The sequence below is a fragment of the Aequorivita vladivostokensis genome, assembly GCF_000952855.1.
Taxonomy (GTDB): Bacteria; Bacteroidota; Bacteroidia; order Flavobacteriales; family Flavobacteriaceae; genus Aequorivita; species Aequorivita vladivostokensis.
On the sequence record NZ_JSVU01000001.1, the window covers coordinates 173,015 to 230,685 of the forward strand.

Annotated in this window: 44 protein-coding genes (2 of these 44 running past the window's edge); 39 read left to right on the forward strand and 5 right to left on the reverse strand. The window is 41.2% G+C overall.

Annotation, left to right across the window (positions count from 1 at the left end):
* The 13 genes from MB09_RS00810 to MB09_RS00870 all read left to right on the forward strand — a co-directional run.
* Positions 1 to 855 carry the 3' portion of a beta-ketoacyl-[acyl-carrier-protein] synthase family protein gene (locus tag MB09_RS00810; protein WP_045078964.1) on the forward strand. The gene continues 348 nt to the left of window position 1, outside the view, so the window shows 855 of its 1,203 coding nt (coding positions 349-1,203); the start codon falls outside the window, past its left edge; it ends in the stop codon at positions 853 to 855.
* Entirely contained in the window at positions 855 to 1,919 is a 1,065-nt protein-coding gene (locus MB09_RS00815; RefSeq protein ID WP_045078965.1) for a beta-ketoacyl synthase N-terminal-like domain-containing protein, read from the forward strand. The genes MB09_RS00810 and MB09_RS00815 overlap by 1 nt, the downstream gene beginning before the upstream one ends.
* Complete coding sequence (locus MB09_RS00820) at positions 1,913 to 2,689, forward strand: polysaccharide deacetylase family protein (protein WP_045078966.1); 777 nt, start codon at positions 1,913 to 1,915, stop codon at positions 2,687 to 2,689. Before MB09_RS00815 ends, MB09_RS00820 begins: the two co-directional genes overlap by 7 nt.
* Positions 2,682 to 3,311 (forward strand): LolA family protein, encoded by a 630-nt coding sequence (locus MB09_RS00825; protein ID WP_084709003.1) that lies wholly within the window; start codon positions 2,682 to 2,684, stop codon positions 3,309 to 3,311. The genes MB09_RS00820 and MB09_RS00825 overlap by 8 nt, the downstream gene beginning before the upstream one ends.
* A complete protein-coding gene (locus tag MB09_RS00830; RefSeq protein ID WP_045078968.1) occupies positions 3,289 to 3,915 on the forward strand; it encodes a hypothetical protein in 627 nt (208 codons plus the stop codon). The genes MB09_RS00825 and MB09_RS00830 overlap by 23 nt, the downstream gene beginning before the upstream one ends.
* Before the next feature lies 1 nt (position 3,916).
* On the forward strand, positions 3,917 to 4,291 hold the full coding sequence (locus MB09_RS00835) for a hotdog family protein (RefSeq protein WP_045079320.1): 375 nt from the start codon (positions 3,917 to 3,919) through the stop codon (positions 4,289 to 4,291).
* A gap of 44 nt (positions 4,292 to 4,335) precedes the next feature.
* Entirely contained in the window at positions 4,336 to 4,830 is a 495-nt protein-coding gene (locus tag MB09_RS00840) for a hypothetical protein (RefSeq protein WP_045078969.1), read from the forward strand.
* A 141-nt stretch (positions 4,831 to 4,971) separates the two neighbouring features.
* On the forward strand, positions 4,972 to 6,165 hold the full coding sequence (locus tag MB09_RS00845; RefSeq protein ID WP_045078970.1) for a DUF2062 domain-containing protein: 1,194 nt from the start codon (positions 4,972 to 4,974) through the stop codon (positions 6,163 to 6,165).
* Entirely contained in the window at positions 6,158 to 9,856 is a 3,699-nt protein-coding gene (locus MB09_RS00850) for an MMPL family transporter (RefSeq protein ID WP_045078971.1), read from the forward strand. Before MB09_RS00845 ends, MB09_RS00850 begins: the two co-directional genes overlap by 8 nt.
* Positions 9,853 to 11,391: a phytoene desaturase family protein gene (locus MB09_RS00855; RefSeq protein WP_045078972.1), complete on the forward strand. Its 1,539-nt coding sequence runs from the start codon at positions 9,853 to 9,855 to the stop codon at positions 11,389 to 11,391. The genes MB09_RS00850 and MB09_RS00855 overlap by 4 nt, the downstream gene beginning before the upstream one ends.
* 12 nt (positions 11,392 to 11,403) lie before the next feature.
* The gene (locus tag MB09_RS00860; protein WP_045078973.1) at positions 11,404 to 12,291 is read left to right on the forward strand and encodes a cupin-like domain-containing protein; all 888 of its coding nucleotides are present in this window, start codon (positions 11,404 to 11,406) and stop codon (positions 12,289 to 12,291) included.
* A gap of 1 nt (position 12,292) precedes the next feature.
* Complete coding sequence (locus MB09_RS00865) at positions 12,293 to 13,954, forward strand: acyl-CoA--6-aminopenicillanic acid acyl-transferase (RefSeq protein ID WP_045078974.1); 1,662 nt, start codon at positions 12,293 to 12,295, stop codon at positions 13,952 to 13,954.
* A gap of 72 nt (positions 13,955 to 14,026) precedes the next feature.
* Positions 14,027 to 15,316 (forward strand): phenylacetate--CoA ligase family protein, encoded by a 1,290-nt coding sequence (locus MB09_RS00870; protein WP_045079321.1) that lies wholly within the window; start codon positions 14,027 to 14,029, stop codon positions 15,314 to 15,316.
* 2 nt (positions 15,317 to 15,318) lie between these two features.
* On the opposite strand, the gene MB09_RS00875 is transcribed toward MB09_RS00870, so the two are convergent.
* Both MB09_RS00875 and MB09_RS00880 read right to left on the reverse strand, forming a co-directional pair.
* Positions 15,319 to 15,897, reverse strand: a complete 579-nt coding sequence (locus tag MB09_RS00875) for a hypothetical protein (protein WP_045078975.1) — start codon at positions 15,895 to 15,897, stop codon at positions 15,319 to 15,321.
* On the reverse strand, positions 15,898 to 16,719 hold the full coding sequence (locus MB09_RS00880) for a universal stress protein (RefSeq protein WP_045079322.1): 822 nt from the start codon (positions 16,717 to 16,719) through the stop codon (positions 15,898 to 15,900).
* A gap of 156 nt (positions 16,720 to 16,875) precedes the next feature.
* On the opposite strand from MB09_RS00880, the gene rimP reads away from it, so the two are divergent.
* From rimP to infB, 3 genes are read left to right on the forward strand one after another with little or no spacing between them, the layout of a single operon-like run.
* A complete protein-coding gene (gene rimP / locus MB09_RS00885; protein ID WP_045078976.1) occupies positions 16,876 to 17,340 on the forward strand; it encodes a ribosome assembly cofactor RimP in 465 nt (154 codons plus the stop codon).
* Between the two features lie 5 nt (positions 17,341 to 17,345).
* The gene (gene nusA / locus MB09_RS00890; RefSeq protein ID WP_045078977.1) at positions 17,346 to 18,578 is read left to right on the forward strand and encodes a transcription termination factor NusA; all 1,233 of its coding nucleotides are present in this window, start codon (positions 17,346 to 17,348) and stop codon (positions 18,576 to 18,578) included.
* A gap of 60 nt (positions 18,579 to 18,638) precedes the next feature.
* Positions 18,639 to 21,422 (forward strand): translation initiation factor IF-2, encoded by a 2,784-nt coding sequence (gene infB / locus MB09_RS00895; protein WP_045078978.1) that lies wholly within the window; start codon positions 18,639 to 18,641, stop codon positions 21,420 to 21,422.
* Between the two features lie 173 nt (positions 21,423 to 21,595).
* Here the strand turns inward: infB and MB09_RS00900 are convergent, their stop codons facing one another.
* Positions 21,596 to 21,991: an SPOR domain-containing protein gene (locus MB09_RS00900; protein WP_045078979.1), complete on the reverse strand. Its 396-nt coding sequence runs from the start codon at positions 21,989 to 21,991 to the stop codon at positions 21,596 to 21,598.
* 315 nt (positions 21,992 to 22,306) lie between these two features.
* Here MB09_RS00900 and MB09_RS00905 point away from each other — a divergent pair, with 315 nt between their 5' ends.
* The 10 genes from MB09_RS00905 to queG all read left to right on the forward strand — a co-directional run bounded on the left by MB09_RS00905 (position 22,307) and on the right by queG (position 36,313).
* Positions 22,307 to 23,620, forward strand: coding sequence for a c-type cytochrome (locus tag MB09_RS00905; protein ID WP_045078980.1), 1,314 nt, complete (start codon positions 22,307 to 22,309; stop codon positions 23,618 to 23,620).
* A 32-nt stretch (positions 23,621 to 23,652) separates the two neighbouring features.
* Positions 23,653 to 26,721, forward strand: a complete 3,069-nt coding sequence (locus MB09_RS00910; protein WP_045078981.1) for a TAT-variant-translocated molybdopterin oxidoreductase — start codon at positions 23,653 to 23,655, stop codon at positions 26,719 to 26,721.
* A gap of 36 nt (positions 26,722 to 26,757) precedes the next feature.
* Positions 26,758 to 28,557, forward strand: a complete 1,800-nt coding sequence (nrfD, locus tag MB09_RS00915; RefSeq protein WP_084709004.1) for an NrfD/PsrC family molybdoenzyme membrane anchor subunit — start codon at positions 26,758 to 26,760, stop codon at positions 28,555 to 28,557.
* A gap of 2 nt (positions 28,558 to 28,559) precedes the next feature.
* Entirely contained in the window at positions 28,560 to 29,096 is a 537-nt protein-coding gene (locus tag MB09_RS00920; RefSeq protein ID WP_045078982.1) for a DUF3341 domain-containing protein, read from the forward strand.
* Position 29,097: 1 nt separating this feature from the next.
* Positions 29,098 to 29,757: a c-type cytochrome gene (locus MB09_RS00925; RefSeq protein ID WP_045078983.1), complete on the forward strand. Its 660-nt coding sequence runs from the start codon at positions 29,098 to 29,100 to the stop codon at positions 29,755 to 29,757.
* Between the two features lie 27 nt (positions 29,758 to 29,784).
* On the forward strand, positions 29,785 to 31,149 hold the full coding sequence (locus tag MB09_RS00930; RefSeq protein ID WP_045078984.1) for a hypothetical protein: 1,365 nt from the start codon (positions 29,785 to 29,787) through the stop codon (positions 31,147 to 31,149).
* Between the two features lie 28 nt (positions 31,150 to 31,177).
* The gene (locus tag MB09_RS00935; protein ID WP_045078985.1) at positions 31,178 to 32,239 is read left to right on the forward strand and encodes a cytochrome c oxidase subunit II; all 1,062 of its coding nucleotides are present in this window, start codon (positions 31,178 to 31,180) and stop codon (positions 32,237 to 32,239) included.
* Between the two features lie 20 nt (positions 32,240 to 32,259).
* A complete protein-coding gene (locus tag MB09_RS00940) occupies positions 32,260 to 34,089 on the forward strand; it encodes a cytochrome c oxidase subunit I (RefSeq protein WP_045078986.1) in 1,830 nt (609 codons plus the stop codon).
* 229 nt (positions 34,090 to 34,318) lie between these two features.
* On the forward strand, positions 34,319 to 35,341 hold the full coding sequence (gene ruvB / locus MB09_RS00945; protein WP_045078987.1) for a Holliday junction branch migration DNA helicase RuvB: 1,023 nt from the start codon (positions 34,319 to 34,321) through the stop codon (positions 35,339 to 35,341).
* 45 nt (positions 35,342 to 35,386) lie between these two features.
* Positions 35,387 to 36,313, forward strand: a complete 927-nt coding sequence (queG, locus tag MB09_RS00950; protein ID WP_045078988.1) for a tRNA epoxyqueuosine(34) reductase QueG — start codon at positions 35,387 to 35,389, stop codon at positions 36,311 to 36,313.
* 39 nt (positions 36,314 to 36,352) lie between these two features.
* On the opposite strand, the gene MB09_RS00955 is transcribed toward queG, so the two are convergent.
* Positions 36,353 to 38,230, reverse strand: a complete 1,878-nt coding sequence (locus MB09_RS00955; protein WP_240484790.1) for a BamA/TamA family outer membrane protein — start codon at positions 38,228 to 38,230, stop codon at positions 36,353 to 36,355.
* A 192-nt stretch (positions 38,231 to 38,422) separates the two neighbouring features.
* On the opposite strand from MB09_RS00955, the gene MB09_RS00960 reads away from it, so the two are divergent.
* The 8 genes from MB09_RS00960 (at position 38,423) to MB09_RS00995 (ending at position 53,272) form a co-directional block, all read left to right on the forward strand.
* The gene (locus MB09_RS00960; protein ID WP_045078990.1) at positions 38,423 to 40,717 is read left to right on the forward strand and encodes an NADP-dependent malic enzyme; all 2,295 of its coding nucleotides are present in this window, start codon (positions 38,423 to 38,425) and stop codon (positions 40,715 to 40,717) included.
* A gap of 96 nt (positions 40,718 to 40,813) precedes the next feature.
* Positions 40,814 to 41,395: a Holliday junction branch migration protein RuvA gene (gene ruvA / locus MB09_RS00965; RefSeq protein WP_045078991.1), complete on the forward strand. Its 582-nt coding sequence runs from the start codon at positions 40,814 to 40,816 to the stop codon at positions 41,393 to 41,395.
* 3 nt (positions 41,396 to 41,398) lie between these two features.
* Entirely contained in the window at positions 41,399 to 48,622 is a 7,224-nt protein-coding gene (gene sov / locus MB09_RS00970; protein ID WP_045078992.1) for a T9SS outer membrane translocon Sov/SprA, read from the forward strand.
* Positions 48,623 to 48,649: 27 nt separating this feature from the next.
* Positions 48,650 to 49,030, forward strand: a complete 381-nt coding sequence (gcvH, locus tag MB09_RS00975; protein WP_045078993.1) for a glycine cleavage system protein GcvH — start codon at positions 48,650 to 48,652, stop codon at positions 49,028 to 49,030.
* Between the two features lie 7 nt (positions 49,031 to 49,037).
* On the forward strand, positions 49,038 to 49,394 hold the full coding sequence (locus MB09_RS00980) for a VanZ family protein (protein ID WP_165586662.1): 357 nt from the start codon (positions 49,038 to 49,040) through the stop codon (positions 49,392 to 49,394).
* A gap of 66 nt (positions 49,395 to 49,460) precedes the next feature.
* Positions 49,461 to 50,183 carry an energy transducer TonB gene (locus MB09_RS00985; protein ID WP_045078995.1) on the forward strand — a complete coding sequence of 241 codons (723 nt, stop codon included), beginning with the start codon at positions 49,461 to 49,463 and terminating at the stop codon, positions 50,181 to 50,183.
* Between the two features lie 112 nt (positions 50,184 to 50,295).
* The gene (locus MB09_RS00990; protein WP_045078996.1) at positions 50,296 to 51,078 is read left to right on the forward strand and encodes an energy transducer TonB; all 783 of its coding nucleotides are present in this window, start codon (positions 50,296 to 50,298) and stop codon (positions 51,076 to 51,078) included.
* 103 nt (positions 51,079 to 51,181) lie between these two features.
* The gene (locus tag MB09_RS00995; protein WP_045078997.1) at positions 51,182 to 53,272 is read left to right on the forward strand and encodes a hypothetical protein; all 2,091 of its coding nucleotides are present in this window, start codon (positions 51,182 to 51,184) and stop codon (positions 53,270 to 53,272) included.
* Positions 53,273 to 53,278: 6 nt separating this feature from the next.
* Here the strand turns inward: MB09_RS00995 and MB09_RS01000 are convergent, their stop codons facing one another.
* Complete coding sequence (locus MB09_RS01000) at positions 53,279 to 54,265, reverse strand: MBL fold metallo-hydrolase (protein ID WP_052671263.1); 987 nt, start codon at positions 54,263 to 54,265, stop codon at positions 53,279 to 53,281.
* Between the two features lie 125 nt (positions 54,266 to 54,390).
* On the opposite strand from MB09_RS01000, the gene cyoE reads away from it, so the two are divergent.
* The 5 genes from cyoE to MB09_RS01025 form a co-directional block, all read left to right on the forward strand.
* Positions 54,391 to 55,284: a heme o synthase gene (gene cyoE / locus MB09_RS01005; protein WP_045079325.1), complete on the forward strand. Its 894-nt coding sequence runs from the start codon at positions 54,391 to 54,393 to the stop codon at positions 55,282 to 55,284.
* A gap of 89 nt (positions 55,285 to 55,373) precedes the next feature.
* Complete coding sequence (locus MB09_RS01010) at positions 55,374 to 55,955, forward strand: cytochrome c oxidase subunit 3 (protein ID WP_045078998.1); 582 nt, start codon at positions 55,374 to 55,376, stop codon at positions 55,953 to 55,955.
* Positions 55,956 to 56,092: 137 nt separating this feature from the next.
* Positions 56,093 to 57,076: a cytochrome c oxidase subunit 3 gene (locus MB09_RS01015; protein ID WP_045078999.1), complete on the forward strand. Its 984-nt coding sequence runs from the start codon at positions 56,093 to 56,095 to the stop codon at positions 57,074 to 57,076.
* 20 nt (positions 57,077 to 57,096) lie between these two features.
* Entirely contained in the window at positions 57,097 to 57,480 is a 384-nt protein-coding gene (locus MB09_RS01020) for a cytochrome C oxidase subunit IV family protein (RefSeq protein ID WP_045079000.1), read from the forward strand.
* Between the two features lie 155 nt (positions 57,481 to 57,635).
* On the forward strand, positions 57,636 to 57,671 hold the beginning of the coding sequence (locus MB09_RS01025; protein ID WP_045079326.1) for a hypothetical protein. 609 nt of this gene lie beyond the right edge of the window; only the first 36 of its 645 coding nucleotides appear in the window; its start codon is at positions 57,636 to 57,638; its stop codon lies off the right edge, out of view.

Genomic DNA, 57,671 nt, shown 5'->3' on the forward strand with positions numbered 1-57,671 from the left:
TATTATTACGAATACCTTACCGAAAAGGAACCGCAAAAATACATTGAAAGCCACCACGCAGGCGATTCCACGCAAAAAATTGCAGAGCAATTGGGGATTGAAGAAAGTTTGGTGACAACAATCAGCACCGCTTGTTCTTCAGCAGCCAATGCTATTATGCTGGGCGCGCGCTTGATAAAATCCAGAAAATTGGATCGCGTTGTGGTCGGCGGCGCAGATTGTCTTTCAAAATTTACCATCAACGGTTTTAAGACCTTGATGATTTTAAGCGATACTTTTAATACGCCTTTCGATGAAAATCGAAAAGGTTTGAACTTGGGTGAAGCCGCTGCTTTTTTGGTTTTGGAAAGTGATGCAGTAGTAAAAGCCGAAAACAAAAAAGTGTTAGCCTACGTAAAAGGTTACGGCAATGCTAACGATGCCTTTCACCAAACAGCTTCTTCAGATAATGGCGACGGTGCAACTTTGGCGATGGAAAAAGCTTTGAGAGTTGCCGATTTAAAAGCTTCGGAAATAGATTACATCAACGCCCACGGAACAGCCACGGGAAATAACGACCTTTCGGAAGGACGGGCCATTCTTAGAATTTTTGGCGAAGAAATGCCGGAATTCAGTTCCACCAAAGCATATACGGGCCATACCTTGGCGGCAGCAGGAGCGATTGAGGCGGTTTATTCTGTTTTGGCACTTCAAAATAATATCATCTTTCCAAACCTGAATTTTAAAACCCCGATGAAGGAATTTTCAATGATTCCACAAACGGAATTAAAGAAAAAGGAATTGAACACGGTACTTTCAAATTCGCTTGGTTTTGGAGGGAATTGTTCCACAGTTATATTTTCAAAAGAAGCGTAATGAAGAAGGTTTACATAAATAGCATCGCTTCCATTTCACCCCAAAAGACCTATGATAATAGTAGGTTTTTAGATGAAATTATCAATTACAACGATACCGTAATTTTTGCCCAAGACCCAGATTACAAACAATACATTCCGCCAGCTGCCGCCCGACGAATGGCGAAAGGCATAAAAATGGGTGTCGTTGCTTCAAAAATCGCGATGGATGAAGCGGGAATTGAAACTGTGGACGCCATCATCACGGGCACGGGAATGGGCTGTATGATTGATTCCGAAAAATTTGTGAGCGCCATAATTGACAACAATGAGCAGTATTTAACGCCAACCTCTTTCATTCAAAGCACCCATAACACCGTTGCAGGGCAGATTGCACTAGGGATGGAATGCAAAGCTTATAATTTCACTTATGTGCATTCCTCAATTTCGTTTGAATCTGCGCTGCTGGACGCGAAAATGCAGCTCGAAAATAACGAAGCCGAACATATTTTAGTCGGCGGCGTGGAGGAACTTGGCGCGCATACCACAAAAGTGCATCGATTGATAAATCACATAAAACCCGAACCGGTTTCAATTTCGGAGGTTTTGCACTCGAAAACCGAGGGCGCCGTTTTCAGTGAAGGCGCCAATTTCGTTGTGGTTTCAAATGAAAAAAGAGAAAGCTGTTACGCCGAGTTGGTTGCCGTAGAAACCTTTAATACGCTTCAAAAGGAGAAGGTTTCAGAAGCAATTGAAATTTTTTTAAAAGAAAATAATTTGAAGATCGACGACATTGATTTGGTTGTTTTTGGGAACAACGGCGATGTAGATTTTGACGGTTTTTACGACCAACTTTCCGAGGGAATTTTCAGAAAAACACAACAGGTTTTTTACAAACATTTGGTTGGAGAGAATAATACAGTTTCTGCGTTTGGGGTTTGGTTGGCTTCAAAAATGTTGAAAACCCAGGCTGTTCCCGAAATCGTAAAAATCAACGAAATCAATTCTCCCGAAATTAAAACGGTTTTGTGCTACAACCAATACCGCGGCCAAAACCACAGTTTGGTTCTGCTAAAAAAATGCTGAGGTTCTATACTATAAACGCCCTTTTCTTGGTGATTTTTTCGCTGCTGGTGCTGTTTGAATTTTTTGGGGAGGTGCCGGTTTGGCTCTATCTTTTGTTCGTTTTTATTTGGATTTTGATTACCGCAATCGGTTCATTCCAGATTCAATGGAACTATCATTTGCAATCCCTAAACCACAATTACCAAACTTCGGAAAATCATATTTCCATCACTTTTGACGATGGGCCAAATGCAGAATTCACGCCAAAAGTTTTAGCACTTCTGAAAAAATACAACGCAAAAGCCACCTTTTTTTTAATAGGAAAAAACGCCGAAAAGCATCCGGAAATAGTCCGTCAAATTATTGCCGAGGGCCATACCATCGGCAATCATTCGTATTCGCATTCTAAAAATTTTGGATTTTTCTCTTCGGAAAAAGTTGCTGCTGAATTAAGACAAACAAATTCAATTTTAAAAAAAATAACCGGAAAGGATCTGAAACTGTTTCGCCCCCCTTTCGGCGTAACCAATCCGAACATTAAAAAAGGGTTGAAAAATACGGGACATTATTCAATCGGCTGGAGCAAACGCAGCTTTGATACCACAAATATTTCCGAAGAAAAAATTTTAAAACGCATCACTTCCAACTTAAAAAAGGGCGATATCATTCTACTGCACGACAGCAGCGCAAAAACCGTTGCCGTATTGGAACAGTTATTGTTAACTTTGCCACCGCACAATCTAAAGTCGGTTCCGGTGGATCGACTGCTTGAAATTGAAGCTTATGCGTAATTATTTTCTATTGTTATTTTTTATTGGTATTGGCAGTTCGATCCAGGCGCAGGAAACTGCGATGAATGCTTCGGAAATTGCGGCTTTTAAGGAGAAAGTGATCGCTTCAGCAAAAACCACCAAAACCATCAAAACCGATTTTGTGCAATATAAGCACCTCGATTTTTTAGCCGATGACGTAAAAACTTCGGGAAAAATGGTTTTTAAGGCGCCCAATCTGGTAAAATGGGAATACACCAATCCGTACCAATACAGCGTGATTTTTAAGGAAGACCAACTGCTCATCAACGACGGCGGCACCAAAAGCAAGGTGGATATTGGCAACAGCAAACTTTTTAAAAAACTCAATCAGCTTATCGTAAATAGCGTTAAAGGAAATATGTTCAACGATGCCGATTTTACGGTCTCGTTCTTTAAATCTCCAAAATATAACAAAGCCGTTTTTATTCCCAAGGACAAAAAAATTGCGGGTTACATAGCTTCTTTCGAACTGCTTTTCAATAAAGATGACGCCCAGGTTTACGAAGTGAAAATGGTGGAGCCTTCGCAGGATTTTACCCGAATTGTTTTTAGCAATCGCACGTTAAACAGTACTATTAATGATTCGGTTTTTAGCAATTAGTTTCTTGGCAATTGTCACTTTGGCATCGTGTTCGTTAAAGACTACGGAAGGCTTGCGACAAGTGCACTTCAATAAAGAAGCGGTTGGAAATCCTTATTTTTCAAACCCGGAAATTGATTATGTTTACAAGGCAAAGATTGAGATTTACAAAAAGAATTTCGGCGGGATTTTGATCATAAAAAAGACCGGGCCCGAAAGTCACAGAGTGGTTTTTACGACCGAATTTGGCAGCAAACTATTTGATTTTCAATTTGAAGGCGATACTTTTACGAAGCATTTTATAGTGGACGATTTGGATAAGAAATTTATCGTCAACATTTTAAAGGATGATTTTAGGTTGTTGGTAAATGAAAAAACTCAGGTTTTGGCGGTTTATGAATCTGAAAATCATCGAATTTATAAAACCACAAGTGGCGACCGATTTAATTTTTATTTTTTGGAAGATGAAACGGAACAGCTTCAAAAAATCGTAAACACCACAAAAACAAAGGAGAAAGTGGAGATTGATTTTACTTCCCACGAAGGAAATATCGCAGATCTTATTTCCATAAAACACAAGAATATCAAGCTATCGATAGACTTGGAAAAATTTAAAAATGAATAATATGCTTATCGAAGAATTATATAAAGTTACCGCCACGGAAAACACTTCCGAAGGAATTTTGGCAAAAGTCCATTTAAACAAGGATCACGCTATTTTTAAAGGCCATTTCCCCGGAAACCCAGTGATGCCGGGCGTTTGTATGATTCAGATTATAAAGGAATTGACGGAGGCAGCAACCGGGAAAAATTTGTTTTTGGCCGTTTCGTCAAACATAAAATTTATGGCGATTATCAATCCTGAGAAAAACCCCGATTTGCAGCTGTCCATTGATATTGCTCAGGAAAACGGCGAAGTGAAAGTGAAAAACACCACATCGTTTGAAGATACTGTGGCGTTGAAATTGAATGCGACCTTTAAAATTGTAGATAAAACCTAACAGGTCTCAAAGACCTGTTAGGTTTGGACTAAGATTTAAAAATTATGAATAAAACTATAATTCTATTGCTATTTTTTATATCCATCATAGGAAACGCGCAGGATTTAAAAATTATTCGTGCCCAATATCCCGAAGCGGTAAAGAGTAGTGAAGCTGCTTCAAAACTTGAAGCGGAACTATCCAGAATTGATAATTCCAGCAAACCCGTTTTACTGGCTTACAAAGGCGCGGTTTTAACGCTGAAGGCGAAATTCGCAAAAAAGAAAGGCGATAAAAAAGAATTTTTCAAAGAAGGCGTGGCCTTAATTGAGAGCGCCGTAAGTGCTGATGCTTCAAATGTTGAAATTCGTTACATACGGCTGAGCGTGCAGGAAAACTCGCCGAAATTTCTTGGCTATCACAAGAATATTGAAGAAGATAAAGAGTTTATTTTGAAGAATTACGGCTCAATTTCTTCCGCAGAATTAAAGGAAACTATAAAGGATTTTGTGATGAAGTCGGAGAATTTTGAACAGAAGGAAAAAATTCAGTTTAATTAATTGATGTTTTGATTAAACAAAATGAGTTAACCTTTTCCTATTTTTAATTCCTAAAACCTATATTTGCTTTGCGCCTTCTGTGTCTTTGCGGTGTAAAGTTAACCACAGAGACACAGAGTTCACAGAGACCAAAATTCCCAAATGGACCAAAAACTACTTTCAGAAAAATTCAAAACCCTGAAATGTTGCGTAATTATTCCTACCTATAATAATTACAAAACCTTGCAGCAGGTTATTGAGGGCGTTTTGGTTTACACCGAAGATGTAATTATAGTAAACGACGGTTCCACGGATGCTACTTCTGAAATTTTAGTTCGATTTCCGCAGATTCAGCAAATCCACCTTTCACAAAACAAGGGGAAAGGTAACGCGCTGCGCCAAGGGTTTAAACATGCCGAAAGTTTGGGCTATCGCTATGCAATAACTATCGATAGCGACGGGCAGCATTTTCCGGAAGATATTCCAACTTTTATTGAAGCCTTGGAAAACGAAACGAACAAAGAAGTTTTGCTTATCGGTTCGCGAAATATGACCCAGCACGGCGTGCCGAAAAAAAGCAGTTTTGGCAACAAATTCTCCAATTTTTGGTTTTGGGTGGAAACGGGCATTCGCTTGCAGGACACGCAATCCGGCTTTCGCTTGTATCCACTTTTCGCGATGAAAAAGCTGAAATTTTATACCAAAAAGTTCGAGTTTGAAATAGAGGCCATCGTAAAGGCAGCGTGGAGTGGAATTGAAGTGAAAAACATCCCAATCCAAATTCACTACGAATTGGAAAATCGCGTTTCACATTTCAGGCCTTTCAAGGATTTTACGCGGATTAGCATTCTAAATACGTGGTTGGTATTGGTTACGTTTCTGTATATAAAACCGCGAAATATCCTCAGAAAACTAAAAAAAAAAGGTCTCAAACGGTTTATAATGGAAGACTTTTTGGGCAGTGACGATTCTGCCGAAAAAAAAGCATTTTCCATCGCGCTTGGCGTATTTATTGGGCTTTCGCCACTTTGGGGGTTTCATACGATTGTGGTTATTTTTTTGGCACTCCTCTTCAATCTGAACAAAGTAATCGCCTTTGCATTTTCAAACGTGAGCCTGCCGCCGTTCATTCCGTTGATACTCTATTTTAGCTTAAAATTGGGCAGTTGGCTTTTGGGCGAAAATTTTGTGCTTTCCATGAGCGAAATTGACCCCAGTTTGGAGTTGGTAAAATATTTAAAATCTTATATTGTTGGCAGTTTTGTACTTTCAGTTTCAGCGGCGCTTTTTTGCGGCCTGCTGGGTTATTTGTTTTTAACGCTATTTGAAAGGAAAAAGATTCTCGACAATGGGTAAGTGGTTTTTCAGAACATTTCAATTTTTGCAAAAGAACCGAATTGGCAGTGCCTTGCTGCTGCTTTTGGTGCTTTTTGGTTTGGTGTTTTTGGTTTCCAAAATTCGTTTTGAGGAAGATATTTCAAAATTGATTCCAATCAACGAAGATGCCCAAGAGCTTCAAAAAGTTCTCAAAACCGTCAACTTTACGGACAAGATTATTGTAAACATCCAACGCAGCGATTCTTCTGAAATTGAGGATTTAACGGAATATGCTTCGGAATTTATTGACAGTCTGCAAGCCAATTCCAAAGAATACATTAAAAACATCCGCGGAAAAGTAAACGAAGACGACCTGCAGCGAACGATGGATTTTGTATATGAAAACCTGCCGTTGTTTTTGGAGAGGGAAGATTACAAAACCATTGCCGAAAAACTTCAAAAAGACAGTATTGCCGCCAGAACCGAAGCCAATTACCGCACGCTCATTTCCCCGTCGGGCATTGTTTCAAAAGATATTATTTTAAAAGACCCGCTCGGACTTTCGTTTATCGCTTTGAAGAAATTGCGCCAACTCGGCGTTACCGACGACTTTGTTTTGAAGGATGGATTTTTGGTGAGCAAGGACGAAAAAAACATCCTACTCTTTATCACTCCAAAATTCGGAAGCAGTGAGACTGCGGAAAATAGCAGGTTTGCGGAGCAGCTTTATGCGCTTCAAAATACACTCGATAAAAAATTTGCAGGCAAAGTAAAGGGTGAATATTTCGGGGCTGCGCTTATCGCTGTTGCAAATGCGAAACAGATTAAAAGCGACATCCAGTTTACCGTCGGCATTGCGATGACGCTGCTCATCTTGATTTTCATCTTTTTCTATCGAAAACTTTACGTGCCCATCATTCTTTTTGTGCCAACCATTTTCGGGGGTTTAATGGCGGTGGCATTATTGTATCTGATTCGCGGGGAAATTTCAGCTATTTCCCTCGGAATCGGTTCGGTTTTGCTGGGCGTAACGCTGGATTATTCGCTGCATATTTTAACGCACATCCGCAACAACGAAACGCTCCAAAGTCTTTACAACGATGTAACCGAACCCATTTTGATGAGCAGCTTGACTACCGCTTTGGCGTTTCTGTGTCTGCTGTTTTTGGATTCGCAGGCCTTGCAGGACTTGGGCATTTTTGCCGCCGTAAGTGTGTTGGGAGCTTCGATTTTTGCGCTTTTCTTTATTCCGTTGGTCTATAAAAATCCGCTTTCGCGAAAGCAGCAAATCAACGTTTTGGACAAAGTTGCGGATTATCCATTTCACAAAAACAAATGGTTGCTGATTGGTTTGGGCTTGATGTTGATAGTAAGCATTTTCACGTATCACAAAGTAGAATTCAACAAAGATATTTCCAAACTGAATTACGAACCTGCGGAAATAAAGGCCGCGATGCAGCATTTGGATGAACTGACCGACATTTCCTCAAAATCGGTTTATCTCGCCACCTACGGAAAGTCGGTTGAAGGCACGCTGCAGTTGAACGATTCCATCCACGAAACCTTGGAATTGCTGAAAGAGGAGGGCAAAATTAGCAGTTTCAGTTCCATTGGCGCTTTGGTGCATTCGCAACGCGACCAACGGAAGAAAATAGCGCAATGGCAGCAATTTTGGAGTGAAGGTCGGAAAGATAGTTTGGAAACCAATTTGATTGAGAGCGGGGAAGAACGAGGTTTCAAACCCACGACTTTTAATAGGTTTTACACATTTTTGGATGAAGATTTTGAAACGTTAAAGCCCGAGGATTATCAGCAAATCCCTTCCGTGCTTTTGGAAGATTACATTACCACCGAAGCAGATTTCACGACAATTACCACCCTGATAAAGCTTGAAAATGAGAACGCTTCCGAAATAAAAAGCGCTTTTAAGAAAATTCCGAATACCATCGTCATTGACCGGCAGGAAATGAACGAGACCTTTTTGGGGAATTTGAAAAACGATTTCAACAGCCTGATTGGCTATTGTTTGCTGGCCGTACTTTTTATACTTTTTCTCTTTTTCCGAAGTTTTTCGCTCACTGTAGTTACAGCTGTTCCCATATTTATCACCTGGTTTCTAACCTTAGGGATTATGGGGCTTTTCCATATTCAGTTCAACATTTTCAACATCATTATTTCCACGTTTATCTTTGGTTTGGGTATTGATTACAGCATTTTTATGACCAAAGGTTTGCTAAAGGAATTGCGAACCGGTGAAAAGGTAATGGCCACGCACAAAACCTCGATTATGCTTTCGGTTTTGACAACTATTTTGGGTGTTGGGGTTCTGATTTTTGCGAAACATCCAGCGCTTTATTCCATTTCTATCGTTTCAATCATTGGAATTTTTTCGGCAATGTTTACCGCTTTTACGGTCCAGCCGTTGCTTTTTAAACTTTTTATCGGCAGCTCCAAAAAACGGCCAATTACGCCGCGAATGTTTGTGCATTCCCTCTTTTCCTTTGGGTATTTCGGACTGGGCGGAATTTGTTTATCACTTTACAGCATCACTTTGATGCCGCTGCTTCCCATCAGCAAAAAAATTAAAATGGGCTGGTTTCACAAAGTGATTGCAAAATTTTTCAAGTCGGTGCTTTATACCAATCCGTTTGTGAAGAAAAAAGTAATCAACGAAGTTGGCGAAGATTTTTCAAAACCTGCCGTAATCATTGCAAACCACACATCGTTCCTCGATATTTTGGCGGTAGGCATGTTGCATCCAAAAATCTGTTTTTTGGTAAACGATTGGGTTTATAATTCGCCAGTTTTTGGAAAGGCCGTGCAACGCGCCGATTTCTATCCGGTTTCCAGCGGCATCGAAAACAGTTTGGAGCCACTTCAGAAAAAAATAAAACAAGGCTACTCGCTGATGGCTTTTCCCGAGGGAACCCGCAGCTTGAGCAACAAAATAAAGCGTTTTCACAAAGGCGCCTTTTATTTGGCGAATGAGTTCAATTTAGATATTCTCCCCGTTTTGATTCACGGCAACAGCGAGGTAAACCCAAAGGGAAGTTTTATCATAAAGGATGGAAGCATTACGGTTGAAATTTTGCCACGGATAAAAGCCGAAGACACTTCCTTTGGCGAAAACCATACGCAGCAAGCAAAAAAAATAGGCGCGTATTTTAAAAGTGAATTTTTAAAACTTCGTGAAAAGATGGAAGGCCCGAGCTATTTCCACGGCATCGTTTTGGAGGAATACCGCTATAAAGGCGATTCACTTTATAGAAATGTAAAAAACGATTTAAAGGAAAACGCCGAAATCTATTTTGAAGTGATCCGTCGTTTGGATAAAAGCGGAACCATTGCCCACATTTCGGAAGATTCCGGGCAGCTCGATTTTCTGTTGGCGCTCGATGGGCCGGACCGAAAAATTTTCAGCTTAATTGAAGATGACGAAACGCGAACCATACTTCAAAACAGCTATATCACCCAAAAATACGGAAAGCTTCATTTTGCCGAGACTGTTTCGGAAACTTTGCCTTCAACTGTGGAAACCGTTATTATTTCTTCAGAAGAAATGGCTCAGGAGGGCATTTCACAAATGCCAAATCTTTCAATTAAAACCATCATTTTATTAAAAAAATGTGTTTCTTCACAAACCGAAAATATTAGTACCTTAGGCTACCAAAACGTGTACGGAACTGCGAATATTAGTATCTTTAAACCATCGGGAAACACAGCGAAATGACGGAAAAATATGATGTAGTTATCATCGGTAGTGGCCTGGGCGGTCTGGTTTCGGCGATTATTCTCGCGAGGGAAGGCTACAGCGTTTGCGTGCTCGAAAAAAACCAACAGTTCGGCGGCAACCTCCAAACCTTTGTGCGCGACAAAACCATTTTCGACACCGGCGTGCATTACATTGGCGGCCTTTCCGAAGGACAAAATCTGTACAGATATTTCAAGTATTTGGATATTTTGGACGATATCACCCTCAAAAAAATGGACGAGGATGGCTTTGACAGGATCACTTTTGACAACGATCCAAAGGAATATTGCCACGCCCAGGGGTATGAGAATTTCAAAAAAACACTACTCGAAGAGTTTCCCGAAGAGGAAAAAGCAATCGACGCCTATTGCCAAAAAATGCAGGAAACGTGCAGTTTTTTTCCGCTTTACGGCCTAAAACTTGGAAAACCTTATTATGAAAACACTTCCCTCTTTGAGGTAAAGGCCAAGGAGTTTATAGATTCCATAACCGAAAATGAGAAGCTCCGCGCCGTTTTGGGCGGCAGCAATCTGTTGTATGCGGGCGAGGGCGAGCGAACGCCTTTTTATATGCACGCACTTTCGGTGAACTCGTATATTGAAAGTTCATATCGCTGTATTAACGGCGGCAGCCAAATTACAAAAGCATTATTGGCACGGTTACGTGAAAAAGGTGGAAAGGCTTACAAACGCCACGAGGTAACAAAGTTTGAAACGGAGGATGGCGTGGTTACAGCTGTGCAGACTGCAAATGGGAAAACTATTTACGGTGATATTTTTATCTCAAACGTGGATCCGAAGATGACGCTGGAAATGATTGGGCAGGAAAATTTCAGAAAATCCTACACCAGCCGCATTGAGAATATTGAGAGTACCATCGCCGCGTTCAGTCTTTATTTGGTGCTAAAACCAAATTGCTTTAAATATCTGAACCATAACTACTACCATTTTAAGGATTATAAATCCATTTGGGACGTTCACAATTATACGGAGGAAAGTTGGCCCGAAGCCTATATGATTTCTATGGGAATCAAAAAAGATATGGCCGAATATGGCGATAATATTACGGTGATGACCTATATGCGTTTTGAGGAAATGGAACCGTGGATTGACACCTTCAACACGGCCGCACAAAAGAATGACCGTGGACAGACCTATGAGGAGTTCAAGGCCTACAAGTCTGAAATCATCATTAAGGAGTTGGAGAAAAAGTTCCCCAATCTCCGCGATTGTATTGAAGCAGTTTATTCGTCCACACCTTTATCATACCGCGATTATATTGGCTGCAACAGGGGTTCGATGTATGGCTACGTGAAAGATGCCAACAATCCTTTAAAATCCTTTATTTCGCCGCGGACCAAAATCAAAAACCTATATTTTACGGGGCAGAGTTTAAATATGCACGGTATTTTGGGCGTTACCATCAGTGGTGTGGTTACGTGTTCGGAAATTTTGGGGGGCGAATATTTGCTGAACAAAATCCTAAAAGCCACAAAGGAAGAAGAAATTATCTAATATTTTTTGAAGATGGGACATATCAAAACAACACCGATTGAACGAGTCCGAAATATTTCAAAAGAGGATTTCATCAAGAATTACTTCAAACCCCAAAAACCTGTGCTTATTGAGGGCTTGACTGAAAACTGGGCGGCTTTCCAAAAATGGAATTTGGACTACATCCAGCAACACGCCGGCGACCAAATCGTGCCGCTTTACAATAACGAGCCCACCAAAGGCAAACAAAATTCCGCAGAACCTGCCACGGAAATGAAAATGGCGGATTACATCGAACTTATAAAAACCAAACCCACCGACCTGCGCATTTTCTTTTACGATTTAAAAGTGAAGCTTCCCGAACTGCTGAAAGACTTTGAATATCCCGATATTGGCCTAAAATTCTTCAAAAGGCTTCCGGTGCTTTTCTTTGGCGGCGAGGGTTCCAAAGTACTGCCGCATTACGATATGGATTTGGCAGATTTGGTGCATTTTCACTTTCAGGGTACGAAAAGCGTGACGCTGTTTTCACCCAAACAGACAAAGTATCTGTATAAAATTCCATTCGCCGTGCACAATTTGGAAAGCATCGATTTGGACAATCCCGATTTTGAAAAATATCCCGCCCTGCAATATTTGGAAGGCCTTCACGCAACCATGAAACACGGCGATGCGCTTTATATGCCCAGCGGGTATTGGCACTACATAAAATATTTGGACGGAGGTTTTTCGATGACGCTCCGGGCGTTTCCACGGCATTTGGGACGTTTTGGCAATATGCTTTACAACGTGTTCTTTATGCGCCATTTTGAAAATGTGATGCGCAAATCCTTCGGACAGAAATGGATTGATTATAAAGAGGGTCGCACATTTTCAACAACCAACAAGCGCGCTGCAAAACTGAAAAAACAAGCCGGTTAAGATGAAATATTTGGAAAAATTATTCGCACTTGCGTTTTTGATTGTTTTTCTAAATTCATGCGGGGTTTCCAAATCAATCAACAATCGGCCCAATGTAAGTGGTTACAATGCAACAATTCCCGAAAAAGTAAAAATCAATGATTCCACTTTTGTTGCGGGAGACAATTTTCTTTTAAAAAATAAACAAGGCCAATGGGAACTTTACGTGGAAGGCAACCCGTTGCAAATTGGCAAAATCACGGGAAGCCTTACCCAGGATTTGATGCAGAAACAGGAAGCTATTTTTTTCAATAAAGTGGAAGATTTGGTGCCTTCAAAAACGCAACAATATTTGTTGCGGAAATTTTTGGCGTGGTACAACCGAAAAATGTATCTGCACATTTCCGAGGAATACAAAACCGAAATTTATGGGCTTTCGCAGTTTTCGTCTTCAGATTTCAGTGAGATTGGCGCGCCTTATTTGCGGTTGCTCTATCTGCACGGCGCCCACGATATTGGCCACGCTCTGCAGGATTTGATGCTTGTGGGCTGTTCGTCTTTTGCCGTTTGGGGCGATAAAACCGTGGACGGCGAATTGCTGATCGGCAGAAATTTCGACTTTTACGCAGGCGATGATTTTGCGAAGGAAAAAATAATTGCCTTTGTAAACCCTTCCGAAGGCCACAAATTTATGTCGGTTACTTGGGGCGGAATGATGGGCGTGGTTTCCGGGATGAACGACCAAGGGTTGACGGTAACGATAAACGCTGGAAAATCTGAAATTCCGCTGGTTGCGAAAACGCCCATTTCCATAGTAACACGAGAGATTTTGCAATATGCCTCAAACATTGATGAAGCAATTGCCATTGCAAAAAAGCGCGAAGTTTTTGTTTCCGAAGCTATTTTTGTGGGCAGCGCAAAAGACAAGAAAGCGGCGATTATTGAAGTGGCACCGGATAATTTTGGCGTTTATGAAGTTGAAAACACGGATGAACTGATCTGCAGCAACCACTTTCAAAGTGAGGCTTATAAAAACGACGAACGAAATTTGAAATGGATTGAAGAAAGCCACTCGATGTACCGTTTTGAAAGGATGGAAGAATTGATTTCAGAAAACAAAAAACTGAATGTTGCAGATGCCGTTGCCATTCTTCGGAACAAAAAAGGATTGGACGACAAAGAAATTGGTTTTGGGAATGAAAAGGCTTTAAACCAACTTTTGGCGCACCACGGCATCGTTTTCAAACCTGAAAGTTTGGAAGTTTGGGTTTCTTCCAATCCGTATCAATTGGGCGAATTTGTGGAGTATGATTTGGATGAAGTTTTTGCAAATAGACAAGGAAATCCGGCAACCAAAACCATTTCAAACCCAAAGGGAAATATAGCTGAAGATACTTTTGTGCATTCAAAGCAATACAAAGATTATGAGGAATACCGAATTTTGGAGCGGGAAGTGGAAGCGGCAATTGAAAATAAGGAAACTATTTCAGCAGAAAAACTTGCCGCATTGCAACAAAAAAATCCCGAGTATTGGAAAGCCTATTATTTAATGGGAAAGTATTACTTTGAAAAAAATTATGATGCCGCCGCGAAAATCGCTTTTGAAAAGGCATTGACCAAGGAGATTACAACCGTTCCAGATAGAGAGAAGATCGAAAAATTTCTTCAAAAATTGAAAAACTAACTCTGTGTTCCCTGTGCCTCTGTGGTTAACTTTACACCACAAAGACACAGAGGGCACAAAGAAAAACTCAAAATGATTCCAGAGATAGAGAAAGCTTCAGCAGCAGAAATTAAAGCATTTCAAGAAGAAAAATTGAAAGAGACTCTTCAATATTTGGATGAAAATTCTCCTTTTTATAAACGCTTTTTCAAAGAGAACAACATTCAGATTTCAGAAATAAAAACGTTGGAAGATATTCAAAAGATTCCGGTTACAACAAAAGACCATCTTCAAAGATTCAACGATGATTTCATTTGCGTTCCAAAAACTGAAATTATAGACTACGTAACTACTTCGGGCACATTGGGCGATCCCGTAACCTTCGCTTTGACCGATGCAGATTTGGAACGTTTGGCTTACAATGAAGCGATTTCCTTCGCCTGTTGCGGGGTTGGAAAGGAAGATACGCTACAATTAATGACCACGATGGACCGCCGTTTTATGGCCGGTTTGGCGTATTTTTTAGGCGCTCGAAAATTGGGCTCGGGTATTATCCGCGTGGGTTCGGGCATTCCGGAGTTGCAGTGGGATTCCATTTTGAAATTTAAACCCACCTATTTAATTACCGTTCCATCCTTTCTTTTAAAATTGATTGAATACGCGCAGCAACACGAAATTGATTTGCAGGCCACGGGAGTGAAAGCCGCAATCTGCATAGGCGAACCCATCCGCGAACAGGATTTTTCACTGAACATTTTAGCAAAAAAAATAAAAAAGGATTGGGATATCGAACTCTTTTCAACCTACGCTTCCACTGAAATGAGCACGGCCTTCAACGAATGCGAAAAGCACAACGGCGGCCACCACCATCCCGAACTTATTATTGCAGAAATTCTTGATGAAAATAATTTGCCAGTTTCCGAAGGGGAAGTGGGCGAGTTGACCATCACAACTTTGGGCGTTCAGGCTATGCCCTTGCTGCGTTTTAAAACGGGCGATATGGTCCAAGGCTATAATGAACCGTGCGAATGTGGGAGAAAAACCATGCGGTTGGGGCCGGTTGTAGGCCGAAAAAAGCAGATGATAAAATATAAGGGAACAACGCTTTATCCGCCCGCGATGTATAATATTCTGAATGATTTTTCGGGAATAGAAAGCTATGTGATTGAAATTTTCCACAACGAACTGGGCACCGATGAAATTTTGATAAAAATAGCTTCGGAAAATACTTCCGAAGAATTATTGCTGGAAATAAAAGACCATTTCCGGGCAAAACTTCGCGTGGCGCCAAAGGTTGAATTTGCTACTTCCGAAGAGGTTGAAGCACTTCGCTTTCCGCCATTGAGTAGAAAACCTGTTGATTTGATTGATCGAAGATTATAATATCAATCTTCGATGGAAATACTTTCACTCATAAGTTTCCAAGTATATTTTTTTTCGCTTTTCCTATCCATATCAAAAACAGAATAGTACCGCACGAGCCGCGTGCTATCTTTGGGATCGTTCATTATGGGGGCAAGTGTGTCCGTCATATTGCTTTTATGAATATCAAAGCGGTTTACGGGTTGTTTCCAAAGGGAGTCTTTCCAAACAAAAACATAGTATTCGTTAAAATTGGTATCCTTCAACTTTGCGTTTACTAGTAAAACATCGTTTTGAAAATTCTTAAGTTTTAAAATTTGTAATTGGGCACCGATACTTTCAGGAATAATTATCTCTGGTAATTGCTCATTTTCAAAACCAATCAGCGTGGTTCCGGTTGAAGCGTCAACTTTCCTTACAAAAACATAGATAGAATCTTGGTTTCCCAAAAAGTCAGCTTTAAAGGCGCCTTCGGGTAAGTCAGATTTTTTAATTACTACAGTAGAAGGTTCTTGAATGGGTAATTCTGACGGGGGACTCTTCTCACTGATTTTTTTACAGCCAAGAATTAGAAAGGGTATCGCAAAAAGCAAATACTTCATTTAAATTTTAAAAGTTATCACCGGCATATTGGCGTGGTTCACCATATCTTCACTAATACTGCCATTGAAGAAGTGCGAAATGCCTTTGCGACCGTGGGTGCCCATTCCTATGAGCTGTGCATTGATATGTTTGGCAAAATTGAGTATTCCTTTTTCTACGGAAGTGTCATTGTAAATGTTTAAGGTATAGTTTTCAACGCCCATTCCCCTAACAAAATTTTCCATAATGTTTTGTGCCTGAACAGAAGTTTTAAAATCTCCCGGGGTGTTCACAAAGAGTAGGTGCATTTTTGCTCCAAGTTTTTTTGCAAATTTTTGTGCCTTGTCCAATGCCCCACGGCCCTCTTCTGAAAAATCTGTAGCAAATACAAAATCCGTAACGTTGAATTGCTCATGATTGTTTTTAATTACCAGCACCGGTATTTTGGAAGTTCTGACCACTTTTTCAGTATTACTTCCTATAAACATTTCCTTAAAGCCGCTGGCCCCACTGGAGCCCATAACAATTAAATCTATTTTGTTCTTTTTGCAAGCCTCTTCAATATCCTCGTAAATTTCGTTGTGGCCAATGGCTTCATTTACCGTAGTTCCTTTCAGATACGGTTTTGCGCGCATTTCACTAAAACGTTTTTCAGCCAATTTTATAAAAAACAGCGATTCGGGAAGCGTCCCTGAATCACTTGAAGTGGCCAAGTGCAGCGGCATTTCCATAGAATGGAGGACAAATATTTCACTTTTATGCTTTTCGGCGAGTTTGAGAGCTACTTTCAAAGCATTTTCAGCTTGCTCGGAAAAGTCGGTTGGGACGAGGATACGTTTCATAAAATTGGTCGGTTTTGTGTTTTTTGGAAGCATTAAAGTACAAAAATAAATCGTTTGCGCTTGGTTTTTATAATATTAAAAAATGTAGTATATTTGCACCGAATTTGATATGAAACTATCTGAGGGGACTAAAGTCCCCTCTTTTTATAGCTTAAAATGATGCGTGAAAAAGTAGCAGAACTGCTGGAAAATGCGCTGGAAGAAAACAAATCACTGTTTTTGATCGACCTAAATATTTCTGAAGACAACCAAATTAGGGTCATCCTGGACGGCGATAAGGGCGTTACGGTTGAAGATTGTATTGCGGTAAGCCGCGCCATAGAGCACAATCTGGACCGCGAGGAGTATGATTTTTCCTTGGAGGTGATGTCAGCCGGCGTTTCAGAACCGCTCACATTGCCCAGGCAGTACAAAAAAAACATAGGCAGAAACCTAAAAATAAAAACCAAGAACGGCGAAAAGTTGGAAGGCGAATTGACTGCCGCAACAGAAGATAGCTTTACCTTAACATGGTCAGCGCGTGAGCCCAAACCTGTTGGCAAAGGAAAGGTAACCGTTCAAAAAGAGGCAACCTTGCCTTACAAAGATATTATGGAAGCAAAAGTGATGATAACATTTTAATTGATATGGAAAACTTAGCACTAATCGAATCTTTTTCGGAATTTAAGGACGATAAACAAATAGACAGGGTAACGCTTATGGCGATACTTGAAGAAGTTTTCAGAAATGCCCTGAAAAAAAAGTACGGGAGCGATGATAACTTTGATATTATTGTAAACCCAGACAAGGGCGATCTTGAAATATGGCGAAACCGTGTAGTAGTGGCCGATGGGGAAGTGGAAGACCCGAACGAGGAAATTTCATTGAGCGCTGCCCGAAAAATTGAGCCTGATTTTGAGATCGGCGAGGATGTTTCGGAAGAAGTAAAACTTATAGATCTTGGTCGCCGTTCCATCTTGGCATTGCGCCAAAACCTTATTTCAAAAATCCACGAGCACGACAATACTATCATTTACAAGCAGTTTAAAGATCTTGAGGGAGAAATTTACACTGCCGAAGTTCACCACATCCGTCACCGTGCCGTTATTCTTTTGGACGATGAGGGCAATGAAATAATTCTTCCGAAGGAAAAACAAATCCCTTCAGATTTCTTCAGAAAAGGAGACAACGTGCGTGGAATTATTGAAAGCGTTGATTTAAAGGGAAACAAGCCGACCATTATTATGAGCCGCGCAAATCCGGTTTTCCTTGAAAAACTCTTTGAACAGGAAATCCCAGAGGTTTTCGATGGATTAATTACCGTAAAAAAGGTAGTGCGTATCCCTGGCGAAAAAGCAAAAGTAGCCGTAGATTCTTACGATGACCGTATTGATCCCGTAGGTGCTTGTGTGGGTATGAAAGGTTCCAGGATCCACGGCATCGTTCGTGAGTTGGGCAACGAAAATATTGACGTTATCAATTACACAAACAACCTGAACCTATATATAACGCGTGCTTTGAGCCCGGCAAAAGTAACTTCCATAAAGATTGACGAAGAGAAAAAGCGTGCTGAGGTTATTCTTCGTCCAGAAGAAGTAAGTAAGGCAATTGGCCGCGGCGGACACAACATTCGTCTTGCGGGACAGTTGACAGGTTATGAAATTGACGTACTTCGCGAAGGCGCAGAAGAAGACGTAGAGTTAAGCGAATTCTCCGATGAAATAGAAGGCTGGATCATCGAGGAATTCCACAAAATAGGTTTAGATACCGCCAAAAGCGTATTGGAGCATGACATCAACGATCTGGTAAAACGTACCGATCTGGAGGAGGAGACAATTCGCGATGTTATAAATATATTAAAAGAAGAATTTGAAGAGTAGTTGAAACTTTAACTACTTTTATACAAATTTTTTAAAAAGACAAAACAGGAAAAAGCATTTATGGCTGAAGTAAAAACGAAAAGACTAAGTCAGGTATTACGTGAGTTCAACATCTCGTTGGATCGTGCCGTGGAATTTTTGGGTTCCAAAGGGTTCGATGTGGACGCAAGTCCCAATACCAAAATAACGGGTGAAGAATACGAAGTTCTTTTTGAAGAGTTTGAAACCGACAAAAGTAAAAAAGTAGCTTCCAAGGAAGTGGGCGAGGAAAAACGCAAGGAGAAAGAAGAACTTCGTTTGGAACGCGAACGCGAACTGGAAGAAAAGCAGAAAAAAGAAGAAGCTTCCCGTGTTATCAGGGCTGAGGCCAAACTAGAAGGTCCAAAGCAGATTGGTAAGATCGATTTGGATGCTGGCAAGTCTAAAAAGGAAGAGGTAAAAACGGAACAAAAACAGGATGAGCCCAAGACAGCTGAAAAGTCTGAACCTGCCACCGAGAAACCACAAGCAGAGAAAAAGGAGAAAGTAGAAAAAACCACTACCGTACTGGCTGCCGAAGCTACAGAGGAAACTTCTAAAGAGAACAAAATAGAAAAGGCAGTTGAAAAAGCTGAGGAAACTCCAGCTGCTGCCAAAACTGAAGAGCCGAAACCCGCCGTTGCTAAGGAGGAGGCCAAAAGTGATACGCCCAAAGACTCAGATACGGTTACCACTCAATATCGAAAATTGGAAGGGCCGAACTTTACGGGCCAAAAAATAGATCTTACCCAGTTTAAGAAACCCGAAAAGAAAAAAGATGCCAAATCTGATGACAAAAAAGACAAAAAAGGCAAAAGGCGTCGTATAAGTAAGGAAACTCCCAAAAGTGGAGGCAATAATTTCAGGGACAATCGCGGCGCAGGCAGAAAGGGCCGAAGCAGCACCCCAAAAGAGGAGCCTAGCGAGGAAGAAGTACAAAAGCAGGTACGCGAAACCTTGGAAAAACTTCAAGGAAAATCTTCCAAAGGGAAAGGCGCAAAATACCGTCGTGAAAAGCGTGACACCCACCGCCAAAAGTCTGAGGACGAACTGGCACAGCAGGAAGCAGACAGCAAGCTTATCAAGGTAACGGAGTTTGTTACCGCCAGTGAAATGGCTACAATGATGGACGTTCCTGTTACTAAGATTATTTCGGCCTGTATGAGTTTGGGAATGATGGTTACGATGAATCAGCGTCTGGATGCTGAAACCTTAAGTATTGTTGCTGATGAGTTTGGTTATGAAGTAGAATTTGTAACCGCAGATATTGAAGAATCAATCGATCAGAAGACCGATGCGCCCGAAGATCTTGAGCCAAGAGCGCCGATTGTTACGGTAATGGGTCACGTAGATCACGGTAAAACATCGCTTTTGGATTATATCCGAAAAGAAAATGTGATTGCTGGTGAATCCGGAGGAATTACACAACATATTGGAGCCTACGGTGTAGAACTGGATGGCGGACAGAAGATAGCATTTCTGGATACTCCCGGTCACGAAGCCTTTACCGCAATGCGGGCCCGTGGAGCGCAGGTTACAGACCTTGCAATTATTGTGGTCGCGGCAGATGATGATATTATGCCACAGACCAAGGAGGCTATCAGCCACGCACAAGCGGCAGGTGTGCCAATAGTGTTTGCCATAAATAAAATAGATAAACCTACCGCGAATCCTGAAAAAATTAAGGAAGGATTGGCCCAATTAAACCTTTTGGTAGAAGACTGGGGTGGAAAAATTCAATCGCAAGATATTTCTGCGAAAACAGGAACAGGAGTAAAAGAATTACTTGAAAAAGTATTGTTGGAAGCCGAGTTGCTTGAATTGACCGCAAACCCAAATCGTCAGGCAAATGGTACGGTTGTGGAAGCCTTTCTAGACAAAGGCCGTGGGTACGTTTCTACGGTACTCGTACAGGGCGGAACATTAAGAGTAGGCGACTACGTTCTGGCAGGCCAGCACAGCGGAAAGGTGAAGGCGATGCAGGACGAACGGGGAAATAACGTTAAGGAAGCCGGTCCATCTACTCCAGTTTCTGTACTAGGTCTGGATGGTGCGCCTCAAGCTGGTGATAAATTCAACGTGTTCGAGGATGAGCGTGAAGCAAAAACAATCGCCACCAAACGAACCCAATTACAGCGAGAGCAATCCGTTAGAACACAGCGCCATATTACACTGGATGAAATCGGAAGACGTATCGCTCTAGGTGATTTCAAGGAATTGAACATTATTCTTAAAGGAGACGTGGACGGTTCTGTGGAAGCATTGACGGATTCGTTCCAAAAGCTTTCTACTGAAGAAATCCAAGTTAATATAATCCATAAAGCAGTTGGACCAATTACTGAAAGTGACGTGCTTCTGGCTTCGGCCTCTGATGCAATCATTATAGGTTTTAACGTTCGTCCTATGGGCAATGCGCGCCAAATTGCAGATAAGGAAGAAATAGATATCCGAACCTACTCCATCATTTACGACGCAATCAACGATGTGAAAGATGCGATGGAAGGTATGCTCTCCCCAGAAATGAAGGAAGAAATAACAGGTACGGCAGAAATTCGCGAAACTTTCAAAATATCGAAAGTGGGAACTATTGCTGGATGTATGGTATTAACCGGAAAAATATTCAGAAACTCTGGCATCCGTCTTATTCGTGAGGGAGTAGTAGTCTATACTGGCGAACTGGCTTCTTTGAAACGATTCAAGGATGATGTGAAGGAAGTTTCAAAAGGATATGATTGCGGTATTCAGATTAAAAACTACAATGATATTTATGAGAATGATATCATTGAAGCATTCCAGGAAGTTGCTGTGAAGAAAAAGCTGAAATAAGCTATTTGAAGTATATAATTTAAAACGGCCTAAGAATTAATCTTAGGCCGTTTTTCGTTGTAAAAAGGTTCCGTTCGCTCAAATAAGGATACTATGGAGAATAGATGGGTTTGCCATTTATGAGCCGAAATGAAGGGTTGATTTTCTATCAAACCTACAGGAAATTCCAATTTTTATTTTCGTCTTTCAGGCTTTAAAATAAATGCAGATGAAAAGCTTTTCTGAATTGCTATAAGGGCTCTTTCGGCTTCTATTCGCGATGCAAAATTTCCGGCCCAGACCTTATAGTTGGGGGTTTCGTATTCAATAGAGGCGGGCCAGTTGCCATAGCTGCCCCTGTACTTTCTTAAAATTTGGTTCGCTTTGTCCAGTTCGCCATAGTAAAGTTGAATAGTATAGCCATCAGAAAGCTTATTTTCCTTTTCCATGTCTTTCTTCAGTTCCAACAATTCGGTAATCTTCGGATCCGTGTTCACAGTGAGTGAGCCGTTCTGTGCAAAACTTTTATTACATAAAAAAGTGATTAAAATGCTGGCAATAAAAATCTTGGAATAGGTTTGTAAATTCATATGCGTATAACTTTTCTGCAAAGGTAAAACTTAATAACTGTGTATGTCCTCAAAATATTATTTAGAACAAATATAAATTAATAGTTAACACTTTGTTTGCATTTTCAAAATCGACTTTATAATGTACTTTTGCTGCTTTATTTGTGGTTTAGGATTAGCAATAGAATTACATTCGTTCCTAACTATTTCTGTACCAAACCATCGACCGTAATTTAATCATTAGTATGAAATGGGCACAATAAGAAGTTTCGAAACCAGCCGAAATAACTTTTTTGCAAATTCCATCTGATCAATAAAAAACTATATAATCAACAGATGAAAAAGGTGAATTTTATACATCTACGCTCAAAATTTGCACTTCTTTTGTTAGTGTTTTTACTAACTTTTTCAACTACTCTATATTCCCAAGATGCTCCAGCCGCTGATGTTACCGCAGATGCCGGAGGAGATGTTGCTGCGGGTGAGTCATTGTTTAAGGCCAATTGCGCCGCTTGCCACAAATTAGATCAAAAGGCAGTGGGGCCGGCACTTAGAGGTGTTGGTGAAAAATTTGATCGCGACTGGCTTTACAAGTGGATACACAATAGTCAGGCGCTCATCGCCGCTGGAGATGCCCAGGCCGTGAAGCTTTTTGAGGAAAACAACAAAGCTGTAATGACCGCTTTTCCGGCATTATCTGAAGCAGATATCGATAATATTCTTGCCTATACAGACCAGCCAAAGGCAGCGCCGGTTGCTGCTGCGGGTGGAGAAGCTACAACTTCTACCGCTGGAGAGGGTGGCGGCTCAGTTTCAAACACTTTGGTGATAGGTGCTTTGGCGCTAATTTTCTTACTGTTGGTAATTATGCTTTTCTTGGTTACCAATACCTTAAAAAGAATTGCAGCCGCAAATGGAGTTGTTTATGAAGAAAAGGAAAAGCGTACACCACTTTGGAAAGCATTTGTACAGAACCAGTTTTTGGTCGTGGTGTTTTCAATATTCTTATTGCTTGCCGCGGGATATTTCGCTTATGGCTATATGATGCAGATAGGCGTGGACCAAGGTTATGCGCCCGTTCAACCCATTCATTACTCGCACAGAATTCACGCTGGTGATAATCAGATAGATTGTAATTTCTGCCACAGTTCGGCCAGAAAAAGCAAGCATTCTGGAATTCCTTCGCTGAATGTTTGTATGAACTGCCACAAGAACATTTCCGAAGTTGCCCCAGAAACGGCCACAGAAGAATATTCTAAGGAATTCTACGATGGGGAGATAGCCAAGTTGTATAAAGCCGTTGGTTGGGATCCCGAAAATCAAGAATACACCGGAAAAACGGAGCCCGTAAAATGGGTTCGTATCCACAACTTGCCAGATTTTGCATACTTTAATCACTCCCAGCACGTAACTGTTGCTGGTATTGCTTGCCAGACCTGTCACGGAGAAATTCAAGAGATGGAGGTTGTAGAGCAGTTTGCGCCTCTTACAATGGGATGGTGCATCAACTGTCACCGTGAAACCAACGTAAATTTGGCGACCAATGATTATTACGCCAAAATTCACGAAGAGCTCTCTAAGAAGTACGGCATCGAAAAAGTGACAATTGCCGAAATGGGTGGATTGGAATGCGGAAAATGTCATTATTAATAAAATTTTAAAGGAAAATTACACATAGCAATATGGCATCAAACAAGAAATACTGGAAAAGTGTTGAAGAGCTGAAAGAAGACAGCGCAATTGTGAAGGCGCTACAGGACAATGAGTTTGTAACCGAAATACCTACGGACGAATTCCTTGGCGATAAAAAAACATTGGAATCTTCCTCAACTACGCGTCGTGATTTCTTAAAATACGTGGGCTTTACTACGGCAGCCGCTACTTTGGCCGCCTGTGAGGGCCCGGTGGTGAAGTCTATTCCATACGTTGTGCAGCCCGATGAAATCGTTCCTGGTGTGGCAAATTATTATGCATCCACAATGGCCGATGGGTTCGATTTTGCCAATGTTCTGGTGAAAACTCGCGAAGGACGTCCCATTAAAATAGAAAGAAATGATTTAGCCGTGAACGGCGGAGGAAGCGCAAACGCACGCGTGCACGCTTCCATCCTTTCCTTATACGATAAAAATAGATTGGTGGGGCCGATGCTAGACGGCGCTGCGGTTACTTGGCCTGAATTTGATACGGCCGTGGCGCAGAAAATGAACGATATGGCGGGGAAAGACATTGTCCTTCTTACCCAGACTTTTGCCAGTCCTTCTACTTCCAAATTAATTTCAGAATTTACAGCCAAATATCCAAACGTTCGCCACGTAGTTTATGATTCAGTATCTTGCTCAGGCGCTTTGGATGCTTTTCAAAATAAATATGGAACCAGAGCACTACCCGATTACGATTTTTCAAAAGCCGAAGTAATCGTATCCGTGGGTGCAGATTTTCTCGGAGATTGGCAAGGTGGAAGTTACAGCAAAGGATACGCACAAGGCAGAATTCCGAAGAATGGAAAGATGTCTCGACACATTCAATTTGAGGCCAATTTAACACTAACGGGCGGAAAGGCAGACAAGCGAGTGCCAGCCACCCCAACGCAACAAGTACAAATTCTCAAGGCACTTACCGGTGGAAGCGCCTCGGGATTGCCAGCAAATATTGCCGATGCCGTAGATAAGGCAAAAGCACAACTTCAAAAAGCTGGAAGCAAGGCGCTTTTGGTAACTAATTTACCGGATGTTGCCTCGCAGACATTAGCATTGAACTTTAATGCCAATAGCGAAGCGATTGACGTAAACAAGCCGTTACTTATAAGACAAGCCAGTAACAGCGAAGTGATGAACGTAGTAAATGGCGTAGTTTCCGGCACGGTTAAAGGTTTAATTACTGTTGGCGTAGATCCTGCCTATTCTTTGCCAAATACAAAAGAATTTAATGAAGCCTATCAGAAGCTCGAAATGAGCCTGGCTTTTGCAATGAGACTGGATGCAACCGCCTCTATGGCAAAAATGGTTGCCGCGACTCCGCACTATCTAGAATCTTGGGGTGATGCGCAAATAAAAAAGGGAACCTATAGTCTTACCCAGCCAACCATCCGTCCACTTTTCAATACACGACAGTTTCAGGATTGTCTTTTGCAGTGGACAGGAAATTCACAGAAATACTACGATTATCTAAAGGAAACTTGGACGACCTCAATTTTATCAGGCGGTTCTTGGAGCCAAGCCCTTCATGATGGCTTTATTGCCAGCAATGCTGAAGTGAAGATGGAGGAAGTAAACCCAACGATGGAAGGTGCTGGCGTTATGGAAGAAGCCACTTCTAATGGAGCTCTTTCATTTAGTATGCAAGAAGGTGGTTATGACCTTACTTTATACACATCAACCGGTCTGGGAGATGGGCAGCAGGCTAACAACCCCTGGTTGCAAGAATTTCCAGATCCAATAACTAGGGCCTCTTGGGATAATTACCTTACTGTTTCGGCAGCCGATGCCGAGGCTTTGGATCTCGTAAATGAGCACGTTTCAAACGGTGCCCTGAACGGAAGTTACGTTAATGTGAAATCTGGTAATATTGTAATTGAAAACGTTCCCGTAATCATTCAGCCTGGACAAGCCAAAGGTTCTGTTGGTCTGGCGCTCGGTTATGGTAAAACCGCTGCTATCCAAGAAGAAATGCAGACGGGGGTGAACGCTTTCCCATTATATCAGAATTTCTCCAATATTCAAAAAGTATCAATTGAGAAAGCTAGCGGTATGCACGAGTTTGCTTGCGTACAGTTGCAAAGCACTATGGCCGGCCGTAGTGAGGATATTATCAAGGAAACCACTCTTGAAATTTTCAATACAAAGGATAAATCGCTGTGGAATTCCATTCCCGTGACGGATTACGATCACAGTCCTATTTCGGTCCGTGATAAAAAAGCTGATATTTGGAGCCCCTTTGAGGATACGGTGGGCCATCACTTTAATCTTTCCATCGATTTGAATGCCTGTACCGGATGTGGTGCCTGTGTTATTGCTTGTCACGCTGAAAACAATGTTCCCGTGGTGGGTAAAGAAGAAGTGAGAAAATTCCGCGATATGCACTGGTTGCGTATTGACAGGTATTATTCTGCTGGAGATACTTTCAAGGAAGAAATTGAAACTCTTGAAAACCTACCTGCCTTCGATACCTATAAGGTAGTTGAAGTTCCGGCTTATGAGAATCCTCAGGTGGCATTTCAACCTGTAATGTGCCAGCACTGTAATCACGCCCCGTGTGAAACCGTTTGTCCAGTTGCGGCAACATCACATGGTCGTCAAGGGCAGAACCAGATGGCATACAACCGTTGTGTGGGTACGCGCTATTGTGCGAACAACTGTCCATATAAGGTTCGTCGATTCAACTGGTTCTTATATGCTGAGAACGATGAGTTTGATTACAATATGAATAACGATCTAGGACGCATGGTTCTTAACCCAGATGTGAACGTTCGCTCTCGCGGAGTTATGGAAAAATGTTCGCTTTGTATCCAAATGACCCAAAAAACCATTCTGGACGCTAAGCGCGAAGGAAGACCGGTAAAGGACGGCGAATTTCAAACTGCCTGTTCAAATGCCTGTGAAACTGGCGCGCTCGTATTCGGGGATGTAAATGATAAAGAATCTGAAGTGTTAAAGTTGAAGGATAACGACCGTATGTACCATTTGTTGGAAAACGTGGGTACTAAACCGAATGTTTTCTATCAGGCTATCATCAAAAACACTTCCGAAGCATAAAAAATTAATAAAAAACCAATTATTTAAGAATTAAATATGTCGTCACACTACGAAGCACCTATAAGAGAGCCTTTGGTTCTGGGAGAGAAGTCCTATCATGACATCAGTGTAGATGTTGGGGCACCCGTTCTGGGAAAGGCCAATAAATCTTGGTGGATTGTTTTTACCATTGCCCTAATAGCATTTTTATGGGGATTGGGTTGTATCATTTATACAGTCGCCACCGGTATCGGGGTTTGGGGATTGAACAAGACCATTGGTTGGGCTTGGGATATTACAAACTTTGTTTGGTGGGTAGGTATTGGTCACGCCGGAACTCTTATTTCAGCGGTGCTCTTGCTTTTCCGTCAAAAATGGAGAATGGCCGTTAACCGTTCTGCGGAGGCCATGACTATTTTTGCCGTGGTACAGGCCGGTCTGTTTCCTATCATTCACATGGGCCGTCCGTGGTTGGCCTATTGGGTACTTCCCATACCTAACCAATTTGGATCGCTCTGGGTGAACTTCAACTCGCCATTGCTCTGGGACGTATTTGCTATTTCAACGTATCTTTCGGTATCACTTGTATTCTGGTGGACAGGATTGCTTCCTGATTTTGCTATGATTCGCGACCGGACTACCAGCCCATTTCAGAAAAAAATATACGGCATTCTAAGTTTTGGATGGAGTGGTCGTGTAAAAGACTGGCAACGTTTTGAAGAAGTCTCACTTGTTTTGGCAGGTTTGGCAACGCCGCTGGTACTTTCAGTACACACTATTGTATCGTTTGACTTTGCTACTTCAGTAGTTCCAGGATGGCACAGTACAATTTATCCACCGTACTTTGTTGCGGGTGCAATTTTCTCTGGATTTGCGATGGTACAGACGCTCTTGATCATTATGCGGAAAGTTTCAAATCTTGAAGCATATATCACCATTCTCCATATTGAATATATGAACAAGGTAATCCTTCTTACAGGTGGTATTGTAACTACAGCATATATTATTGAATATTTTATTGCCTGGTACTCTGGTGTGCCGTATGAAAACTACGCTTATCTATCGTTTGGGGCTGCTACAGGTCCATACTGGTGGGCATTCTGGGCTCTTATAACCTGTAACCTTATTGTGCCGCTAACCCTTTGGGTGAAAAAATTAAGAAGAAATATTGTCTGGACCTTTATTGTCGCATTAATCATTAATATTGGTATGTGGTTCGAACGTTTTGACATTATTGTTATCGATTTGAGTAAGGACAGATTGACCTCTACTTGGGCGATGTTTCAACCCACTTTTGTTGACATCGGTACATTTATAGGAACTATCGGCTTTTTCTTCGTGCTGTTTCTTCTTTACGCCCGTACCTTCCCAGTGATTGCTCAGGCAGAAGTAAAAACAATTTTGAAATCATCCGGAGAGTCTTTTAAAAGATTGCGAGCCGTGCACGGCGATGACCACAGCCACGTGCAGACTGTAGAGTCTTATCCAGCTGATGCGGGACCTTCCGCGAATGTGGAGGATAAGAATTTTGACTCTGCATTCAATGAATTGGATGAGGATTCTGAAAATAATGAAGTAGATTATGAGGCCAATAAAGGAAAAATTGACCAGCTTCTCAATGGTGTAGGAACCTTTGATCCATCTATCCAAACCCAGGATGACCTTAAGAAAATTAACGGGGTGGGGCCAGTAATGGAACAAAAACTTCACCAAATTGGTATATTCACTTTTGAACAAGTAAGCAGAATGACCGACCGTGAATACGATTTATTGGACGAGATAATTAGTGAATTCCCTGGTAGGGCCAAACGAGATGATTGGGCTGGACAGGCACTAATTTTAAAAAACAAGAACTAATTATGGCTTCTAAAAAGATACACGCAATTTATACTGACGACGACCTGTTGATGCAAGCCGTTAAACAGACGCGCGCCGCAAATTATCACATCTCTGAGGTTTTCACGCCATTTCCCGTACACGGTTTAGACCATGCTGTGGGATTGGCACCAACCCGACTTGCGATAACTTCCTTTTTGTACGGTCTTACGGGATTGACAGTTGCAGTTTTGATGATGAATTATATAATGATTGAAGACTGGCCCCAGAATATTGGAGGAAAGCCAAGCTTTACCTTTTATCAAAATATGCCGGCGTTTATTCCTATTATGTTTGAGCTTACCGTATTTTTTGCGGCTCACTTGATGGTTATAACTTTTTATATGCGAAGTAAACTTTGGCCATTTAAAAAGGCGGAGAATCCAGACCTACGAACCACAGACGATCATTTTCTAATGGAAATTGATGCCGAAAACCACGACGTTGAAAAACTTACAAAGTTTTTGTATGACACGGGTGCGTCGGAAATTAGTCTAATTGAAAACGAGCAAGACCATTAATATGAGAACATTTAAAAACATAGGAATAGCCATTATTGCCTCGGCAACCTTGGTTTCTTGTTTTAACGATAAAAAACCGAACTATCAGTACTTTCCCAATATGTACGAACCGGTGAGTTATGAAACTTATGGTGCATATCCCGTATTTCCAGATGAACAGGAAGCAATGGTTCCACCAGATAATACTGTGCCGCGCGGTTATACACCTTACGATTATGAAAATAGTACAGCAGGTTTAGAACGTGCAAAAGCGGAGTTGAATAGCCCATATGAAGTAACAGAGGAGAACCTGGCTACTGGAGCGCAACTATATACGCTATATTGCGCAGTATGTCACGGCGATAAGGGTGATGGAAAGGGTATTTTGGTGACAAGGGAAAAGTTCTTGGGAATACCTAGTTATGCCGATGCCGGCCGTAACATTACAATGGGGGGAACTTATCATGTGGAGACTTACGGTCTAAATGCCATGGGTTCTTACGCTTCGCAAGTAAATGAGAAGGAACGCTGGCAGATTGCTATGCATGTTATGAATCTTAAGGCCTCTTTGAAAGGTGAGCCTGGAATTTTGGAAACCGCAACCGCGGCGAAAGATTCAACGAATGTTTCCGAAGAAAAAAATATGGACGCAGTTACAGCCTCCGAAGTTGAAAAAAAGTAAGAAAATTAAAGAGAATAGCTAAAAGATATGTACACGCTACCTAGTAAATTAAAACTGTTTTCTATCATTATTATGGTTCTTGGACTTGTGGGAATAGCCTATGGTTTTCTTACTGCTCCAAAAACCGTGGAAGACGTTAAGGAAATTATGGCTAAACAGGATGCCCATCATGGCGAAGGGCATGCGGCTGAGGAACACACCGCTAACTTTGTGGATGTTGCCCGCGGCGAAGAAGGCTATTCTGAGGCCGCCATGGAACACGCCACTGATTTAAAACCTGAAGGTCACGGCGTAGCTTCGCACGAAGAGCACGTGTTGCATCAATTGCAAACGAGACCTTGGTCGGCAACATTTGTTGCGGCATTCTTCTTTATGATGATTGCACTGGGGGTATTGGTTTTCTACGCAATTCAATATGCGTCACAAGCAGGATGGTCTCCAGTATTGTATAGGATAATGGAAGGTATTACTTCCTATTTGTTGCCTGGTTCTGTTATTGTATTTTTAATTGTAGTATTTGCGGGATCACACTTTTTCCCGTGGCAGAATGAAGAATTGGTTGCTAGCGATAAAATTCTTCAAGGCAAATCGGGGTATCTTAATTTTCCCTTCTTTGTAATCCGTGGTGTTATCTATTTATTGGGTTGGAACTTGTACCGCCATTTTTCTAGAAAATACTCCTTGGCACAAGCTGAAGCCAACAATTACGACCCATACCGTAAGAACTTCAAGATAGCAGTATTTTTTCTGATATTCTTCATTGTTACCGAAGCTACGATGTCTTGGGATTGGTTTATGTCTATGACACCACACTGGTACAGCACTCTATTTCCTTGGTATGTGTTCTCGAGCATTTTCGTGTCGGCAATTACGGTTATTGCTTTGGTGACCATATACTTAAAGAGCCTTGGGCTTATCCCTTTTGTAAGCGATAAACACTTACACGATTTGGCTAAATATATGTTTGCATTCAGTATATTCTGGACCTATTTATGGTTCAGCCAGTTTATGCTTATATGGTATGCTAACATTCCAGAAGAGGTAACTTACTTTATAATAAGAATCCAAGAATACAAATTGTTGTTTTTCGGAATGCTTATCCTTAATTTTGTATTTCCTATTCTTGTTTTGATGAATAGCGATTATAAGAGAATACCTTGGTTTGTAGTTATTGCCGCAGTCTTTATTCTGATAGGACACTATATAGATATTTTCTTGTTGGTAATGCCGTCAACTGTAGGCCACAACTGGTATTTTGGTATTCCAGAGATTGCAGCATTGTTGTTCTTTTTGGGGCTATTTATTTTTGTTGTAGGCACCGGTCTTGGCAAAGTATCATTAAGACCGAAAAATGATCCATTTATCAAAGAAAGTGAAAACTACCATTTTTAATCATTTAGTTTAAAGAAGATATTAAAAGATGACCGCATTTTTAGTTATAATAGTAATCCTACTTTTTGGAATCTCTGTTTGGCAAATGAACAGGATATTTCAACTGGCAAAGACCAAACCGTTACACCATCCCGATATCGCTACCGATAAGGACAATAACCAGCAGGGTTATTTAATGATGGGCTTTTTGGCATTTATCTATATTTTGACCATTGTATCTTTCTGGTTATGGTATGATACCCTATTGCCTGAATCGGGTTCTGAGCACGGTTCCAAAATAGATAACCTAATGTTGATTTCCATGATAATTATTTTCTTCGTGGGAATCGTTACACAGGCCATTCTTCATTATTTTGCCTTTATTTATCGTGGCAATAAAGTGGAGAGAGCTACTTTTTATGCAGATAATGATAAGCTTGAATTTATTTGGACAATCATTCCAGTAATTGTGCTTGCCGGTCTTATTATCTATGGTCTTTTCACTTGGACTGATATTATGAACGTAGATAAGGATGACGATCCGCTTATCGTAGAGCTTTATGCCCAACAATTTAACTGGAAGGCGCGCTATGGTGGAAACGATAACACCTTAGGAGAAGCCAACGTTCGGTTAATTGAAGGCGTGAACCAGCTAGGGGTGGATCCAGCAGATCCCAACGGGCAGGATGATAAAATAGTTACAGAACTACACTTGCCAGTGGGTAGAAAGGTGCTGATAAAAATGCGTTCGCAAGATGTACTTCACTCGGCATATATGCCGCACTTTAGGGCCCAGATGAATTGCGTTCCTGGTATGATTACCCAATTTGCATTTACACCAACGATTACTACCGCCGATATGAGAATGAATGACCACATTGTGGAGAAGGTGGCCAATATTAATAATATTAGAAAAGATAAAAGTGAAGCACTTATTGCAAACGGTGAAGAAGCTTTGGAACCTTACGAATTTGACTATGTTCTTTTGTGTAATAAAATTTGTGGTATAAGCCATTACAATATGCAAATGAAAATAATAGTAGAATCAGAAGAAGATTATAAGGCTTGGTTGGCAGAGCAACCAACACTTGCAGAACAACTCTCAAAATAATAATATTAGCTTAAATAGATATGTCAGCACACGCACAGGTCCACGCAGTAGAAGATCATCACGATGATCACGGGCATCATCATAAACAAACCTTTATAACTAAATATATATTTAGTACAGATCATAAAATGATCTCTAAACAATATATGATAACCGGTATTTTTATGGGTGTCATAGGTATTTTGATGTCCTTATTTTTCAGGTTGCAATTGGCTTGGCCTGACCATAAGTTTACAATATTTGAAATTTTCTTGGGCAAGTGGGGAACGGATGGAGTAATGGATCCCAGTGTTTATTTAGCATTGGTAACCATTCACGGTACCATCATGGTTTTCTTTGTTTTGACGGCTGGACTGAGTGGAACGTTCAGTAACCTTTTGATTCCCTTGCAAATAGGTGCGCGTGATATGGCCTCAGGATTTCTGAATATGGTTTCATATTGGTTATTCTTTATTTCGAGTTTTATTATGCTGTGCTCCCTGTTTGTAGAGGCAGGACCTGCATCTGCAGGTTGGACTATTTATCCGCCACTTAGTGCCTTACCGCAGGCCATACCAGGATCTGGGGCAGGGATGACACTTTGGTTGATTTCTTTGGCCATTTTCATCGCATCATCCTTATTGGGTTCACTTAACTTTATAGTTACAGTTATAAACCTTCGAACCAAGGGAATGTCAATGACCAGGCTACCGCTTACAATTTGGGCATTCTTTATTACCGCAATGATAGGTCTTGTATCCTTTCCGGTTCTATTTTCTGCAGCTTTGATGCTGATAATGGATAGAAGTTTCGGCACATCCTTTTTCTTATCAGATATCTATATAGCGGGTGAGGTATTACATCACCAAGGCGGTTCGCCGGTTCTTTTTGAACACTTGTTCTGGTTTCTTGGACACCCAGAGGTATATATCGTGATTCTCCCGGCAATGGGAATCGTTTCAGAAATTATGGCAACCAACTCTCGAAAACCTATTTTTGGTTATCGAGCCATGGTAGCATCACTATTGGCGATTGCCTTTTTGTCAACTATCGTTTGGGGTCACCACATGTTTATTTCAGGAATGAATCCATTTTTGGGCTCTGTATTTACTTTTACAACCCTGCTGATCGCTATTCCTTCCGCTGTAAAATCTTTTAACTGGATTACAACTTTGTGGCGTGGTAAACTGCAAATGAACGTGGCTATGCTATGGTGCATTGCTTTCGTTTCCACCTTTATAACAGGAGGATTAACAGGAATTATTATGGGAGACAGCGCCTTGGATATCAATATTCACGATACTTATTTCATCGTAGCTCACTTCCACTTGGTTATGGGTATTTCTGCAGCCTACGGATTTTTAGCAGGAGTTTATCATTGGTTCCCCAAAATGTTTGAGGGAAGAATGATGAATAAGAAATTGGGCTATATACATTTTTGGGTAACGGCCATTGGAGCCTATGGAATTTTCTTCCCAATGCACTTTGTGGGCTTAGCTGGTCTTCCCCGTAGATATTATAGCAATACAAGTTTTCCGTATTTCGATGACTTAGCGGACATCAACGTGGTGATGACTGTTTTTGCGATAATTACAATCGCGGTGCAGGTAGTTTTCCTATACAACTTTATCCACTCTATGTTCTATGGAAAAATGGGTCCAAAAAACCCTTGGAATGCAACCACTCTAGAATGGACTACAGAATTAAAGCACATCCACGGAAACTGGGACGGTCCAATTCCACATGTATATCGTTGGGCTTACGATTATAGTAAACTGAATAAGGATGAAACTGATTTCGTTATTGCGGGTCAGGATTTTATTCCGCAGAATGTTCCGTTACAAGCCAATGAAGATGAACTGGATCATTAGCCTTTTTCAATATACAAACTTTAAAAACCCTTTCGCTTTCGAAGGGGTTTTTTAATACGTATAGATTGCGTAGTACTACGTAGTGGTAATTAAAGCCGTTTGCCGTATCTTTACACTTGAGTTAATAATATGTAGGAAGTGAGGAATCTACTATTTATTTCAAAAGCCATACTGAAAAGTATGGCTTTGTTTTTTAAAACGTCTTCCAAAGGATTACTATATTTGTGGAATGAACGAACACCTCGATCCAACCGGAGAAAATCTCTCGCCACAGGAACTTGATATTGAGAAAAAACTGCGCCCCCTTAGTTTTGAAGACTTTACCGGGCAGGATCAGGCCTTGGAAAACCTTCAGATTTTTGTCCAGGCTGCAAACCTACGCAGCGAGGCGCTGGACCATACACTTTTCCACGGACCACCCGGCTTAGGGAAAACAACCCTTGCATACATTCTCGCCAATGAACTGAATGTAAATATTCGCGTTACCTCAGGTCCGGTTTTGGACAAACCCGGGGATCTTGCAGGACTGCTTACCAACCTTGAAGAACGCGATGTCTTATTTATTGATGAAATCCATCGTTTAAGCCCTATTGTTGAAGAATATCTTTACTCTGCAATGGAAGATTACAAAATTGACATTATGATTGAATCCGGGCCCAATGCCCGTTCGGTCCAGATCAACCTAAATCCTTTCACGCTTATTGGGGCTACTACAAGGTCCGGTTTATTGACGGCTCCCATGCGCGCCCGGTTTGGTATTTCTTCAAGATTGCAATATTACACCACAGAATTGCTCACAACTATTTTACAGCGTAGTGCCGGAATTCTGCAAGTGCCCATTACAATGGAATCGGCAATCGAAATTGCAGGCAGAAGCCGTGGCACCCCGCGTATTGCCAATGCGCTTTTACGCAGAATCCGCGACTTTGCCCAGATAAAAGGAAATGGTAAAATTGACGTGGAAATCGCAAAATTTGGATTGGACGCCCTGCATGTGGACGCGCACGGTTTGGATGAAATGGACAACAGAATTCTTAAAACAATCATCGAAAAATTCAAAGGGGGTCCCGTGGGAATCACCACAATTGCAACCGCGGTTTCCGAAAGTCCCGAAACTATCGAAGAAGTGTACGAGCCATTTTTGATACAACAGGGTTTCATCATGCGTACGCCCCGTGGCCGGGAGGTTACCGAAGCCGCATACAAACACCTCGGGAAATTGAAAGGCCCAACGCAGGGCGGTCTTTTCTGAAATTATATCGGTCTGGGCATATTTAAGGCCAACCAACTTCTAAAGGTGAATAATCTATCCAAAAATACAAACCTTATAAAAGCCGAAGCCAAACGCCTCGGGTTTTTGTCCTGCGGCATCAGCAAAGCGGAATTTCTGGAAGAAGAAGCCCCGCGACTTGAAACTTGGCTCAACAAAAACATGAACGGCGAAATGACCTATATGGAAAACTATTTCGACAAACGGCTGGACCCAACAGTGTTGGTGCCCGATTCCAAAAGTGTCATTTCTTTATTGCTGAATTATTTTCCTTTGGAAACGCAGCCTTCGGACACCTATAAAATTTCAAAATACGCTTACGGTACCGATTACCATTTCGTCATAAAAGACAAATTGAAGCAATTGATGCAATTTATTTCCGAAGAGATTGGCGAAGTCCATGGCCGTGCCTTTGTAGATTCGGCACCGGTCTTGGACAAGGCGTGGGCTGCAAAGAGCGGTTTGGGCTGGATTGGAAAGCACAGCAATCTGCTCACAAAACAATTGGGCTCGTTCTATTTTATTGCGGAATTGATCGTCGATCTCGATCTGGAGTACGACACGCCCGTAACAGACCACTGCGGCAGCTGCACCGCCTGTATTGACGCTTGCCCCACAAATGCGATCGTTGCGGACAGAGTTGTGGACGGCAGTAAATGCATTTCCTATTTTACGATTGAATTGAAAAACGAAATCCCAACTTCGCAAAAGGGAAACTTTGAGGATTGGATGTTCGGCTGCGATATTTGTCAGGATGTTTGCCCGTGGAACCGATTTAGCAAGCCGCATAGTGAACCTCTTTTTAACCCTCACCCCGAGCTTCTGTCCATGACTAAAAAGGATTGGGAAGAAATCACCGAAGAGGTTTTTCAGCAATTATTCAAAAAAAGCGCAGTAAAGCGCACGAAGTTTTCCGGACTCAAACGAAATATTGAATTTCTGAAAAAACAATAATCTTTTTTTTCCCTTACTTTGGAGAGGTCGGGGGAGGCCTTACTGATAAACAACGGTGTGCGGTTTACCAATCTGAAAATTGGGAAACCCAAAATCGTCATTTTCAAAAGCATTCGTTTTCAAAATGTTCTTTCCCTGTCCCGGAATTTCTGGGTAGTACGCAAAGGATAGCTGAAAGGAGCTGAACACCAAATAATCGTTCCGGATAACCCAGCCCAAGCCAAAAGAGGAGTAAATATGGTTGCTTCCAAAACGTTTGTATTTGTCAGAAAGCATGCCGGCAGAGATATTCACAAAGGGATTGAAGCGAAACCCCAAGAAATCCCAAGGAGAATAAAACTGGGTCTGCAGGGCGATTACGTATTTTGCAACGCCTGTGGTCCTCCCGTCAAAACCGTGAATGTTTCCGTTTCGTCGGTCAAAATATAAGTTGCCGTAAACGCCGTTGAAATCAGGATTTTCATTAAGGCTCAATCTATCGGCGACGGAATTCAACCTGTTGAACCCCAATACAATCTGTGGTTTTATGAATTGCCGCATTTTCCATTTGTCGCCCAAGGAAACTAAATGTGAAAAATAATTGGCCCGAAAACTGAAAGTTGCCTGCTCGCTTTTGGACTCGTTGAAAAAACTTCCCAATTCAAAATTCAGGCCCAGAAACCCCCATTTGTAGTAATTTCCGTAAGCCGCTTTTGCCCCAAGATACAACCGGTCCGTTTGGTTTTTATGTTGAATTCCGCCGGTAATGGAATAGATGGTTCCCACCGGAACGTCCTCGACAATGCCGTCGTTAAAAATATAGCTGTCCTCAACAAACTGCCGGGAGGCAATGCCGATGCTTCCCAACAAAAAGGTTTCGTCAGAAAAAAACCGGATGCTGTCATATTCAATACTCGGTAAGCTTTTATAATCCACCAGCAGGGCCCGCGCACTCACAATGAGGTTCGTGGTGCGCTCCCTTTCAGAATTTCCCTTAAAAATACGGAAGGAATGGCCGCCCCAATAATCCTGTGCAATAAATTTGAAATTTTGATTGACAAACGCAAGCGTATCATTTTGAAGGGCTCTTGCCAAATAGCGTTCCTGCAAAAATACACCGCCTGCCCCACGGGTTAACGGCGAAAAGAATACTCTGTCGATGGATATTGCCTTCTCGTAAAAACCGTCATAGTCGATCGTATAGCGTCCCCCGGCACTCACGAAGGTATTTTTGAAATTGGGAATCATATAGCTCGCCTCAAAAGCGTCGCTTCCGTCCTCAATTCTTTTTGAATATCCCACCCGAAACTGATGCCCGGTGCCAATGAAGTTGCGCTCCCTCAGCTGAAGCTTGGTTTGTGAACTTGAAATTTCGGCTTTGGGAATGATGCTCCACGAGTCCAAAACAGTAACGGTTACATCTACAGAATCTTTACTTTCGGATACAAACTCTGGCACAATCCTAACCTTCCTAATATAATTTTGCGACCGTAACAATCGCGCCGATTCAGCTAGAAGCAGGGTGTCCAAGGGTTTATTTTTCTTAAGCAGCAAAAAATTTCGGATTGCCATTTTTGTCGATTTTACGTGTATGCCATTGCCGGTTTTTTCAAGCCAGCTATTGGCAACCTCGGTGCTGTCCGCAAACGAAAAACCGAAAGGATCCTTGGTTTCAATTATAATATTCCGAATAATTCTGCCCTCAAATTGTTGGTAGGTCGGTTTCTTTCTTTCCTTTTTGGGCTGTCTTTTGGATTTATTGGCAGTGGGTCGAAAAATCCATCGATGTATCATTTTCGTGAATTTTCTTTTTTCGGAATAGGTTTTAATTTTTTTATATAATTGCGTACTGTCCTGCACGGCGTTCCTGTCCTGGGCTGAAAGCCTTGGGCAGGATAACATCACAAATAATAGAACGAGACAGCAAACTGGTTTCAATTTTTCTTTTTTTTAAGCAATTCCTTCTCAAATGTATTGAAACCTATTTGGATTTTATTGGGGAAGTTTCCTAATTTTTTCCGGCAATCAAATCCTCAATTTATATTTTCGATTCTTTCAAAACACGTACCTTTGGATTTTACTTTTCGAATGCGCTAATTCGGAGGGATCCCATAAATAAGCAAAAGAATTATGAGCAAACAGAGCAGACGCAGAGAAGCCCTATTATACCACGCCAAGCCAAAGCCAGGCAAAATACAGGTAGTGCCAACCAAAAGTTATTCTACCCAAAGAGACCTGTCCCTGGCCTATTCCCCTGGGGTTGCGGAGCCGTGTCTTGAAATTGAAAAGGATAAAGCCAATGTGTATAAATACACCAATAAAAGTAATCTCGTTGCGGTAATTTCAAACGGAACGGCAGTGCTGGGATTGGGAAACATCGGTCCCGAAGCATCCAAACCCGTTATGGAAGGAAAGGCATTGCTTTTCAAAATATTTGCGGATATTGACGTTTTCGATATTGAAATAGATACCGAAAACATTGATGAATTTATTGCAACCGTAAAAAATATAGCGCCAACTTTTGGCGGAATAAACCTAGAAGATATAAAAGCTCCCGAAGCCTTTGAAATAGAAAAGAGACTAAAAGAAGAACTTGATATTCCCGTGATGCACGACGACCAGCATGGTACGGCCATCATCTCTGCGGCTGCATTATTGAACGCTCTTGAACTAACGGAAAAGAAAATTGAGGAGGTTCAAATTGTTATCAGCGGGGCTGGGGCGGCAGCGGTTTCCTGTACCCGGCTTTACAAAGCATTTGGAGCTAAAAGTGAGAATATTGTTATGCTGGACAGTAAGGGTGTAATCCGTAAAGATCGCGAAAGTCTTTCCGACGAGAAGGCGGAGTTTGCCTCCCACAGAAAAATAGACACCTTGGAAGAGGCGATGAAAAACGCCGATGTTTTTGTGGGACTTTCCGTTAAAGATATTGTCACTCCCAAAATGCTGGAAAGCATGGCGCCAAACCCCATTGTATTTGCCATGGCCAATCCCGATCCGGAGATAGAATATGATCTGGCCATAAAAACCCGAAAGGATATCATCATGGCCACGGGCAGAAGCGACCATCCCAATCAAGTGAACAATGTACTCGGATTTCCTTTTATTTTCCGGGGTGCGCTGGACGTGCGCGCCACAAAAATAAATGAAGCCATGAAAATGGCAGCTGTAAAAGCCTTGGCAGATCTTGCCAAGGAGCCAGTTCCAGAACAGGTGAATATAGCCTACGGCGAAACCAAGCTTACTTTTGGAAAAGATTATATTATTCCGAAACCTTTCGATCCGCGGCTTATTGCCACCGTTCCACCCGCCGTGGCCAAGGCAGCTATGGAAAGCGGCGTGGCCACGACGGAAATTACCGATTGGGAAAAATATCAGGATGAACTTTACGAGCGCATGGGTAGCGATAATAAGATTATCCGACTGTTGCTGAACCGCGCCAAGCTGGATCCAAAGCGTATCGTTTTTGCCGAAGCCGATCATTTGGACGTTTTAAAGGCGGCGCAAATTGTTTTTGAAGAAGGGATTGGCATCCCGGTTCTTTTGGGAAGGAAAGATATTATTCTTGAACTGATGGAGCAGATAGATTTTGATGCAGATCTTGAAATTATCGATCCTAAAAATGATGAAAATTCTGATAAACTTCAATACTACGCCCAAAAACTTTGGGAAAAGAGAAGAAGAAGTGGCATCTCGCTCTATACCGCGGAAAAATTGATTCGCGAACGAAACTATTTTGCGGGAATGATGCTAAATGAGGGCGATGTGGATTGTATGATTTCCGGGTATGCCCGTTCCTATCCGTCAGTAGTAGTTCCCGTGTTTGAGACTATTGGTAGATTTGAAGGAGTTACCAAGGTGGCCACCACCAATGTTATGCTTACCAAGCGGGGTCCTTTGTTTATTTCAGACACTTCAATAAATATTGATCCTACGGCCAAAGAGCTCGCCAAGATTGCCCAAATGACCAATTATACTATGAAAATGTTTGGGCTGCAGCCAGTAATCGCTATGATTTCGTATGCGAACTTTGGTTCTTCAAAAGATCCACATGCTACCAAGGTTCGCGAGGCTGTGGAATTGATTCATAAAAGTAATCCAGATATGATTTTGGATGGGGAACTTCAGGCAGATTTCGCATTAAACCCTGAAATGCTTCAAAAGAAATTTCCGTTTTCGAAATTGGCGGGCAAGAAGGTAAACGCACTTATTTTTCCCAATCTAGATTCTGCAAACAGCAATTATAAATTATTGAAGGAGCTGAACGGCGTGGAATCCATTGGCCCCATTATGTTGGGAATGCGCAAGCCTGTACACATCTTGCAGTTGGGTGCCAGTGTAGAGGAAATGGTAAATATGGCGGCCGTAGCGGTAGTGGATGCGCAACAGAAAGAGAAGCGCGCGCGGGAGCAGAAAAATAGGTAATTCCGAAGATGCGCTGGCGCTAATATTTTCACAAAAACCCCACTGGCTGTTGCAAATAATTATACTATATTTGAGCCTTTAAGTTTTCGTTAACACATGATAACCCATATACAGGGCAGACTGGTTGAAAAAAACCCGACCGACGTAGTGATAGATTGCAATGGGATAGGGTACTTAATCAATATTTCCCTTCACACATTTTCTGACCTACCCACAAGTGAAAATGTTAAGCTGTTTACCCATTTGCTGGTTCGGGAAGATGCCCATACGCTTTATGGTTTTTCCAGTGTAGCGGAACGTGAAATTTTTAGATTGTTGATTAGTGTCTCTGGAGTAGGAGCAAGTATCGCACGCACTATGTTATCGTCTCTGGCCCCAGAACAGGTGCTGGATGCCATTGCTCAGAACGACATTGCGACAATTCAATCGGTAAAAGGAATAGGAGCCAAGACTGCGCAACGCGTGATTTTGGATTTAAAAGATAAGATTTTAAAAGTATACGGTTTGTCGTCTATTTCTACCAGCTCAAGCAATACGAACAAAAATGAAGCGTTATCTGCTTTGGAGACGTTGGGCTTTGTTCGCAAACAGTCTGAGAAAGTAGTGGATGCCATAGTAAAGGAAAATCCGCAGGCTTCGGTAGAAATGATTATTAAACAAGCTTTAAAAAATTTGTAAAATTTGAAGGCAAAAAATTACGTTTACAAGAGTGGCTTTTTTAAGCTTTTAGCAATTATAATTTTCGTATTGTTCAGCAATGTCTCGCTGGCGCAGGACTCCACAGCCGTTGGGAATGAAATGGGTAGAATGGACCTTCCCACTCCCGTCAGTATCCAGGACCTTTATACTTACGACCCCATAACCGACAGGTATATCTATACCCAAACCTTGGGCAGTTTCAATATTACCTACCCCATAATTCTTACCCCTCAGGAGTATCAGCTACTTATCCAGGAGGAGCAGATGAAAGCCTACTTCAAGGAGAAAATCGATGCCGCCGATGGTAGAAAGGCAGGTTCTGATGAACAACAAAAGAACCTGTTGCCAACCTTTTATGTGAATTCAAACTTTTTTGAATCCATTTTTGGGGGAAACACTATTGAAGTAATACCGCAAGGTTCCGTTGAAATGGATCTTGGATTGCTTTATACCAAACAAGACAATCCACAATATTCACCGCGAAACCGAAGTAATTTCTCCTTTGACTTTGACCAAAGAATAAGTTTAAGTCTTTTGGCTAAAGTTGGGACCAGACTTCAGGTTACCGCAAATTACGATACTGAAAGCACCTTCGATTTCCAAAACCAGATAAAGTTGGAATATACCCCAACGGAGGATGACATCATTCAAAAAATTGAGGTGGGTAATGTGAGCATGCCACTAAATAGTTCGTTGATTCAAGGGGCGCAAAGCCTTTTTGGAGTTAAGACGCAACTTCAGTTCGGAAAAACAACCATTACTGGGGTTTTCTCAGAACAAAAATCGGAAACACGTACCGTTACCGCTGAAGGAGGTGCAACCATTACCGATTTTGAACTCTTTGCTTTAGATTACGATGAAAGCCGCCACTTCTTCTTGGCACATTACTTTCGCGATAATTACGACCGTGCCCTTAAGCAGTATCCATTCATAAACAGTAATGTTCAAATTACGCGAATGGAGGTTTGGGTAACCAACAAAACCAGCCGTACCGAAAACGTTCGAAACATTGTGGCCTTGCAGGATATAGGGGAATCGGACCCGATGAATATAGGCTTAACAACACCTCCCGGAGGTTTCATCAGATCGGGTAGAAATGCATACCCAGATAACACGAACAACCTCTTCAATCCTTTTGGCATCAACGGGGGAGAGCCATCTTTGCTAAACCCGTTAATTAGAGATGTGGCCAGCGTGCGCCAAGGCTTTACGGGGGTGCAAGTAAATGAGGGAGTAGATTATGTAACCCTTGAGAATGCCCGAAGGCTGGACCCGGGGGAATATTCATTAAATTCCCAATTAGGTTACATCTCCTTGAACCAACGATTGACAAATGACGAAGTTCTTGCTGTTTCCTATCAGTTTACCGTGAACGGAAAGGTGTATCAGGTAGGTGAATTTTCCAATGATGGTGTTGAAGCCAATGGAGGAACCGTACCCGGAAATGGCGGTACCAATCCTCCCGGGGAAGAAACAGGCCTCGCGCAAAATCTGGTTGTAAAGCTTCTTAAGAGCAGTATTACCAATGTCAATGAGCCAATTTGGGATTTGATGATGAAAAACATCTATCCGATAGGTGCCTATCAGCTCGAGAAGGAAGATTTTAAACTGAACATTCTCTATACCGACCCTTCCCCATTGAACTATTTAACAGAGGCCGGAGCAGAGCTTCCGCCAGATGTAAAGGATGAAATTCTGTTGAAAGTTTTCAATTTAGATCGATTGAATTTTAACAACGATCCCCAACAGGGCGGCGACGGTTTCTTTGATTTTCTTCCGGGGATTACCGTGGATGCACAAAATGGTAGGATTATTTTTACAACGGTTGAACCTTTTGGGGAACATTTATTTGAAAAGCTGGATCTTCCAAGTACATCGGCTACCTATTCCATGCCTTCTACTTATAATCCAAACCAGGCCAAGTACGTGTTTAGAACGCTTTATACCGGCACCAAGACACAGGCAGAACAGTTAGAGAGTGAAAAGAATAAATTTCAGTTAAAGGGAAGTTATAAATCTACTGGAGCCGATGGTATTCCCATTGGAGCTTTCAATATTCCGCAAGGTTCCGTTACCGTAACCGCCGGCGGAAGAACCTTGGTGGAAGGTGTGGACTATACCGTAAACTATCAATTGGGACGAGTACAGATTTTAGACCCTTCGTTGTTGAATAGCAATATCCCGATTTCGGTGAGTACGGAAAACAATTCACTTTTTGGGCAGCAAAGCAAGCGTTTTACAGGATTGAATGTCGAGCATAAATTCAGTGATAAATTTTTGATAGGCGCTACCTATTTGAACCTTAACGAACGCCCGCTTACGCAAAAATCCTCCTATGGTGTGGAGCCCATAAACAATTCTATTTATGGCATTAACTTAAATTATTCCACTGAAGTGCCTTTCCTTACCCGATTGGTAAATAAACTTCCAAATATTGATACCGATGTGGAATCGAATATTTCGTTACGTGGGGAATTCGCCTATTTAAAACCCGGTGCCCCGAAAGTTTCAGATTTCGATGGCAAAACCACGGTATATGTGGATGACTTTGAAGCTTCACAAACCGGAAACGATATAAGTTCTCCCTCAAGTTGGTTCCTTTCAAGTACGCCTGTTGGTTTTGGTGGTGAATTGGCAAATGATAATTTAGCCTATAATTACAATAGGGCGAAACTTGCTTGGTACACAATTGATCCAATATTTTACAGTAGTCAGCGTCCGGAAGGGATTAACGACGAAGATCTTTCTTCACCTTTTACCCGTCGTGTTTTTAGGGATGAAATTTTCCCCAACCAAGACATCATTCAAGGACAGACACAAGCCTTATTTACATTAGACTTAGCATATTATCCATCCACTCGTGGTGAGTATAATTATAATCCTGCTGCGGCCGGAACCAATACGCTCCCCAATCCTCAAGATAGATTTGGCGGAATTATGAGACCTCTTACCACCACCGACTTTGAGCAGTCTAACGTAGAATATATCCAGTTTTGGATAATGGACCCGTTCATATATGATGAGAACAGCGGAAACCCCGGAGGAAACATTAATTTTAACTTGGGTAGTATTTCTGAGGATGTTTTAAAAGACGGAAGAAAACAATACGAAAATGGCTTGCCGGAAGATGGAGGTACTAACAATACCACTGCCACCACTTGGGGTAAAGTGCCAACCAATCAATCCTTGGTTTATACTTTTGATACTGAAGGCCAACAGCGAATAAATCAGGATATCGGTTTGGATGGGCTTGATAACGCTGCCGAGGCGGCCAATTATGGCGCTTTTGGAGGTCTGCCAGATCCTGCAAATGACGATTATCAATATTTCCTTCAGGCCGAAGGAAATATATTGGATCGCTACTTAAAATACAACGGAACCCAAGGCAATTCCCCAGTAGAAGTTACCAACACCAACCGAGGAAGCACCGCACAGCCGGATGTTGAGGATATCAATCGTGACAATACCATGAACACGATTGACAGTTATTTTGAATATAATGTGCCTGTATTCCCGGGTATGGGACGTGAAAACAACAGCTACATTTCAGATGTAAAAGAACTGGAGGTAACTACTCAGAACAATGAGGTTATACCGGTGCGTTGGGTGCAATTTAAGGTTCCAATAAACAATCCAGACCAAGCCGTCAATGGAATCTCAGATTACAGATCCATCCGGTTTATGCGAATGTTCCTTTCCCAATTTTCGGAGAATACCGTGTTGCGTTTCGGTACTTTAGAATTGGTTCGCGGAGATTATAGAAAATTTCAAAAAACATTGGACGAGGTAACCCTCGAAGATCCTTCAAATGACAACACTCTTTTTGAGGTGGAAGCTGTAAGTATCGAGGAAAATGAGAACCGCCAGCCCATTCCTTATAGACTTCCTCCCGGGCTTGTACGCGAGGAGTTGAACAACAACAATAATATTATTCGTGAAAATGAACAATCATTGGCCTTGCGCGTGTGCGGTTTGGAACCCAATGATGGACGTGCCGTCTATAAAAACTTTAGTGTGGACATGCGCCAGTACAAAAATCTGGAAATGTTTATCCACGCGGAATCCTTACAAAATGAAACAGCCTTAGGAGATGGACAATTAGTGGCATTCATGCGTTTGGGGAATGACCTTACCAACAATTATTATGAAGTCCAGATTCCGTTGAATCCAACCAATTTTGGAGCTACAAGCGCGGAGGAAATTTGGCCGGTTGCAAACAGGCTTAACTTACCATTGGAGTTATTGCAGCAAGTGAAAACCCGAACTCCCTTAAATTCAACCGAAGTGGTTTACTATACACAGTCAGAACTGGAAGGTGGCCTGTCTGGTGGAGAAAATGAACTTACAATTGGTATAAAGGGAAATCCAAGCTTTGGAAATGTTAGAACCATTATGCTTGGTGTAAAGAACAGTACAACAAATGATTTGTGCGGTGAAGTATGGTTCAACGAGCTTAGAATGTCTGAACTTAAGAATGAAGGCGGATGGGCTGCCGTGGTTAGTATGGACGCGAACCTTGCCGATTTCGCTACAATCAGTGCTACAGGTAAAAGAAGTACCGTAGGTTTTGGTTCCATAGAACAGGGGCCTAATCAGAGAAGTCGAGAGGATCTTCAGCAATATGATGTTGTTACAAATGTAAATCTGGGCCAGTTGCTTCCTAAGAAGTGGGGAATTCAGTTGCCGTTCAATTACGGGCGTGGGGAAGAACTCATAACTCCGCAATACGACCCCGAATTTCAGGATATCGAGCTCGACACCCGACTTGATAATACGGAAGATCAAGCTGAAAAAGATAGAATAAAGGAACAAGCCGTAGATTATACAAAACGGCAGAGCGTAAACTTTATTGGGGTGCGTAAAGAAAGAACTGGTGACGGCAAACCACAGGTATATGACGTGGAGAACTTCACAGGTTCCTTCTCCTATAATCAAACCGACCATCACGACTTTGAGGTTGAAGATGCCTTGGAGCAGAATGTTCGGGTGGGCGCTACCTATAATTATAATTTTACAGCGAAGCCCGTGGAGCCTTTCAAAAAGAACGATTCGTTGTTTACTGGTAAATATTGGAGATTTTTAAAGGATTTCAACTTTAATTACCTGCCTACAAATATTTCCGTGAGTTCAAACATTACCCGGCAATACAATGAGCAAAAATTCAGGGAAATAAACTTGTTGCCAGGCAATATTGGTCTGCCTACCCTTTACCAGCGCAATTATCTTTTTGACTGGCAATATACCATCAATCATAATTTAACGAAATCCCTGCGCTTCAATTTTACTTCTACAAATAATAGAATTGTAAATAATTATTTGGACGATAATGGTTTTATAAATAATGATATCGGTGTCTGGGACGGATTCTTTGACGTTGGTAACCCTAACCAGCATTTCCAGTCGTTACAGGTGAATTATGATTTGCCTTTCAGCAAATTCCCGTTCCTTAAATTCCTGAGAGCAACATATTCCTATACCGGAGATTATCAATGGCAGCGAGGAAGTGAACAGTTCAATGAAATTGAAATTGAGTTGAGCGACGGAAGCCGAAACGTTTACAATCTTGGAAATTCTATCCAGAATGCAAGCACGCATCAAATTAATTCCAGTCTGGATATGAACGGTTTTTATCGTTATATAGGCCTTACCAAAATTAAGAAAAGCAAACCCAGAAAAAATGCAGGTGAAGCAGGCGACGGTGGAGGTGGAGATGAAAAAACCTCTGGCGAAGAAGGTAAAGCCGGTAGAGAAAGTAGAATTAAAGAGGAAAGGAACAATGCACTTTCCAATAGCAAAAGCGGCTCTCCAAGTGTTTTGGGTCGCGGTGCCGAAGAAGCGGGAAGTTTGAATGCCGGCGACAAAGCCATTAATTCGTTAATTGGTCTTGCCACGATGCTCAAAAAAGTACAGTTCAATTACCAAGAAAACAATGGTATTTATTTGCCGGGTTATTTGCCATCCATAGGTTTTATTGGAACATTGAAGCCTTCTACCGGTTTCGTGTTTGGAAGCCAAGCTGATGTTCGGGAACTTGCCGCGCGCAAAGGGTGGTTAACACTCTATCCGGAGTTCAACGAGCAATATACCGAGGTGGAGAGTCGTCAAATGGATATTCAGGCTAATCTGGAACCTATAAATGATTTGACAGTGGATGTAAACGGAAGCAGAATTTATTCTGAAAACTATGCCGAAAATTACATTGTCCAGAATGATTTATACCAATCATTAACCCCCACTACCTTCGGAAACTTTAATATTTCAACGGTACTAATAAAAACGGCCTTCGGTGCGAGCGATGAAAATGGTTCCGCAGCCTTTGACGATTTCAGAACAAATAGAATTACCATTGCAAACCGTTTGGCACAAGAGCACTATCAAGGCAGACCAATTCCAAGAGATACTTTGGGATACCCTATCGGTTTCGGTAGAAACAGCCAGGACGTATTGCTACCGGCATTTCTTGCCGCCTATAAAGGCAGTAACGCCTCCAACGAAAAAACGGGTATTTTCAGGGATATCCCGCTACCAAATTGGGATATTAAGTATACCGGTTTAATGAATATTCCTTGGTTCAAGAAAAATTTCAAACGTTTTTCATTGACACACGGCTACCGTGCAGGATATACCGTAAACCAATTCCAATCTAATCTGGATTATGACCCCAATAACACTGAGGCCGTGGATCAGGCAGGTAACTTTAAGGTGAAAACCTTGCTCACAAACGTTAACTTAACGGAACAGTTCTCTCCGCTACTGCGTGTGGATTTTGAAATGAATAATTCGGTAAAAATTTTGGCAGAAATGCGTAAGGACCGCGCACTCTCCTTAAGTTTTGCGAACAATCTACTGACTGAAATAAAAGGAAACGAGTATATCATTGGCTTAGGATACAGAATAAAGGATTTGCGTATTGCCACTAACTTTGGCGGAAAAAAGTCTGTTATAACTAGCGATCTGAATTTTAAAGTAGATCTTTCCAGAAGAGACAACATAACGATTATACGGTATTTAGATATTCTGAATAATCAGACCACTGCGGGGCAAACTATATATGGGGCACAACTGTCTATTGATTATGCGCTGAGCAAAAACTTAACAGCCCTGTTCTATTACGACCATACCTTCTCTGAATATGCTATTTCAACGGCGTTTCCACAAACTACTATTAGAAGTGGATTTACGTTGCGTTATAATTTCGGAAACTAAACAGAAAATTGACTTATTTAATTTATTATGAATATACCAGCAAATTTAAAATACACAAAAGACCACGAATGGGTCCAAATAGAAGGCGACATTGCAACCGTAGGGGTTACTGATTTTGCCCAAGGAGAATTGGGTGATATAGTATATGTTGAGGTTGAAACCGTAGGTGATACCCTGGATAAGGATGAAGTATTTGGAACCGTAGAAGCCGTAAAGACCGTTTCCGATTTATTTCTGCCCCTTTCCGGAGAGATCATTGAATTCAACGAAAGCTTGGAGTCTGAACCCGAAAAGGTAAACACAGATGCCTATGGTGAAGGTTGGATGATCAAATTGAAAATTTCTAACCCCGACGAAATAGCAGAACTTTTGGACGATGCCGCTTATAAAGCAATTATTAGCGGGTAAACGGCCGTTGCGTCTAGCAATACTTTACAGTTGTGTAATCACAGTCCTGTTTTTTATTCCTAGCGGCGAGCTACCCAAAACCGATTTTTCTGAAGCAGATAAGTTAATCCACGTCTTGGTTTATTTTGTATTGGCCAATCTATGGATACTCTACCTTTATGTAAAAAATGGGCATCATTTATATAAAAGGGGTACACTTATTCTTCTGTTTTCCATCCTGCTTTATGGCATAATAATTGAGATATTTCAAGGACTCTTCACTGTTTCGCGAAGTGCAGATATACTCGATGTAGCCTCAAATTTAGTAGGAAGTTTACTCGGTATCTATTTTTTCAAAAATGTAAAACATAAATTAAAAGCTTAAAATTTTGATTAAGTTTTAAATTGAACGATAATTTCTATATTTTAGCAACTAGTTAAAACCACTATTATGGAACCCAAAAAAAATCCGAAAGCAGATGTAGGCCGCAGAAGCATGCTGTTTTTCCAATTAGGAATGGTGCTTATGCTTTTCTTGGCATGGCAAGCAATTGAATGGAAATCTTATGATAAATCCGATACTGACTTCGGGCAACTTGACGTAGGCGAAGAACTGGAGGAAGAAATTCCCGTAACACAGCAATTGACTCCACCGCCGCCACCGCCGCCACCGCCACCGGCACCCGAGGTTATTGACGTAATTGAGGATGAGGAAGACGTGGAAGAGACCATAATAGAATCTACTGAAACAAACCAAGAAGAAAAAATTGTTGAAGTAAAGGAAATTAAGGAAGAAGTAGTTGAAGAGGAAATAGCCGACGTGCCATTTGCCGTTATCGAGAATGTACCGGTATATCCTGGATGCGAAGGTGAAAAAACAAATGACGCAAAGAAAAGATGTATGTCTTCCAAGATTAGTGAGTTTATCAATAAGAAATTTGATACTAATCTAGCCTCCGATTTAGGATTGGAAGGAAGACAGCGTATTGCGGTTCAGTTTAAAATTGATAAGAGCGGAAGAGTGGTTGATGTGCGCGCACGTGCACCACATCCAAGATTGGAGAAAGAAGCAATGGATGTTGTACAATCACTTCCGAATATGACCCCTGGAAAGCAACGTGGTAAGCCAGTTGGTGTACTATATTCCCTTCCTATAGTTTTCGATATTCAGTAATCACGAATAATATAATTAAAAAGCCCCGTCCTTGCGAGCAAGTACGGGGCTTTTTGCGTTTTGGCACAACAGTTGCTTTTATAAAAGTGTAACCATTTAAATCACTGTAATTATGAAAAAAGCTGTCAAAAATTTCGCAAACAAAAGGGAGGATAAAAAACAGATTAATATAAAATGGAACTCACGTCTGTTTTTTCAATTAGGTGTTATACTTAGTTTACTTGCCGTTTTTTTTATAATGCAGACTAATTTTGAAATAACAAAAAATACTGCAGAGCGGCACATTCCGACCACTTTGGAAGAACCAGCGATGATAGACTATGTTTTGGACATCGAAAAACCGAAGCCAATTGAACCCATCAAGCAAAAAATACAAAAGCGCGTGCCTGTTCAAAAGGTAGTGAAGAGTAACGTGTTTGATGTAAAGGATAACGAAGCGCCGGTGGATGAAACACCAATTGCCGATACTGATATGCCAATAATAGATGCGCCTATAATTGAGCCTCAAGGCCCAGAAAAGCCTTTGGAGCCTGCAGTAACTAGGACTGTCCTGAATGTTGAGTTCGTACCTGTATATCCTGGTTGTGAGGCGCTGGACAGCAATGCCGAAAAAATAGAATGTATGTCTTCCAAAATAAATGCCTTTATTAATAAAAACTTTCGAAAGGAAATTTTGGAAAATCTGAATCCTAATGAAGCGTATCGAATTTATGTGAAATTCAAGATCGATTCAAATGGGTATATCGCCGACGTTATGGCTAATTCACACAACACAAAATTAAAGATGGAAGCTCAACGCGTAATCAACAATTTGCCTGTCATGAAGCCTGGGAAACAAGGAGACAAGAACGTGGATGTAGTCTATACCGTACCTATTGTATTCAATATTCATTAAAAGTTTCAATCAAAATTAAAAGCTCCCGAGAAATGGGAGCTTTTTTTGAATCCGGTCATTCCAAAAAAACTGTATCTTTCGGGTTCAAACAAGCAACCTTTCGATGAAACATTTTATATTTCCCTTCATATTTTGTTGTTCCCTTATTTCTTCAGCTCAAATTACTTCGGCACAATATGAAAAATATCCCGTTTTTAAAGAATGTGAAAACACTGACGTGGATGCTATGGAAAGCTGTTTTAAAAGGGCTCTGCAACAATTCATTTATGAAAATTTTCAAGTTCCGAATAAGGTTTTTGCCGAAAATTATAAGGGAAATGTAAATGTGCTTTTTGAAGTAACGAAGGAAGGGGAGTTTAAGGTGCTTTACGTAGATGGCATATATGAAGAATTAAAAACAGAGGCCCGCCGAATCTTTGGGGCGCTCCCTAAAATCCAGCCAGCCACCTATAACGGTAAACCGGCTTATGTACAGTTTACGCTGCCAATTGCCATTCCATTGGTGGCGCCGGTGGAAAATATTGTCCAAAATACTGAATTGGAAAAAAAGAACGAAAGGGAACAATTAGTTGAAGAATATGAGGCCATTGAAAACCTGCCCTACAATAATGAAGAATATCGCAGCAATATAAATATTCCACTTTCGCACCACAATTACAGTTTGTTCGATCCAGCATTAAACCGTGTGGGGCTGAACAATCACACGGCCCAAAAGCCCTATATTTATTCTGAAGTGAACAAATATTATGATTTTGAAGCTGCGAATAGGGAAATTTTAAAAAACAAATCGTCGTGGTTTGGACGAAAACTTTGGAACGAACATCTAATTACCATAAAAGGGGAAGACTATTGGCTAACCTTGGATGCGGGTGTAGATTTGCAGGCCGGTAAAGATTTTGACGCAGATATAGATACCTATAATAACACGCGCTTGGTTTATACTCAGGGGGGAATCGGAAAACAGATCGGGTTCTTCGGTGTAATTTATGAAAGTCAGGGGCGCTTTGCAGACTATTTTAATCGCTATGCGGAATCCATTCGTCCCGACGGCGGTAATCCGGCCATTATTCCAGGAAGGGGTATCGCAAAACGGTTTAGAACAGATTCATATGATTATCCCATAGCTACGGGTCATATTTCATATACGCCTTCAAAGTATTTCAATATCCAACTAGGCCATGGCAAAACTTTCCTGGGGGACGGATATCGTTCCTTACTTACCAGTGATAATGCAAGCTCCTATCCGTTTTTCAAAATAAATACTACCTTTTGGAAACTGAAATATACCAACACGTGGATGTCCCTACGCGATGTACGCCCCGAGGTAACGGAAGACGGATCCTTCCGCACAAAATACATTGCCAACCACTATTTAAGCTATAACATTACCAAAAGATTGAACATAGGTCTTTTTGAATCCGTTATTTGGCAGAATGATAATGGTAGAGGCTTTGATGTAAATTATCTGAATCCAATTATATTCTATCGGGCAATCGAATTTTCAACAGGTTCCCGCGGCGGTAATGCCCTGATTGGCCTAAGTACAAAATATAAGGTAAACGACAGAGTGAACATTTATGGACAACTTATAATTGATGAGTTTTCTTCCGGTGATGTTTTTGGGGGAGAAGGAAGCTATAAAAACAAAACCGGTTATCAATTGGGTTTGAAATATTACAATGCCTTTGGCTTAAAAAATCTCTATTTGCAGACAGAGTATAACAGGGTGCGGCCCTACACCTATTCCCACAATACGGTTGTATTGAATTACGGTCATAACAACCAATCCATGGCGCATACCTTGGGGGCCAATTTTTCTGAATTCATAGGAATAGCCCGTTACCAAAGAGGAAGAATGTATGCCGATGCAAAATTTATAGTAGCAAAGCGTGGTTTTGAATTCAATACTCCCGAAGATTCATTTTTCTACGGTGGAGATATCTATGGAACGGAAGACGACCGTGTTTCCGATAACGGAAATGAACTGGCGCAAGGCAATACTACAGATTTCTTTCACACCGAAATCCAGGCCGGATATGTTATAAACCCGGCTACAAATCTAAAAATTTATGGAAGCTTTATTTTCCGAAGTTTCACCCCCGAAGTTAATACAGATATGGTGTTCAAGAATGAAACGACCTGGGTCAACTTTGGCTTGCGAACAGATTTGTTTAACTGGTATTATGATTTTTAGAGTGTTTTAATTTTTCTCTTTTTCCTTTAACTTTTTTTCTATTTCCTTGTATTTTTTCATGGCCTCCTTATTTCTTGTTTCCCGATCCTCGGCGTCCTTGCCTAGTTCTTTGGCTACTTCTTTATAGACCATTCTTAGGAAATTTTCGGTGTTTATAAAACCGGACCCATATCCCTCTCGATCATATTCTTCGGTCAAATCGGTCATTTTTGCTACCTCTTCCTCGGTTTTTTTGTTTACATATTGGCTATACACTCTTTTGTAAATCGTATTGAGCATTTCAGCAGTTTTGCGCAAATCTTTAAAGGTGCCTTCATCTCCGTGTCCGGGAATAATTTTGGTGTCCTCATTGATTACCATCATGGCTTTCTCCAATCCAGCGATGTATCCGTTTAAACTTCCTCCGTTCTCGATATCTATAAAAGGATATTTTCCGTTGAAGAAGACATCTCCGGTATGCAGGACATTGCTTCCCATAAAATAAACCATCGCATCGCCATCGGTATGGGCGTTGTGGACGTGAAAGACAAAGATCTTTTCTCCATTAAAATAAAAGGTGAGATCCTCTGTGAAAGTTATCATGGGAAGTGCGCTCTCGGAAATCCTTTTGGTTTCCTTGGCAATAACCTCCTGCAGGCGCCGTCTCACGTTTTCCTGAGAGAAAATTACCGTACCTGTTTCCGCCATTGCTGGATTGCCGCCCGTATGGTCGCCGTGAAAATGCGTGTTTACCAAAAAACGCACTGGTTTATCGCTAACGCGCTTAATTTCATTTTGAACCTGTTCAATGTTTTCGGCATATTGATCATCAATCATAAAAATGCCATCACGCCCAATACTTAGGCCAATATTGCCGCCCTTGCCTTGCAACATATAGACATTATTGGTTAGTTTCAAGACTTTAGTGTGTGTTTTTTTTCCGTCATCCGTCTGTGCAAAAACGGTAAGAACAGAAAATAAAAAAATGGCGTTTAGGATAATTTTTGATAACATAAATTTTTGGTTTGAAAAATTGGTTCAAAATACTAAAAATGCTGAAATAATAGCGCAAGATTGTCAATAATATATTGGGAAAAAATTTTAGGAAGCGTATCTTTGCGGAGCCTAAAAAAAATAGCTTGTCCGTTTCCCATCCACAATCAATTAGCCCATCCCTTATCAGGAATTTTACCGAAATTACCAAACTTCGACTTTCGGTAAGTGTGGTGTTCTCATCGGTAGCCGGTTATTTGTTGGGCGCGGATTCCATAGATTTTTATGTCCTCTTTCTGCTATGCGTTGGCGGATATTGTATGGTGGGCGCATCCAATGTTTTTAACCAAATTATCGAAAGGGATTTGGACGCCTTAATGGAGCGTACAAAAAATAGACCATTGCCGGCAGGCCATATGACGGTGCGTACCGCATTTATTCTGGCCAGTATATTGACCGTATTGGGAATTATCGTACTATATACCATAAATCCGATTACTGCCATGTTTGGGGCTATATCTATTTTTATGTACGTAAGCCTGTACACGCCATTAAAAACCAAAACTCCGCTCTCGGTATTTGTAGGCGCATTTCCCGGGGCCATTCCATTTATGTTGGGCTGGGTAGCGGCTACGGGCGAATTTGGCATTGAGCCAGGAACCTTGTTTATGATTCAATTTTTTTGGCAGTTTCCCCACTTTTGGGCCATTGGGTGGTTTCTTTTTGACGATTATAAAAAAGCCGGTTTCTTTATGTTACCAAATGGAAAGCGTGATAAAGGCACGGCAATTCAGGTTATTTTATATACCATTTGGACAGTACTCGTATCTTTGATACCTGTTTTGGGAATTACCGGGAAACTTTATGTAACGCCCATATCAGGAACTTTGATTGGCTTGTTGGGAATTGGGCTTCTATACTACGCGATAAAATTGTACAGAGATAAAACATCAACGGCCGCTAAACAGCTTATGTTGGCAAGTGTAAGTTATATTACATTGCTTCAAATAATTTATGTAGCAGATAAATTTTTAAGATGAAATTGAGCCAGATCCATTGTATGATGTTGAATGGGGTTTTAGGCTTTGCGCATTCCAACCGTGAATTAACGAATTAAGAAAATAAAGAAATGGATTTAACACAGGGAAGTAATGAACTAAAGATAGCCAGGGCTAAAAAGAATATGCTCTGGTTTGGTATTATTAGTCTAACCATGAGTTTTGCGGGACTTACAAGTGCCTATGTGGTAAGTAAGGAAAGGCCAGACTGGATATCAAGTTTTGAGATTCCGCAGGCTTTTTATATTGCACTAGTTTTAATGATTGTGAGTAGTTTCACCTATCACTTTGCGCTTCGGGCCATCAAAAAAGAACAGAATAAATTAGGGATGTCGCTTTTGGTAAGCACCCTCATATTGGGAATTTTGTTTGTGGTGTTTCAATTTGTAGGGTTCTCAGAGATAATTCAGAATGGGTATAATTTTACTGGACCCACAAGTAGCATCACCACCTCCTTTATCTACTTGGTGGTATTGTTGCACGTAGCGCACGTTCTTGCAGGGCTTATATCCATAGGGGTTGTAATTTATAATCATTATAAACAGAAATACCGCAATGGCAAAACCTTGGGGGTGGTACTCTCTGTAACCTTTTGGCACTTTGTGGATATTGTGTGGATTTACCTGTTTTTATTCCTATACTTTGTGAGATAATTATAATTCCCGATCGGGACGGCCGTCGTATCATTTTAGTGGAATTAGAGAGGTGATTCTATAAATCTTTCCATGATGTTTCGTTAAATAAAAATTAAACGTATTTTTGAACCTTTATTTAAAACCAAATTCTTTTTATGGAAGCTACTGTTGTTAAAACAGGTACCGAAGACAAAACCTGGGGTGGCGGAAACCAACCGTTGAAAGCAAGTTATGGCAAAATGATGATGTGGTTTTTCATCGTTTCCGATGCCTTGACCTTTTCAGGTTTTCTTGCCGCTTATGGATTTTCAAGATTCAAGTTCGTAGATGCCTGGCCTATTGCCGATGAAGTATTTACCCACTTTCCCTTTCTTCATGGAGTAGAAGCGCCTATGTATTATGTGGCGTTTATGACGTTTATTCTTATCTTTTCTTCCGTAACTATGGTATTGGCCGTAGATGCGGGACATAAAATGAAACAGAATAAGGTTATTCTCTATCTGTTTCTTACCATCATTGGAGGGCTTATATTCTTGGGCTCACAGGCTTGGGAATGGGCTACTTTTATTAAAGGCGACTACGGAGCAATAGAAACCAAAGGAGGGCAAATAATCCAGTTTTTGGATAAAGATGGAGAACGCGTAGCCATAAGGGATTTTGCGGCATTAAACGATGGAGACCGTATTCCGCAGACTCGGGAAAATGGCCTGTGGTTCGCGGAAGATACCGAATATCTGCCCACGGTTTCTTTTGAACAAGTGAAGGCTGGCTTCCTCGCGAATGATAACTTATTGGTACGAGTTCAACATAAGGATGAGCACGATAGACATATAGTGTTATCTAGGGAAGAATCCATAGCAAAAGTAGTTAACGATGGCCAAATGGTGGTAGAAGGCGCAAATCTTCGCCACAATGAATATGGGCATCCACTGTTTGCAAACTTCTTCTTCTTCATAACAGGTTTTCACGGATTTCACGTGGCAACGGGGGTTCTTATAAACATTATCATATTTTTCAATGTTATATTAGGTACCTACGAACGCCGAAATAGCTACGAAATGGTCGAGAAAGTTGGGCTTTACTGGCACTTCGTAGACTTGGTATGGGTATTTGTATTTACATTCTTTTATCTTGTTTAGATTTTCAAAAAATTTAAAAAATGGCACACGAACATAAATTAGCAATCTTTAGAGGCGCTGTAAAATTCAAGTCAAACGTCAGCAAAATTTGGGGCGTTTTTATATTCCTTTCCATAGTTACCATTATTGAGGTGGCCTTGGGTATCCTTCGTCCAGACTTTTTGGTGGACAATCGTTTTCTTGCTTTAAAGCTGCTTAACTGGATCTTTATTATTCTTACAATCGTTAAAGCTTATTATATTACCTGGGATTTCATGCACATGCGTGATGAAACAACAGGGCTGCGCAGGGCGGTAATCTGGACGGCTATATTCTTGATTAGCTATTTGGTGGTTTTGGTGCTTATTGAAGGTGATTATATCTATGAGGTATATAAAGCAGGATTTATAAAATTCAATTTTTAATTTCTTCTGAAATATAATTGAAGCCCTCTCAGAGGGCTTTTTTTATGCGCAAAATTTTCAAAATTAACATCCAAAACATTGTCCAGCCTCCATTTACCCTGTATTTTTGCAGACCTACTTTCAGCGTTTAATAAGTAGTTCAAATTATGCAAAAAATGAAGAAGTATATAGTTCTCGGCATTCTGTTTTTG

Bases quoted from the DNA above. Each gene is read 5' to 3' on its own strand.
- MB09_RS00815 (WP_045078965.1), top strand. From the start codon at position 855: ATGAAGAAGGTTTACATAAATAGCATCGCTTCCATTTCACCCCAAAAG.
- MB09_RS00820 (WP_045078966.1), top strand. From the start codon at position 1,913: ATGCTGAGGTTCTATACTATAAACGCCCTTTTCTTGGTGATTTTTTCG.
- MB09_RS00825 (WP_084709003.1), top strand. From the start codon at position 2,682: ATGCGTAATTATTTTCTATTGTTATTTTTTATTGGTATTGGCAGTTCG.
- MB09_RS00830 (WP_045078968.1), top strand. From the start codon at position 3,289: ATGATTCGGTTTTTAGCAATTAGTTTCTTGGCAATTGTCACTTTGGCA.
- MB09_RS00835 (WP_045079320.1), top strand. From the start codon at position 3,917: ATGCTTATCGAAGAATTATATAAAGTTACCGCCACGGAAAACACTTCC.
- MB09_RS00840 (WP_045078969.1), top strand. From the start codon at position 4,336: ATGAATAAAACTATAATTCTATTGCTATTTTTTATATCCATCATAGGA.
- MB09_RS00845 (WP_045078970.1), top strand. From the start codon at position 4,972: ATGGACCAAAAACTACTTTCAGAAAAATTCAAAACCCTGAAATGTTGC.
- MB09_RS00850 (WP_045078971.1), top strand. From the start codon at position 6,158: ATGGGTAAGTGGTTTTTCAGAACATTTCAATTTTTGCAAAAGAACCGA.
- MB09_RS00855 (WP_045078972.1), top strand. From the start codon at position 9,853: ATGACGGAAAAATATGATGTAGTTATCATCGGTAGTGGCCTGGGCGGT.
- MB09_RS00860 (WP_045078973.1), top strand. From the start codon at position 11,404: ATGGGACATATCAAAACAACACCGATTGAACGAGTCCGAAATATTTCA.
- MB09_RS00865 (WP_045078974.1), top strand. From the start codon at position 12,293: ATGAAATATTTGGAAAAATTATTCGCACTTGCGTTTTTGATTGTTTTT.
- MB09_RS00870 (WP_045079321.1), top strand. From the start codon at position 14,027: ATGATTCCAGAGATAGAGAAAGCTTCAGCAGCAGAAATTAAAGCATTT.
- MB09_RS00875 (WP_045078975.1), bottom strand. From the start codon at position 15,897: ATGAAGTATTTGCTTTTTGCGATACCCTTTCTAATTCTTGGCTGTAAA.
- MB09_RS00880 (WP_045079322.1), bottom strand. From the start codon at position 16,719: ATGAAACGTATCCTCGTCCCAACCGACTTTTCCGAGCAAGCTGAAAAT.
- rimP (WP_045078976.1), top strand. From the start codon at position 16,876: ATGATGCGTGAAAAAGTAGCAGAACTGCTGGAAAATGCGCTGGAAGAA.
- nusA (WP_045078977.1), top strand. From the start codon at position 17,346: ATGGAAAACTTAGCACTAATCGAATCTTTTTCGGAATTTAAGGACGAT.
- infB (WP_045078978.1), top strand. From the start codon at position 18,639: ATGGCTGAAGTAAAAACGAAAAGACTAAGTCAGGTATTACGTGAGTTC.
- MB09_RS00900 (WP_045078979.1), bottom strand. From the start codon at position 21,991: ATGAATTTACAAACCTATTCCAAGATTTTTATTGCCAGCATTTTAATC.
- MB09_RS00905 (WP_045078980.1), top strand. From the start codon at position 22,307: ATGAAAAAGGTGAATTTTATACATCTACGCTCAAAATTTGCACTTCTT.
- MB09_RS00910 (WP_045078981.1), top strand. From the start codon at position 23,653: ATGGCATCAAACAAGAAATACTGGAAAAGTGTTGAAGAGCTGAAAGAA.
- nrfD (WP_084709004.1), top strand. From the start codon at position 26,758: ATGTCGTCACACTACGAAGCACCTATAAGAGAGCCTTTGGTTCTGGGA.
- MB09_RS00920 (WP_045078982.1), top strand. From the start codon at position 28,560: ATGGCTTCTAAAAAGATACACGCAATTTATACTGACGACGACCTGTTG.
- MB09_RS00925 (WP_045078983.1), top strand. From the start codon at position 29,098: ATGAGAACATTTAAAAACATAGGAATAGCCATTATTGCCTCGGCAACC.
- MB09_RS00930 (WP_045078984.1), top strand. From the start codon at position 29,785: ATGTACACGCTACCTAGTAAATTAAAACTGTTTTCTATCATTATTATG.
- MB09_RS00935 (WP_045078985.1), top strand. From the start codon at position 31,178: ATGACCGCATTTTTAGTTATAATAGTAATCCTACTTTTTGGAATCTCT.
- MB09_RS00940 (WP_045078986.1), top strand. From the start codon at position 32,260: ATGTCAGCACACGCACAGGTCCACGCAGTAGAAGATCATCACGATGAT.
- ruvB (WP_045078987.1), top strand. From the start codon at position 34,319: ATGAACGAACACCTCGATCCAACCGGAGAAAATCTCTCGCCACAGGAA.
- MB09_RS00960 (WP_045078990.1), top strand. From the start codon at position 38,423: ATGAGCAAACAGAGCAGACGCAGAGAAGCCCTATTATACCACGCCAAG.
- ruvA (WP_045078991.1), top strand. From the start codon at position 40,814: ATGATAACCCATATACAGGGCAGACTGGTTGAAAAAAACCCGACCGAC.
- gcvH (WP_045078993.1), top strand. From the start codon at position 48,650: ATGAATATACCAGCAAATTTAAAATACACAAAAGACCACGAATGGGTC.
- MB09_RS00985 (WP_045078995.1), top strand. From the start codon at position 49,461: ATGGAACCCAAAAAAAATCCGAAAGCAGATGTAGGCCGCAGAAGCATG.
- MB09_RS00990 (WP_045078996.1), top strand. From the start codon at position 50,296: ATGAAAAAAGCTGTCAAAAATTTCGCAAACAAAAGGGAGGATAAAAAA.
- MB09_RS00995 (WP_045078997.1), top strand. From the start codon at position 51,182: ATGAAACATTTTATATTTCCCTTCATATTTTGTTGTTCCCTTATTTCT.
- MB09_RS01000 (WP_052671263.1), bottom strand. From the start codon at position 54,265: ATGTTATCAAAAATTATCCTAAACGCCATTTTTTTATTTTCTGTTCTT.
- MB09_RS01010 (WP_045078998.1), top strand. From the start codon at position 55,374: ATGGATTTAACACAGGGAAGTAATGAACTAAAGATAGCCAGGGCTAAA.
- MB09_RS01015 (WP_045078999.1), top strand. From the start codon at position 56,093: ATGGAAGCTACTGTTGTTAAAACAGGTACCGAAGACAAAACCTGGGGT.
- MB09_RS01020 (WP_045079000.1), top strand. From the start codon at position 57,097: ATGGCACACGAACATAAATTAGCAATCTTTAGAGGCGCTGTAAAATTC.